The organism is Streptomyces seoulensis (genome assembly GCF_022846655.1).
GTDB lineage: Bacteria > Actinomycetota > Actinomycetes > Streptomycetales > Streptomycetaceae > Streptomyces.
The window spans coordinates 5161202-5217515 of the sequence record NZ_AP025667.1 but is presented as its reverse complement, the minus strand read 5'-3'; the positions used below and the strand labels follow the sequence as shown (position 1 = coordinate 5217515).

Sequence of the window (56314 nt, the reverse complement as noted above, 5' to 3'; positions counted from 1 at the left end):
CCTATGCATGATCTGACGGAGCGTCACGTCACGTGCGAAGGGTTGACGGGGTCCAGGGGGCCCCAGTTCACTCAAGCCGTGAGCTAAGTCATGAGTGAACCAAGAGCCGAGGGAAGGTCCATGCGCAGAACCGCCCTGCTCGTCTCCACCGCTCTGCTGACCGCGCTGCTCCCGCTGGCCGGAGGCATCGCCACCGCCTCCGGCGCCGACGGCGCGGACCCGGCCCCGGTGCCGGTCGACCGCTTCGAGGGCGAGGTGCCCTTCGCCGCCCAGCCCGCCGAGGGCATCTTCACCTGGGGCGGCGACGGCGACGACCCGCCCGCCCTTGAGCTGACCGCCCGCGCCGACGCCCCCGAGGGCGCCAAGGTGCTCACCGGCGGCTACGACATCAGCGGATACGGCGGCTTCACCCACGACTACGCCGCCACCGCGCCCGCCCACGACTGGTCCGCCCACCGGGGCGTGCGCCTGTGGTGGGAGGGGCAGGGCAGCGGCAAGAAGATCACCTTCGAGATCAAGGACGGCGGCGCGCACGGCGAGGCGTCCGAGCTGTGGACGACGTCCTTCACCGACGACTTCACGGGGTGGAAGCGGATCGAGCTGCCGTTCTCCGCGTTCACCTATCGCACGGACTACCAGCCGGTCGGCGGCATCGACCATGTCCTCGGACTCACCCGGATGTGGGGCTACGCGGTCACCCTGCCGACCGGCGTCAAGGGCCGCTTCGCCATGGACGGCGTCGAGCTGTACGGCGCCGCCGACCCGGCGCTGCGCGCCTCCGTCACCACCGACACCGCCGTCCGCCCGGTGAAGGAGGGCGGCACGGCGAGCGTCCGCGTCACCCTGGCCACCACCGACGCGAAGCCCGTCACCTCCCCGGTGGCCGTCGCCTACGCCACCGGCGAGGGCAGCGCCCGCCCCGGCAAGGACTACACCCCCGCCTCCGGCACCCTCACCTTCCCGGCCGGCACCCCCTCCGGGACCTCCCGGACGGTCAAGGTGACCACCCTGAAGGACCGCACCGCCGAGGAGGCCGAGACCGTACCGCTGAAGCTCACGGTCACCGGTGCCAAGGCCCCGGCGGAGAACCCGCAGGTCGTCATCGACGCCCACGGACTGCCTTACCTGGACAGCAAGTTGCCCGTGCGCAAGCGCGTCGCCGACCTGCTCGGGCGCATGTCGCTCGCGGAGAAGGCCGGGCAGATGACCCAGGCCGAGCGCGGCGCCGTCTCCGAGCAGGGTGACATCGCCGCCTACGCCCTCGGCTCACTGCTCTCCGGCGGCGGCTCCACGCCCACCCCCAACACCCCGGCCGCGTGGGCCAGGATGATCGACGGCTTCCAACTGCGCGCCCAGGCGACGCGGTTGCAGATCCCGCTGATCTACGGCGTCGACGCGGTCCACGGGCACAACAACCTCTCCGGCGCCACCGTCCTGCCGCACAACATCGGCATCGGCGCCACCCGCGACCCCCGACTCGCCCAGCGCACCGGCGAGGTGACCGCCGCCGAGGTCCGCGCCACCGGCATCCCCTGGGACTTCGCACCCTGCCTCTGCGTGAGCCGCGACGAACGCTGGGGCCGCTCCTACGAGTCCTTCGGCGAGGACCCGGCGCTGGTGAAGTCGATGGAGACGGTGATCCAGGGCCTCCAGGGCCGCGCCGACGGCCGCGACCTCGCCCGCGCCGACAAGGTGCTCGCCACCGCCAAGCACTTCGTCGCCGACGGCGGCACCGCCTACGGCTCCTCCACCACCGGCACCTACACCGTCGACCAGGGCGTCTCCACCCTCACCAGGCAGCAGTTGGAGGCCGTCCACCTCGCCCCCTACCAGGACGCGGTGGACCGGGGGGTGGGCACCGTGATGCCCTCGTACTCCTCGCTCGACGTGATCGGTGACGGACGCGGCCCGGTCAAGATGCACGCCCGCGCCGACATGATCAACGGGGTGCTCAAGGACCGCCTGGGCTTCGACGGCTTCGTCATCAGCGACTGGAACGCCATCGACCAGCTCCCCGGCGACTACGCGACCCAGGTCCGCACCTCCGTCAACGCGGGCCTGGACATGATGATGGTCCCCTACACCTACAAGGAGTTCACCGCGGCCCTGACCGCCGAGGTGAAGGCCGGCCGGATCAGCGAACGGCGGATCGACGACGCGGTCTCCCGCATCCTCACCCAGAAGTTCCGCCTCGGCCTCTTCGAGCACCCCTACGCCGACACCTCCGGCGCCGCCGCCATCGGCTCCCCGGCCCACCGGGCCGTCGCCCGCGAGGCGGTCGCGAAGTCGCAGGTGCTGCTGAAGAACGACGGCGGCCTGCTGCCGCTGCGCAAGAGCCAGAAGCTGTACGTCGCCGGCTCCAACGCCGACGACATCGGCAACCAGACCGGCGGCTGGACCATCACCTGGCAGGGCTCCTCCGGGAACATCACCCAGGGCACCACCATCCTCGCCGGACTGCGCGAGGCGGGCGGGAAGGTCACCTGGTCCAAGGACGCCTCCGCGCCGACCGCGGGGCACGACGTGGGCGTGGTCGTCGTGGGGGAGACCCCCTACGCCGAGGGGGTCGGAGACGTGGGCAACGGCCACGAGCTGACCCTGTCCGCCGCCGACCGGGCCGCCGTGGACAAGGTGTGCGGCGCCATGAAGTGCGTGGTGCTGACCGTCTCCGGCCGCCCGCTGCTGCTCGGTGACCGGCTCGGCGGGATCGACGCCGCGGTCGCCTCCTGGCTGCCCGGCACCGAGGGCGGCGGCGTCGCGGACGTGCTCTACGGCAAGCGGCCCTTCACCGGCCAGCTCCCCGTGACGTGGCCGCGCGGCGAGGCCCAACTGCCGATCAACGTCGGCGACAGCTCGTACGACCCGCAGTACCCCTACGGCTGGGGCCTGACCACGCGGGTCGCGGCGAAGGGCGGTGCGCTGGGCGGGCTCGCCGAGGCGGCCACCACCGCCGAGCGCCGACACGACGACCGCCGGGGGCGCGAGGTGGTCACCCGGGCCCGGCTGATCGTCCAGCAGAAGGTGGGCCAGCGGATCACGGCGGCGGTGGCCAAGCCGTTCGCCGAGGCCGACCACGCGCTGCTCACCGGGCGGTACGGACAGGCACTGCTGAAGCTGCTCCAGGCGTACCGCGCCGCCCGCTGACCAGCAGAACGGAACCGCACATCTGACCGAATGGGGGAGGCTTCAGGTAGCGTCGAAGCATGAAGGCCGTGCTCTCGACCCGCGCCCGAAGCCTCCCCGCTCTCCTGCTGGCCGCGCTGGCGATGGTCCTGGTGCCGCTGTTCGCGCTCGCACCCGCGTCCTCGGCCTATGGCAGCGCCGACACCAGCACCTCCACCATCGGCCAGGCCCTGCGCAAGAGCCCGGTCTACGTCGACCCGGCGGCCTCCGGCCAGCTTTCACGCGCCGATGCCGACGCGCTCGCCAAGAAGATCAAGGACGCCGGGAAACCGGTGTTCCTCGTGGTCCTCCCCGCCGGCTACCCGAGCGGGACGGTCCTCAAGGACGTCCGCGCCGCCACCGGCATCACCGGCCTGTACGGCATACGCCTCGGCGACCGCTTCGCCGCCGGCTCCGACCCCTCGGTCATCTCCTCCACCGCCCGCGAGAACCTCGTGGCCAGCGTCCGGGGCGAGGGCGCCAAGGCCCAGCTCACCGACTTCACCGACCGCGCGCTCGACACCGTGCGCGGCCGCGCTCCCTCCTCCTGGGGCACCTCCGACAACGGCGGCGGGGTCTCCACCACGGCGTTGATCGTCGCCGGGGCGGTCGTGGTGGCGGGCGGCGCCGGTGTCTACACCCTCAGCCGCCGCAACCGCCGCCGCCGCGAGGAGGAGCAGCAGGCTTCCCTGGAGCGGCTGCGGGTGGTCGTGGACGAGGACATCACCGCCTTCGGCGAGGAACTCGACCGCCTCGACTTCCATCCGGGCGAACCCGGCGCGGACGACGCCATGCGCACCGACTACGAGAACGCGCTGAACGCCTACGACGACGCCAAGCGCCGCATGGGCGAGGCCCGCAGACCGGAGGACGTGCGCGGGGTCACCGAGGCGCTGGAGGACGGCCGCTTCTCCCTCGCCGTGCTGGGCGCCCGCCGGGAGAAGCGCCCGCTGCCCGAGCGCCGTCCGCCCTGCTTCTTCGACCCCCGGCACGGCCCCTCCGTCACCGACGCCGCCTGGACCCCGTCCGGCGGCAGCACCCGCGAGGTGCCGGTCTGCGCGGCCGACGCCGCCCGGCTCGCCGACGGCCGCGAACCGGCCACGCGCGAGGTGGAGACCGAGTACGGCCGCCGCCCCTACTGGGACGCCGGTCCCGCCTACGGCCCCTGGGCGGGCGGCTACTTCGGCGGCGGCCTGCTGCCCGGCCTGCTCGTCGGCACCCTGCTCGGCGGCATGATGGCCACCCCGTCCTACGCGGCCGACTACGGCGGCGGGTACGGCGACTTCGGCGGCTTCGAGGGCGGCGACATGTCCGGCACCGACTTCGACCCCGGCGGGTTCAGCGACGGCTTCGGCGGCGGAGGGGACTTCGGCGGGGGAGGCGATTTCGGCGGAGGCGGGGACTTCGGCGGCGGCGGCTTCTGACGCTCCGGCCCCCGGCCCCCGGACACGCGAAAGCGCCCCGTTCCTCGAAGGAGGAGCGGGGCGCTCACGCGTGGTGCGGCCGGACCGCCGTGGGCTCACGCGTTCTTGATGGCCGACACGTCGAAGCTGAGCTTGATCTTGTCGGAGATCAGCACGCCGCCCGTCTCCAGGGCCGCGTTCCAGGTCAGGCCCCATTCGGAGCGCAGCAGCTCCGCCTTGCCCTCGAAGCCGACGCGCTCGTTGCCGAAGGGGTCGGTCGCCGCGCCGTTGAACTCCAGGTCGATGGTGATCGACCGGGTGACGCCCAGGATGGAGAGGTCACCGGTGATGCGGTAGTCGTCGCCGCCGAGGGACTCCGCCTTGGTGGAGCGGAAGGTCATCGTCGGGAACTCGTCGGTCTTGAAGAAGTCGGCGGACTTCAGGTGACCGTCGCGGTCGGCGTTGCCGGTGTCGATGCTGTCCATCACCACGTCGAGCGTCGCGGTGGACTTGGCGGCGTCGTCGCCGTCCAGGTGCAGCGAGCCGGTGAACTCCGTGAAGCCGCCCTTGACGTTGGTGACCATGGCGTGACGCGCGGTGAAGCCGATCGAGGTGTGCGCGGGGTCGATGGTGTAGTCGCCGGTGAGCGCGGCGAGGCCGGTGCCCGCTCCGGCGGTCGCGGCGCTGGTCTCGGGGGTGCTGTCCTTGCGGCCGAAGATGCCCATGGTGTGCTCCTTGGGGAGAGTCTGTTTAACGTTCAACGAACCCGACGTCTACGACCGTAGACCCATTCAGTTCGATTTTCAACATCATCCGGAACGTGTTTCCATCCTGACCCACGGTTACCGTGTACGCCCTCTGGCGGACGCGCGTAGAACTCGGGCACCATCTGTCTGCACCACCTGCACAGCCGCCCCGCAGCAAGCACGGCCAACCGCAGGAAGGGTCATTCATGAAGGTCCGCTCCGTCCTGACCGCGCTCGCCCTCGTCGTCGCCCCGGGCGTCGCCGTGGTCGGCACCGCCTCCGACGCCTTCGCCGTCACCAAGATCAGCCACGCCACCGCCACCCAGATGTTCCGGGACGTCGGCCTGACCTGGTCGTCCTCCGGCGGCTGCTCCAACCGCCAGAACTCCACCTGTACGTCGTTCGACCAGCTCAACCTGCCGACCGCCCAGGGTGCCCAGACCCTGAAGCGGGCCAGCGGCTGCGCGCTCAACATCACCGGCGGCACCGAGGTCGGCCACGCCTCCGGCACCTACTCGCACTACAACGGCTACAAGCTGGACTTCGGCAAGGTCTCCTGCATGACCTCGTACATCAAGAACAACTTCACCTACATCGGGCTGCGCGGGGACGGCGCGCCGCAGTACCAGTCCGGGTCGGGCAACATCTACGCCGACGAGGGCAACCACTGGGACGTCCTGTACTACAACTGCGGCGGCTGCTGAGCCGACCCGCTCCGGACGGCGGAAGGTAGGGTTGCCGCGACGGCCCCTTCCGCCGTCCGGGTGCCCCCGTTTCACTCCGGGGATGGCATGTCCCACCCAGGAATCCGGGGGGCAGTGACACCCCTCACTTTGTGGCAGCCCTACAAAGACGGCGCCCTCTGAGCAGTCGGAACGCCTGCATCCCGCCCCGGTTCTGTTCGGTGGTACCAGGAAAACGCTCCGGAGACTGTACGGAGTCGACGGCCCGGTTTCCTCGAGGTCCTTCGTATGGTCACTACATGACCGTTTTGGAAGAGACGACGGGTGAGCCGACGGACGCGCGCGGGCGGGTCGCCGAGCTGCACGAGATCCGTGCGCAGGCCCTGGCGGGCCCCAGCGAGAAGGCGACCGAGGCGCAGCACGCCAAGGGCAAGCTGACCGCCCGGGAGCGCATCGAGCTGCTCCTCGACCCCGACTCCTTCCAGGAGGTCGAGCAGTTGCGCCGCCACCGCGCGACCGGCTTCGGCCTGGAGGCGAAGAAGCCCTACTCCGACGGTGTCATCACCGGCTGGGGCACGGTGGAGGGCCGCACGGTCTTCGTCTACGCCCACGACTTCCGCATCTTCGGCGGCGCGCTGGGCGAGGCCCACGCCACCAAGATCCACAAGATCATGGACATGGCCATCGCGGCCGGTGCCCCGCTGGTCTCGCTCAACGACGGCGCCGGCGCCCGTATCCAGGAGGGCGTCTCCGCGCTCGCCGGCTACGGCGGCATCTTCCAGCGCAACACCAGGGCGTCCGGTGTCATCCCGCAGATCTCCGTGATGCTCGGCCCGTGCGCGGGCGGCGCGGCCTACAGCCCCGCCCTCACCGACTTCGTCTTCATGGTCCGCGAGACCTCGCAGATGTTCATCACCGGCCCCGACGTCGTCAAGGCGGTCACCGGCGAGGAGATCACCCAGAACGGCCTGGGCGGCGCGGACGTGCACGCCGAGACCTCCGGTGTCTCCCACTTCGCCTACGACGACGAGGAGACCTGCATCGCGGAGGTGCGCTACCTCCTCTCGCTGCTGCCGCAGAACAACCGCGAGAACCCCCCGCGCGTGGAGTCCTCCGACCCCGCCGACCGCCGCGGCGACGTCCTGCTCGACCTGGTCCCGGCCGACGGCAACCGGCCCTACGACATGACCAAGGTCATCGAGGAGCTCGTCGACGACGGCGACTACCTCGAGGTCCACGAGCGCTGGGCCCGCAACATCATCTGCGCCCTGGGCCGCCTCGACGGCCAGGTGGTCGGCATCATCGCCAACCAGCCGCAGGTCCTCGCGGGCGTCCTGGACATCGAGGCCAGCGAGAAGGCCGCGCGCTTCGTGCAGATGTGCGACGCCTTCAACATCCCGATCATCACCCTGCTGGACGTGCCGGGCTTCCTGCCCGGCGTCGACCAGGAGCACGGCGGAATCATCCGCCACGGCGCGAAGCTGCTGTACGCCTACTGCAACGCGACCGTGCCGAGGATCTCGCTCATCCTGCGCAAGGCGTACGGCGGCGCCTACATCGTGATGGACAGCCAGTCCATCGGCGCCGACCTCACCTACGCCTGGCCCACCAACGAGATCGCCGTGATGGGCGCCGAGGGCGCGGCCAACGTCATCTTCCGCCGCCAGATCGCCGACGCCGAGGACCCCGAGGCGATGCGGCAGAAGATGGTCAAGGAGTACAAGGCTGAGCTGATGCACCCGTACTACGCGGCGGAGCGCGGCCTGGTCGACGACGTGATCGACCCCGCCGAGACCCGCGAGGTGCTGATCAGGTCCCTGTCGATGCTGCAGTCCAAGCACGCCGACCTGCCCTCCCGCAAGCACGGCAATCCCCCGCAGTGACCGAGACCTCGGAGACCATCGCCATGACCAGTGCCGACATCCGCGTCGAGAAGGGCCACGCCGACCCCGAAGAGGTCGCCGCCATCACCGCGGTCCTCCTCGCCCGCGCCGCCGCCCGCCCCGAAGCGACCCCGTCCCACCGCCCCCGCCCCCGCGCGGGCTGGCGCCGCCTGGAGCGCGAGGGCGGCTTCCGGGCGCCGCATAGCTGGCACTGAGTTTCGCTTCGAAGGGTCCTTTCATTCTGGAAGGGCCCTTCGGCGTGCCCGCTTCAGATGATGATCACCTCGACACCGGGAAAGTCCAGGGCGCCTCGATCATCGGGAAGGTTGCAGCCGAGGAGCTTCAGTTGCTGCACGGAGGGAGGCGTGAAACCTGGTGTCTCCAGCCACCCAGCGACATCGAAGTGATGCAGGGTGAGCATCGGTACTGCGGGCAGCGCGGTGAGATCCACCGCCGAGAACTCATGGGCCCACAAGTTCAAATTGTTCAGGCCACAGAGCGCGTTACGACACTGCGCGAGGTCCGTGCCTCGGTGGACGTCCCACAATGAGAGGTTGATGGTCTTCTCGCTGAGGCGCAAGCTGCTGAGATCCCGGGTGTTCCGGACGCATATGGCAAGACTTGTCAGTCGCGGGAAGCGGCCCAGTGCTTCCAGATGAGTGAATGCCGCGTCGCCGTCCAGAGCCAGCGCGTCGAGGCTGGGCACATCCGGTAGTAGCGACAGGTCTACTTCGCCGGTAAGCGACCACAGGACCAGATCATCGAGAGATGACGGCACCCGCAGCGAAGCTAGATCGGTGACGGGGAATCGGATGTCGATCCGATTGGGCGAAAGTCGCCCCAGGGGCCGCAACTGGCCGGAATGCTTGATGGCGACAAGGTGACCCCTCAGATCAACCCCGGACAGAACTGCGTCGGCATAAGCGTCCGGATCGAAGTAGTTCCAGCCCTCAATCAGTTGTCGTGTCACGTCGCTGCGCTCATCGCCCACATAGCCCGATAGCAGTCCAAGCGCCTCGGGCCCACCGATCAGCACGACGGTTCGCACCGTCTGTGCCGCTGCCTTCTCCGTCAGCTCAATGAGTGACTTCGGCATCTTGCGCAGCAGGCTGGTCCCCACCACGGCCAGCCGTGCCGGATCACTCTTGCGTCGCGGTGGCAGCAACCCCTCCACCGCCGCGTCGACCCGTTCCGCCAACCTCACGGATAGTTCCGGCACCGTTTCCTGGCACGAAGCTGCCAGCAGGCGCAGCTTGCGAGTCCAGCGAGACTCCGCAGCAGACCGGTCAAGGATTCCGGTCAACAACTCCTCCCGCTGAGGTCGGTTCGCATGGCCCGCTGCCATGATGATCGTCTCGCGCCACAGGTCCAGGTGCGCTCGCTCGACCAGGTTGCCGATGCGGTCCTCTTCGGCCGCCTCCTCCGCCGCCAGGTACTCCTGGAAGGTGCGGTGGACGAAGTCGAGGCGGCCGAGGGTGGGGGAGCGGAGGATGCCGGAGCGGTCGCGAAGGCTTTCCAGGACCGCTCTGCCGTCCTCCTCGTCCAGGTGCCGCATCCCCGCCAGCTTGCGGCCGACGTGGACCGCGGCCTGGTCCAGGGAGATCTCGCTGCGGTTGTTGTCCGACAGGCGCCAGGCGAGGTCCCGCAGCAGGACCACCTTGTCGCCCAGGCTCAGCCCGCTGTCCACCGCGCTCGGTACGTTCCGGTCCGCGTCCCGCTCGTGGACCAGCGTGTGGAGGGCGTTGCGGTACAGCTCCATGCGGTCGCGCGGCAGCTGACTGCCCCGGTTGAGATGCATCGCGCACAGCATGGCCGCCAGCAACGGCGTACCCGCCAGGGACTGGAGGTGCGGCCGGTCCTTGAGGCTGTTCAGCAACGACTGCTCGTAGCGCGGAAGTTCGTCCACCGGGCACGGCAGCTCCTCGCCCAGCTCGCGCACCGCCTGATGCCACTGCCGGACGAACGCCGCCAGGTCGGGCGGGGTCATCCGGTCCAGGTGCAGCGCGGTGAACTTCTCCCGGCGCAGCCAGTCCGCGCCGGCCGCCGCCGGACGGGAGGTCACCACGATCCGCACCTCGGGATACGCGGCCAGCAGCTTGCGCAGCCACTCCCGCACCCCCCGCCGCTCGGCGTCGAGGAGTTCGTCCACCCCGTCGATCAGCAGCAGCGCCCGCCCGTCGGTCAACTGGCGCTCCACCCACGCCTTCGGCATCACTCCGGTGATCTGCCCGGCCACCGAGTCGAGCATCGCCTCCGGCGTCGGCAGCGCCCGCCCGCTGTACTCCCGCAGCTTCACGAAGACCGGCGTCAGACCGTTCCAGCCGGCCAGCTCCCCGGTGAACGCGCCCCGCGCCGCCGTGACCGCCAGCCACTGCAGCAGCGTGGTCTTCCCGGACCCCGCCTCACCCCGGAGCAGCACCCGACCAGGCCCCCCGAGCGCGGCCTCCACCCGCATCCCCGCGCCCTCGCCCCCGGAGTTCTCCCAGTCGCTCATGTCCGGCCGGAGCAGCGGAAGCGCACGCCTCGCCCCCTCGCGCCGGGCCCGTATCTCGTCCCCCGTCGCCCGCAGGCTGACGTACGCCACCGAGAGCCGCACCTGCGCCCCTGCCCGGTCGGAGGTGCGCCGGAACAGCTCCACCTCGTCCAGGGTGGTGCTGACCAGCTCCAGATACCGGCGCCGGAACTCGCCGTCCCGGTCCGTGCCCTCGGGGGCGAACAGCGAACGGTCGGGTAGCCGTTTCAGCACCCGGGCTATCTCCGCGCCCAACGATGTCGTGCGCGCGAGCAGTTCACTCAGAGTCCGCTCTTCGAAGACGGGCAGCCCCCGCACGATGCGCACGTAGTACTCGACGCACTCCGCGAACAGCACCTCGTACAGCCGAGTCTCCGCCTCGCCGAGGCCGACCGGCGGACGTGCCGCACCCGTCAGCCGACGCACGATCTCGGCGGGCCTCGCGTCGGCGGCCAGGATCGCCTCGTCGGAGAGGTCCGCCGCGGCGAAGGTGCCGCACACCGCGTCGATCACAGCCTGGCGGCTGTTCTCCGCCAGGCCGGGGAACTCCCGTTCCAGGAACGGAGCGAGCCGGTCGTAGACCGCGTCGGCCATCTCCTCGAACTGCCGCTCCACACCCCGCTGGAAGCGCAGCCCGGACACGCGCAGCCGGATCAGCTCCGCCATGTCCAGCGTGCGTTCCTGCTCGCGGCGCTTGCCCCCGAGCCACATCTGGGCGGCCGCCTTCGCCACGGTCGAACCCAGCCGCAGCGCCGCCGCCTCGCCCACCATCACGTCCCCCTTCGCACCGACTGGAGATCCAGTGTGGCAGCGGGGTACGACAAAGGGGCCCCTTCCGGTGTGGAAAGGGGCCCCTCGACGTGGAGCGGCTACCGCAGCCGGGCCATCAGGGCGTGCTCGACCAGGGTGATCAGCGCGCTCTTGGCGTCCGCGCGGTGGCGGGCGTCGGTGGTGATGATGGGGGCGTCGGGGCCGATCTGGAGGGCCTCGCGGACCTCGTCGGGGTTGTAGGGCTGGTTGCCGTCGAAGCCGTTGAGGGCGATGACGAACGGCAGGCCCGAGTTCTCGAAGTAGTCGACCGCGGGGAAGCAGTCGGCCAGCCGCCGGGTGTCGACCAGCACGATGGCGCCGATGGCGCCGCGCACCAGGTCGTCCCACATGAACCAGAAGCGGTCCTGACCGGGCGTACCGAAGAGGTACAGGATCAGGTCCTGGTCCAGGGTGATACGACCGAAGTCCATCGCCACCGTGGTGGTGGTCTTGTCCCCGGTGTGGGTGAGGTCGTCGATGCCCGCCGACGCGGACGTCATGACGGCCTCGGTACGCAGCGGGTTGATCTCCGAGACGGCCCCCACGAACGTGGTCTTGCCCACGCCGAAGCCGCCCGCCACCACGATCTTCGCGGAGGTGGTGGAGCGGGAAGGACCGCCGCTAGAGCTTGCGAAGTCCACTGAGCACCCTTTCGAGCAGTGTCACGTCTGGCTGGCCGCCGGCGTTCTCGTCGCCGCCGGGCTGATGGATGGCGACCAGGCCCGCCTCCGCCAAGTCGGCGACGAGAATCCTGGCCACGCCGAGGGGGATCGTCAGCAGTGCCGAGATCTCGGCCACCGACTTGATCTCCCGGCACAGGTTGCAGATCCGCTGATGCTCGGGCAACTGACCCTGCATCTGGTGCGGTGCTGCGGTGGTGTGCACCAGCGCCTCGATGGCGAGCTGGTAGCGGGGGCGGGTCCGGCCGCCGGTCATGGCGTACGGACGCACCAAGGGGTTGCTGGTGCCGGACGGGGCCGCCGAGGGCTCGGGGCGACGCGGCGGCTGTACCGGCTGGATGCGCGGGGCCGAGGGCTGGTCGTACGGCGTCGGGCCGGGGCCCTGCGGCGCGTACGGCTGCCGGTGGTCCGGGACGGAGGGAAAGTCGTACCCGTTCGCCGAGCCGCCGTCCTGTCCCTGTGCGGGACCGTACGACCAGTTGCCCGAAGACGGACCGCCTGGGGGTGTTGCCACTTTCTCCTCCTCCGACTGTGCCGGGCACCCATCGCTGTGGAGCCGCGTCCCGAAACCTTACGGCCCCGGGACGCGAACGCGCACCGTCCGCTTGTTAGTTGAGAAGGCTGCCCTGGAGTTCCGCCCGGAGATCCGGGGTCAGGACCGTGCCCGCGCGGTCCACCAGAAGGGCCATCTCGTACCCGATGAGGCCGATGTCCGCCTCCGGGTGGGCCAGAACGGCCAGCGACGAACCGTCGGATACGGACATGATGAAGAGGAATCCCCGCTCCATCTCCACAACCGTCTGGTTCACGCTGCCCCCCTCGAAGATGCGGGAGGCGCCTGCCGTCAGAGACGTCAGACCGGATGCGACGGCCGCGAGCTGGTCGGCGCGGTCGCGCGGGAAGCCTTCGGACATCGCCAGAAGGAGTCCGTCGGCGGAGACCACCACGGTGTGGGACACACCCGGAGTGTTGTCCACGAAGTTGGTGATCAACCAGTTAAGGTTCTGTGCCGCCTGGCTCATCGGGCTCACACTAACGCTCCTGGTCGTAGGTGCTGTCAGGACCACCGTGCTGATTGTTGGTGGCCTGGCCGTTCGTTTCACTGCCTGCGCTGCGTCCTCGCTGGACGCCTCGACGCAGGTTGCTCAGCCTGCCCCGGACATCCTCCGGGGCGCGGGAGACCTGTGGGCCCCCCTGAGGGGTGCTCTCGGCGGTGCCCTCGACCAGGTTGGCCTTGGGTACCCGCCGCGGCAGGCCGGAGGAAGTTACCCCGCCCGCCTTGGGCTTGCGAAGCTGCGAAGCCTGCTGCCAGCGCTCGTCGTTCGCCGAGCGCCAGTCGTCGTTCCCGCCGCCCGTGGTCGCCGGGGCCGAAGCCTCCTGGCGGCCCTGCGGCGTGCCGTTGGTGCCACCGGAGCCGTTCAGCCCGCCCGAACCGTTCAGTCCGCCCGAACCGTTCAGCCCGTTCGGCGCGAGGCCGCTCGAACCCAGTCCGCTCGAACCGTTCATGTTCAGACCGGTGGAACCGCCCACCGGGCCCGAGCCGTTCGAACCGCCGCGGCGGGGCAGACCCGCGTTGGTCACTCCGCCGGCCGCGGGACCGGCCGGGGCCGGCCGGTCGAAGCCGCCGCCCTGGCCGCCGTGGCCGCCGTGGCCGTGCTCACCGTGGTCGGGGGCCTGCGCCGGCTCCGGGTCCGCAGCGTACTGGGCCGGGTAGCCGTTCTGGTAACCGTTCTGCTGGGGCCAGTCGTCCTGGAAGGACTGTCCCTCGTACGAGCCGCCGAAGGCGTCGGCCGCGGGAGCGTTCTGGCCCTGCTCGGGGTACCCGGACTGCGGGTAGCCGCCGTTCGCGGGGAAACCGTCGTTCTGCGGGGCGGAGTTGCCCTGCGCGAAGTACTGCTCGTCGTACGCCGGCTGCTGCTGCTGTTCCTGGTACGCCTGCTGTCCGTCGAACGCGCCGCCCTGGGGCTGCTGCTGCTCGGGGAAGCCCGTGCCGTTGTCCGCGTAGCCGCCGCGTGCCGGGTCGAAGCCGTCCTGGTAGCCGGGCTGTCCGCCCTCGCCCTCGCCCTGCGGGCCGTGCGTCTGGGCCTCCAGGGCCGCACGGCGCTCCTCGCGGACCAGGGAGCGGTTGACCGGGTCCAGACCACGGATGTCGTCGGGGACCTCGGTGTAGCGGCTGTCGTCGAAGCCCAGCTCCGCCGCCGTGCGCATCGGCTGTGCTGCCTGCGCCTGCGGCTGGGGGCTGAAGGGCTCGCCGGCGAACTGCTGCTCCGGGATGATCTGCGAGACCGTGAACTCCTCGCGGTCGAGCTGCGTCTCGCCGCCACCACCGTGGGTGATCGCGTCGGGCAGCATGACCAGGGAGGTCGTACCGGCCTGCTCGCCCGAGGGGCGGAGCTGGACGCGGATGCCGTGCCGGTCGGACAGCCGGCCGACCACGAACAGACCCATGCGCTGGGAGATCGCGGCGTCCACGGTCGGCGGGTTGGCCAGCTTGTGGTTGATGTCCGCGAAGTCCTCGGCGGTGAGGCCGATGCCCTTGTCGTGGATCTCGACCATCACGCGGCCGTCGGGAAGACGGGTCGCGGTGACGCGGACCTTGGTCTGCGGGGAGGAGAACGTGGTGGCGTTCTCCAGCAGCTCGGCGAGCAGGTGCACGAGGTCGGTGACCGCGCGGCCGTGGATCTCGGCCTCCGGCACGCCCGACAGCTCGATGCGCTCGTACTGCTCCACCTCGGAGGAGGCGGCGCGCAGCACGTCGACCAGCGGGACCGGCTGGTCCCAGCGGCGGCCCGGCTCCTCGCCGGCGAGGACCAGCAGGTTCTCACCGTTGCGGCGCATACGGGTGGCCAGGTGGTCCAGCTTGAAGAGGTTCTCGAGCTGGTCCGGGTCGGCCTCGTTGTTCTCCAGGTCGGTGATGAGGGTCAACTGGCCCTCGATCAGAGACTGGTTGCGGCGCGACAGGTTGGTGAAGATCGCGTTGATGTTGCCCCGGAGCAGTGCCTGCTCCGCGGCGAGACGTACCGCCTCGCGGTGGACCTGGTCGAAGGCGCGGGCGACCTCGCCGATCTCGTCCTTGGTGTGGATCGGGATCGGGGCCACGCGGGTGTCGACCCGGCCGGGGTCGGTACGGGAGAGCTGGTCGACCAGCATCGGCAGGCGCTGCTCGGCGATGCCGAAGGCGGCGTTGCGGAGCTGGCGCATCGCGCGGCTCATCTGGCGGGCGACGGTACCGGCCAGGATGAAGGCCAGCAGCAGGACCAGGACGACGGCCACACCGGTGATGATCGCCGAGGTCTTGGCGTCGTCGGCGATGCCGGAGGCCTCGCTCACCGCCTTGTCGGCCATGTCCGACTCGATGGAGCGGTAGGCCTTGAACTTGAGGGTGTTGACCGCCCACCAGTTGGCGGGCGTGATGCCCTGCACCGCGAGCTGCTGACGCTCCAGCGGGTCGGTGGAGCGGAGCTGGGAGAGCGCCACGACCATCTTCTGCGGGTCGGCCGGCGGCGCCTTGTAGGAGGGGTCCTTCGACTTGGCCTCGGCGGCCAGCGCGGCCCCCTGGCTCAGGATGTCCCGCTTCTCCTGCTCCAGCCGGTCCGCGTCGGCCTGGGTGCCACCGCCGAGGTACTCCTCGACGGCGATGCCCTCCAGGTAGGCGTAGGTGGAGAGGGCCACGCGCTGGGTCGCCAGGTTCGGCGCGTCCGGGCCGGGCTTGACCAGCATGTGCATGCCGATCGAGCGCTCCAGCGACAGCGCGGCCTTGGTCAGCGAGATGGCGTAGACGGTACGTCCGTAGGACGTGATGTTTCCGGTGCCCAGGCCCAGCTCGTTGGCGAACTCCATGAGCGGGTGGGCGACCTTGATGTAGCCCTCTTCGGTCTGCACGCCGGTGAACTTGGGGCCGTAGGCACCCGCACGCAGCGTCTGCAGGAAGGGCTCGGTCTCGCGGAACAGCTTGAGCCTGCGCTCCAGGCCGGGCTTGGCCGGCATGCTCTGCGCGGCGCGGCTGAACGCGGCGGCGGCCTGGTCGGTGTTCTTGCGGGCCGCGTCGACCGTGGCCTTGTCCTGCGCCGTGGCCGCCTTGCCCTTGAGCAGCGGGGCGGCGCTGAGGTCACGCTCGTTGTAGAGCGCGTCCGCATAGGAAAGGGACGCCTGCACCAGACGCGCGGTGTTCTGCGCGTCCTCGGCGTCCTGCCAGGTGTCGATCGAGTTCTTCACCTGGAAGCCGCCCATGACGAGGGCGACCAGCACAGGTATGAGCAGGATCGCGTTCAGCCTGGTCGGCACGCGCCAGTTGCGCGGTGAGAAGCGTCCCCCACTGGACGCGGGAGCTGCCTCTGGCTCCGGTCCGGCCACCGCTGGGGTGGGCGCCGCAGCGCGCGGCGGCGGGGTGAAGTTGCCCCGCGCCGACGGCTCGGGACCGTTCTTGCTTCGCCTCACTCGACCAACAACCTCTCGGCGGGTCGGCACCTGTCGTGCCGCAGTCTCTCAGAGCCCGGTTCCTCTTCGACCACTCAGTACGTCTTTGACCCCTGGGCAGTTCAGGCATTCCAGCACGCCGACCTGGGCAGTAACAAACGGGGGCGGTGTCGTTGTAAGCCGTAGATAAAACGGGTCATTACCGAGCGAGCCCCACAAATGGCAAGGACTTTGTGAGCGCAGCGGTACCGGCCGACCGCGTCGCGTGGCGAAGCGCGGGATTTCCTCTGCCGAACTGTTATGAACACCGGAGCCGACCGTGTCAAAGGCCACAGCCGGCTCCGGGTGAGCTACGACAACTGCCTTACGGCAGATCGCACTTGGGGCCCTACCGCAGGCGGGCCATGAGGGCGTGCTCGACCAGGGTGATCAGCGCGCTCTTGGCGTCCGAGCGGTGCCGGGCGTCCGTGGTGATGATCGGTGCGTCCGGACCGATCTGGAGCGCCTCGCGGACCTCGTCCGGGTTGTAGGGCTGCTGGCCGTCGAAGCCGTTGAGGGCGACGACGAAGGGCAGACCCGAGTTCTCGAAGTAGTCCACGGCCGGGAAGCAGTCCGCGAGCCGGCGCGTGTCCACGAGCACCACCGCGCCGATGGCGCCGCGCACCAGGTCGTCCCACATGAACCAGAAGCGGTCCTGACCGGGCGTACCGAAGAGGTACAGGATCAGGTCCTGGTCCAGGGTGATGCGGCCGAAGTCCATGGCGACGGTCGTCGTCGTCTTGTCCCCGGTGTGGGTGAGGTCGTCGATGCCCGCGGACGCGGACGTCATGACGGCCTCGGTACGCAGCGGGTTGATCTCCGAGACGGCGCCCACGAACGTGGTCTTGCCCACGCCGAAGCCGCCCGCCACCACGATCTTGGCGGAGGTCGTGGCCCGCCCCGAGTCAGAGCTTGCGAAGTCCACTGAGCACCCTTTCGAGCAGCGTCACATCGGGAGCGCCGCCGTTGTTCTCGTCGCCGCCCGGCTGGTGAACGGCGACCATGCCGGCCTCGGCGAGGTCGGCCACCAGAATGCGGGCCACGCCGAGGGGCATGGCCAGGAGCGCGGAGACCTCCGCGACCGACTTGACCTCCCGGCAGAGGTGGCAGATGCGCTGGTGCTCCGGGAGCATTCCCATCAGCGCTGCCGGGTCGGCCGTGGTGCTGATCAGCGCCTCGATGGCGAGCTGATAGCGCGGCCGGGTCCGGCCACCGGTCATCGCGTACGGACGTACCAGTGGCTGGTCGCCCTCATCCCCGTACGGTTCCGCGTACGGATCATGAGAGGCGGTGGGCGGGGTCATGAATCCTCCGGGCGGGACAGCAAGTTGGTCAGTCGTGCCGTCTGACAGGGCCGGTGGGGGGATTGTGGCGGCCGGACGGTTGTTTCGTGTGGTGGGTGGTGCCGGGGTGGGTCAGTGGAGCAGACTGCCTTGTAGTTCGGCGCGCAGGTCCGGGGTGAGTACCGCACCCGCGCGGTCGACGAGAAGAGTCATCTCGTAGCCGACGAGGCCGATGTCGCACTCGGGGTGGGCGAGGACCGCGAGGGAAGAACCGTCCGAGACGGACATGAGGAACAGGAATCCCCGTTCCATCTCGACGACGGTCTGCGCCACGCTGCCACCCTCGAAGATCCGGGAAGCCCCGGCCGTGAGAGAGGTCAGCCCGGACGCGACCGCCGCGAGCTGGTCGGCGCGGTCGCGCGGGAAGCCTTCGGACATCGCCAGCAGAAGGCCGTCGGCGGAGACCACCACCGTGTGCGACACCCCTGGGGTGTTGTCCACGAAGTTGGTGATCAACCAGTTCAGGTTCTGTGCCGCCTGGCTCATCGGACTCAACTAACGCTCCTGCTGGTGAGTGGGGCTCGGGAAGCTGCCGGTCTGGCCGCCCCCGGCCTGACGGCCCTGAGCGATACCCCGACGAAGATTGGTCAGCCGGCCGCGTACGTCGTCAGGCGCACGGGAGACCTGCGGACCGCTGTGGTGCTGTTGCTGCTGTGCCGTGCCCGGGACGAGGTTCGCCTTGGGTACACGGCGCGGCAGACCGGAGGTGGTGACACCGCCCGCCGCGGGCTGTCGTACGCGCTCCGCCTGCCGGACGAGTTCGTCGTTCGGGGAGGTGCGCCACGAGCCGGTGGTGGACTGGGACTGCTGCGGGGCGGGCGTGGGGGCCTGCGCCTGCGGCTGCTGAGGGGCCGGAGCGGACTCCGACTGCTGCTGCTCCTGCTGGAACCAGTTGGTCTCCAGCGTGTCGTACAGCGGGGTACGGCCGTCGCCCGGCGTGCCGGCCGGGGCCGGGGGCAGCGCCCAGTTGTCGCCCGGCGCCTGTCGCGCCGGACCCCGGGAACCGGCCTCGGGGCGCGTCGACCGCTGCGGTGCGGCGGGGCGCTGCTGCTCGAACTGGCCGGTGTGGGCCGGGTTCTGGGCGGCCTGGTTGCCGTTCTGGTGCTGCGCCGGACGGCCGGGCAGCGCGTGCTGGCCGGTGTTGCCGCCCTGGTACGCGTCGTAACCCTGCTGGACCGGGAACTGACCGGTGTTCTGCTGAGCCTGCTGGCCCTGCGGTCCGCCGAAGAGGTCGGAGCGGGTGTACTCGTCGCCGCCCTGCTGACGGCCGTAGCCGCCGCCGTTCTGGGCGCCGGGCTGCTGGTACTGGCCCATGTTCTGCGGGTCGTTCGCACCCGGACGCTGGAACTGCCCGTTGTTCTGGGCGCCGTTCGCGCCGGGCCGGGCGAACTGCCCGGTGTGCTGCTGCTGGTCGCCGCCGCCGTACAGGTCCTGACGGGGGAAGCCGCCCGTGGCGGACGGGTCGTGCGCGTCGACGCGGGGCATCTCGGCGGTACCGCCCATGCCCTGCCGGTCGTCGATACGCGGCATCCGCGAGGTCTGCGACGGGTCCTGCTCGTCGTGGCCGCGCGGCACGTCCAGCGAGGCACGCGACTGCGGGTTGCCACCGGGCAGTTCGGCACGCGGGCCGCCACGCGGCGGGAGCTGCGGCTGCCGCCCCTGTTCGGCACCGGCACCGGCGCGCTGCGGCTGCTGCGCGGGGCCGCGGCCGCCGAAGGCGTCCTGCTGCGGGCCCCCGGGGTTCGCGGTGTGCATCCCCTGCGGGGCACCCGGAGCCTGACCGGCCGGGCCGGCCTGGCCGGAGCCCGAGGGGGCGGGGCGGTTCTGCTGGTTCTGCTGGAAGGCACCGGGACCCTGCGGGCCACGGGCGCCACCGGGGCCACCGGAGCGGCCGCCGTTCTGTCCGGCGCCGGGAAGTGCGGCACGCGGGCCCTGGCCGGAGCCGACCTGGCCACGCTGGCCGGGGCCGCCGGTCAGGCGTCCGCCACCGGCCGGGGCGCCGCCGAGGGCACCGCCCGCGCCACCGCCGCCGTTGTTGCGGCGGGCCGCCGCGGCACCGGCCGCGGCCTGCGCGGCGGCGGGACCGCCACCGGAGCCGGGGCCGCCGGCCTTGCCCGGAGCGGGCTTCTTGCCGCCCTGGGCGACGTCGACGGGCAGCATGACCAGCGCGGTCGTACCACCGGAGTCGGACGGGCGGAGCTGGATGCGGATGCCGTGACGCTGCGACAGACGGCCGACCACGAACAGACCCATGCGGCGCGAGACCGACACGTCCACCGTGGGCGGCGCCGCGAGGCGCTCGTTGATCGCGGCCAGGTCCTCGGGGGAGAGGCCGATACCGGTGTCGTGGATCTCGATCAGCACCCGGCCGTCGGGCAGCGCGTGACCGGTGACCTTGACCTTGGTCTGCGGGGAGGAGAACGAGGTGGCGTTCTCCAGCAGCTCGGCGAGCAGGTGCACGAGGTCGTTGACGACGCGGCCGGCGACCTCGGTGCCGGGCACCGACGCCAGCTCGATGCGCTCGTACTGCTCCACCTCGGAGGCGGCGGCGCGGAGCACGTCGACCAGCGGGACCGGGCGGGTCCAGCGGCGGCCGGGCTCTTCACCGGCGAGGACGAGGAGGTTCTCGCCGTTACGGCGCATGCGGGTGGCGAGGTGGTCGAGCTTGAACAGCGAGGAGAGCTGGTCCGGGTCGGCCTCGCGGGACTCCAGTTCGGAGATGAGCGAGAGCTGACGCTGGATCAGGCCCTGGGAGCGGCGCGAGAGGTTGGTGAACATCGCGTTGACGTTGCCTCGCAGCAGCGCCTGCTCGGCGGCGAGGCGGACCGCCTCGTGGTGCACCTCGTCGAAGGCCGCTGCCACCTGGCCGATCTCGTCCCGCGAGTGCACACCGACCGACTCCACGGACGTGTCCACGTCCTGCGGGTCGGACTCGGAGAGCTGCTTGACCAGCTCGGGCAGGCGGTCCTGGGCGACCTTGGTGGCGGTGTCCTGCAGGCGGCGCAGCGAGCGGATCATGGACCGGGCCACGACGAACGCGCCGACCAGCGAGACGCCGAGCACGAGCAGGATCAGCACACCCGAGATGATCGCCTCCTGCTCGGAGGTCGCCTTCAGCTCGCGGGCCTTCTGCTCCATGCTGTCGAGCAGCTCGTGCTCGATCTTCTTCATCTGCTGGATCTTGGTGGAGCTGTCGTCCACCCAGTCCAGGTACGAGCGCGCCTGCTGGCCCGCGAGGCCGTCGCGGGACTCGAAGACCCGCTTGGCGTAGAGGTCGGCCGCCTGGATCGTCGGGTTGTTCTCGTCGATGGGCTTGAGGATCTCCTCGGCGCCCTGGCTCGCGTAGACCTTGCGGAAGATGTTGAGCTCGGAGTTCTCGCTGTCGTACGCGGACTCGCCGTAGAGGCGGTCGTTGGTGGACAGGGCACCCTTGGTGGCGTTGCTGGCGGGCAGGGCGGCCGCGATGACGGCTCGCTGCACCGACGCGTACTCCTTGGCCGTGGAGAACGCGGCCAGGGCGCGGGTGCGCTGGATCATCTCCGGGTTGCTCGACGCCTCGGCCATGTCCTGGGAGAGGTCGATGAGCTGGGTGATCAGCCGGTGGTACGCCTCGACGGTCTGCGTCGAGTTGTCGTCCGAGGTGTACGCGTCCCGGCGGATCTTGCCGAGCGCGTCGAGCTGGGAGACCAGGCCGACCAGGGTGTCGCGGACGCCCTGGAGGTTGCCGTCCTTGCTCGCCGCGTCGATCTGCTCGGCGGAGTCCTCGAAGGTCTTCTTCGCGTTGTCCGTCTTGTCGCGGAAGCCCTTGACCGTGTAGTCGGACGACTTGAGACCGTGCGCCAGGGGACCGGCGGACTGGTCGCGCTCCTCCTGGAGGGCGGCGGCCAGCTCGGTCGCGCGCTGGGTCATCTCGGTCAGCAGCTTCATGTTGTCGAGCTGCTTGATGTCGTCCATCGAGTCGCCGATGCGCAGGCCACCGAGCGTGGTGGCCGCGACCACCGGCAGCGCGAGCAGCGACACCAGACGCGTGGAGATGCGCCAGTTGCGCAGTGCCATCCGGGAGCCGGTGCTGGGCGCGCTCCTGGCGGTCTTCGCGGTGGGCGTCGCGGTCATGGCACCGGAAGCACCCGCCGGGGCGGACGTGCCGGGGCGCTTGGCGCGCTCGGCGCCGTCGCCCGCCGATGCCTTGCCGGCGCTCTGGGCGTGCTGGTGCGAGGAGCCGCCGGCCATGGGGGCAGTCCCGCCGTGCGGCTCCGGCTCGGCCGAAGCGCTGCCATCCCTCTTGAAACGTCCCTGCACTAGCGTCGCAACCTCTGGACCAGGCGCCCCTCCGCGTGAACGGCGGGACACGGTGTCGGCGTCATGAAGGGCGCCCTGAATACGCCCCCCGTGTGGTCTTGAGTGACCGGCGCTGGATTCCCCCCTGTCTCACCGCCACTCGGCGCGGCGTCGCGCCCCCTGCGCCGGCTCGATCCTGCGGCGGTCCTCGGCATTCCAGCACAGTGCCGGATCTCCAACAAGGGACGGACCCCGAGCTGTGACCTACGTGACGGCGCGTGATGCACGGGTCACGACGGGTGGAGGTGGATCACCCGTATAGGTGGGCAATTCCGGCGAGTCGATCGCCTGTGCGGGCCGTTCGGGCGGTGTCCCAGTCGCCATGATCAGGAGCGGAATGATGGGTTCAGATCGCCAATGTCCGTTTCATCGCAAGGGGGTGGGGGTCTGAATTGACCGATTTACGCGTCAGGCAGTGAGCAAACTCACACGGTGATCATGGGTGGTTCACGTCTGTGACGGGGATTCGCATGTTTAGCCTGACGCTTTACAGGATGAGCGGCTCTGCCCATTCCCACCCCGACACGAGGCCACAGGACGACAACGGTGAAGACGACGATGATGTTCCAGACGACGGCGAACCCGCGACGCACGACGCTGGCACACCTCAAGGACGCCGGCGAACTCCAGATCGCCGAGCTGCCCGAGCACCCCGCCGACCTTCCCGACCGGACCGCCAACCCCCGGCGCACCATCCTGATGGAGCTCCCGGCCTCCGCCGTGGTCGAGGCCGGCGTCTGACCCCACCAGGCCCGCACGAGCGCGGCCCGGCGGACCGTCCACCCGTGACGGCCCGCCGGGCCGCGCTCGCTTTTTCCCCGTCCTCACCCGATATACGGCGGCGCGATATCCCGGTGTCCGCATATCCCTCCCCGCGCTCACTGTGCCGCCGGGCGGATTTACCCGGACCGGCCGACGGCAATACAGGTGAATACGCGGCCCCCGCCGCGTCGCCCGTCGCCCGGCCCGGCGGGCACCGGACGACGGCACCCGCGGCGGTCGCCCGGTGACCCCGGAAATCCGGAATTAATGCCGCCCGCTATCCCGCTCCGGATAACCGCCACCCGCACCACCGGCCGAACACGGGCCGCGCGGACCGGTTAACCTGGGACGTCAGTACGCCGGTTCTCAGTGAGAGGCGCCAGAATCCCGTGCGCATCGCCAGGTTCTCCATCGACGGGAACGTAGCCTTCGGCGCGGTCGAGGGCGACAAGCAGGACGAGCTCGTCCTCGACATCATCAAGGGCATCCCCTTCGCCGACCACGAGCTGTCCGGCACCAAGGTGCCCCTCAGCAAGGTCCGGCTGCTCCCGCCCGTGCTCCCCAACAAGGTCGTGGCCTTCGCCCGCAACTACGCCGAGCACGCCCGGGAACTGGACAGCGAGGTACCCGACGTCCCGTTCGCCTTCTTCAAGCCCTCCACCTCGGTGATCGGCCCCGGCGACGACATCCAGTACCCGTCCTTCACCGAGGACCTGCACTACGAGGCCGAGCTGGCCGTGGTCATCGGCCGCATGTGCCGCGAGGTCCCGCGCGAGCGCGTCAAGGACGTCATCTTCGGCTACACCTGCGCCAACGACGTCACCGCCCGCGACGTGCAGCGCAGGGAGAAGCAGTGGGCCCGCGCCAAGGGCTTCGACTCCTCCTGCCCGCTCGGTCCCTGGGTGGAGACGGACATCGACCTCGCCCGCGCGAACGACCTCACCGTCCAGCTCACCCTCAACGGCGAGCAGCGCCAGCTCGGGCGCACCAGCGAGATGATCCATCCCATCGAGGACCTGATCGTCAACATCTCCGAGGCCATGACGCTGCTCCCCGGCGACGTCATCCTCACCGGCACCCCCGCGGGTGTCGGCTCCATGAGCGTCGGCGACGAGGTCGCCGTCACCATCGAAGGCATCGGCACTCTCACCAACAAGGTTGTCAAGCGTGGCTAGCGCACCCGGCTCTCCCGTACGCGTCCGTTTCTGTCCCTCGCCCACCGGTAACCCCCACGTGGGCCTGGTGCGCACCGCCCTGTTCAACTGGGCGTTCGCCCGGCACAACGAGGGCACCCTGGTCTTCCGCATCGAGGACACCGACGCGGCCCGCGACTCCGAGGAGTCGTACGACCAGTTGCTGGACGCGATGCGCTGGCTCGGCTTCGACTGGGACGAGGGCCCCGAGATCGGCGGCCCGCACGCGCCGTACCGCCAGTCGCAGCGGATGGACATCTACAAGGACGTCGCCCAGAAGCTCCTGGACGCCGGCCACGCCTACCGCTGCTACTGCTCCCAGGACGAGCTGGACACCCGCCGGGAGGCCGCCCGCGCCGCCGGCAAGCCGTCCGGCTACGACGGCCACTGCCGCGACCTGAGCGAGGCGCAGACCGAGGAGTACAAGGCGCAGGGCCGCGAGCCGATCGTCCGCTTCCGGATGCCGGACGAGACGATCACCTTCGACGACCTGGTGCGCGGCGAGATCACGTACCTCCCCGAGAACGTCCCGGACTACGGCATCGTGCGCGCCAACGGCGCCCCGCTGTACACCCTGGTGAACCCGGTCGACGACGCGCTGATGGACATCACCCACGTCCTGCGCGGCGAGGACCTGCTCTCCTCCACCCCGCGCCAGATCGCCCTGTACAAGGCGCTGACGGAGCTGGGCATCGCCCAGCGGATCCCGGCCTTCGGCCACCTGCCGTACGTGATGGGCGAGGGCAACAAGAAGCTCTCCAAGCGCGACCCGGAGTCGTCCCTCAACCTCTACCGCGAGCGTGGCTTCCTGCCCGAGGGTCTGCTCAACTACCTCTCCCTGCTGGGCTGGTCGTTCTCGGCGGACCAGGACATCTTCTCGATCGAGGAGATGGTCGCGGCCTTCGAGATCTCGGACGTGAACCCCAACCCGGCGCGCTTCGACCTGAAGAAGTGCGAGGCGATCAACGCCGACCACATCCGCCTGCTCGACGTGAAGGACTTCACCGAGCGCTGCGCCCCCTGGCTGCAGGCCCCCTTCGCCCCCTGGGCGCCGGAGGACTTCGACGAGGCCAAGTGGCACGCGATCGCCCCGCACGCCCAGACCCGGCTCAAGGTGCTCTCCGAGATCACCGACAACGTCGACTTCCTGTTCCTGCCCGAGCCCGCCTTCGACGAGGCGAGCTGGGCCAAGGCCATGAAGGAAGGCTCGGACGCGCTCCTGCGCACCGCCCGCGAGAAGCTGGAGTCCGCCGACTGGACCTCGGCCGAATCCCTCAAGGAGGCCGTCCTGGCCGCCGGTGAGGCCCACGGCCTCAAGCTCGGCAAGGCCCAGGCCCCGGTCCGCGTGGCCGTCACCGGCCGTACGGTCGGCCTCCCCCTGTTCGAGTCCCTGGAGGTGCTCGGCAAGGAGGAGACCCTCGCCCGCATCGACGCGGCGCTCGCGAGGCTCGCGGCGTAACGAACGCCACACCGCCAGGGGCGGCATCCGGCCACCGGATGCCGCCCCTCGGCGTCTGTGCCCCCTGCCCGGGGGCCCGCTTCCCGTTACCGTCGGCTCATGAGCATCCGAGCCGTGGTCTGGGACGTGGACGACACCCTTTTCGACTACACCACCGCCGACCGTGAGGGCATGCGGGCGCACCTCCTGGCGGAGGGGCTGCTGGCGCGTTTCTCCACGCCGGAGCAGGCGCTCGCACTGTGGCGGTCGGCGACCGAGACGCACTGGGCGCGCCACGCGGCCGGCGAGGCCACCTTCCAGGGGCAGCGGCTGGACCGCGTGCGGGCTTTCCTGGGGGCGGAACTGAGCGACGCCGAGGCTGAGGAATGGTTTCTGCGGTACGTCGGGCACTACCAGGCCGCCTGGAGCGTCTTCCCGGACGTGGTGCCCGCCCTGGACGCCCTTCCCGGCCACCGGCACGCGGTGCTGTCGAACTCCAGCCTGACCGTGCAGGAGCACAAGCTGCGGACCCTGGGACTGCGGGACCGGTTCGAGAGCGTGCTGTGCGCCGTGGAGCTGGGCGTGTCCAAGCCGGACGCCGGCGCCTTCCTGGCCGCCTGCGAGGGGCTGGGGCTGCCCCCGCACGAGGTGGCGTACGTCGGTGACCACCCGGAGATCGACGGGCGGGGTGCGGCGGAGGCCGGGATGATGTCCGTGTGGATCGACCGGGGCGGCCCGCACGCCAGGGCGGCCGGGACGGCCCTGGCCCACCGGATCACCAGCCTCGCCGAACTCCCGGCGCTGGTCCGCTCGGATACCCGTTTTGGAGCCCCGTCCACCTTCGGGTAATGTTCTTCCTGCGCCGAGGGAAACGGGCCGAAAGGCCGGGACCCAGGCGCATCTGCTAGAACAAGATCCCCGACAGGGGCTTGCGTTCCAGTGGCCTATGGTGTAATTGGCAGCACGACTGATTCTGGTTCAGTTAGTCTTGGTTCGAGTCCAGGTAGGCCAGCTCGCAGAGCTCATCTGCACCGCGGATCACATCCGCAAAGCCCCCGTTGTGTAGCGGCCTAGCACGCTGCCCTCTCAAGGCAGTAGCGCCGGTTCGAATCCGGTCGGGGGTACTGGTTCCGATCACTCGGAATCGCTAGGGCCCCCGTTGTGTAGCGGCCTAGCACGCCGCCCTCTCAAGGCGGTAGCGCCGGTTCGAATCCGGTCGGGGGTACTGACTGGTCTAAACCATCATTGGTCTATGGTGTAATTGGCAGCACGACTGATTCTGGTTCAGTTAGTCTTGGTTCGAGTCCAGGTAGACCAGCTCGGACCTGCGGAAACGCAGTGTCCAGGCCCCCGTTGTGTAGCGGCCTAGCACGCCGCCCTCTCAAGGCGGTAGCGCCGGTTCGAATCCGGTCGGGGGTACAGGAAGAAGGCTCCTCGCGTAAGCGAGGGGCCTTCACTGTTTTCCGGGCTCCGCCACACCAAGACCCGCTCACCGCACCGCCGTTGAGGCACGTACACAGCAAGTCGGGCGGGAGCGGGCCGCGGCGTTGGGGCCCGCTCCCGCCCGGTGTGAGCGTGGAGCGAAGAGAGTCGTGGAGCGGCTCAGCCGGAGCGGCGCAGCGCCTCGGACAGCCGGCCCGCCGCGTCGATCACGGCCTGGGCGTGCATCCGGCCCGGGTGCCGGGTCAGCCGCTCGATCGGTCCGGAGACCGAGACGGCAGCCACCACGCGGTTGGACGGCCCGCGCACCGGCGCCGAGACCGAGGCCACGCCCGGCTCCCGCTCGCCGATCGACTGCGCCCAGCCCCGGCGGCGCACCCCGGACAGCGCCGTCGCCGTGAAGCGCGCCCCCTGAAGACCCCGGTGCAGCCGCTCGGGCTCCTCCCAGGCCATGAGGATCTGCGCCGAGGAACCCGCCTTCATCGTGAGCGTCGAGCCCACGGGCACCGTGTCCCGCAGTCCGGACAGCCGCTCGGCGGCCGCCACACAGATCCGCATGTCGCCCTGGCGCCGGTAGAGCTGCGCGCTCTCGCCCGTCACGTCCCGCAGATGTGTGAGCACCGGGCCGGCCGTCGCCAGTAGACGGTCCTCGCCGGCCGCCGCGGCCAGCTCCGACAGGCGCGGGCCCAGGATGAACCGGCCCTGCATGTCGCGCGCCACCAGCCGGTGGTGCTCCAGAGCCACGGCCAGCCGATGGGCCGTGGGTCGTGCCAGTCCGGTGGCCCCGACCAGACCCGCGAGGGTGGCCGGACCGGACTCCAGAGCGCTCAGGACAAGGGCCGCCTTGTCCAGAACGCCGACGCCGCTACTGTTGTCCATGCAACGATACTCCCGTCTCACTCTGTGAAACGCAAGTTCAATTTTCCCCGGAACGCGCCACTCTTGAAGCACACGGCGGCCCGCGCACGGCAGGCCCGGCGTCGGACGCCCGCTTGCCCCGGATCACAGGCGCGGGCGTCGCTTCCTCAAGATCTCTAGATGCGTCGGCGAGAGCGTGGCCGGCCGGAGGGAAAGCGATGGGTAGGACACTCGCGGAGAAGGTCTGGGACGACCATGTCGTCCGGCGCGCCGAGGGCGAGCCCGACCTCCTCTACATCGATCTGCACCTGCTGCACGAGGTGACCAGCCCGCAGGCCTTCGACGGCCTCCGCAAGGGCGGCCGCACGGTCCGCCGGCTCGACCTCACCATCGCCACCGAGGACCACAACACCCCGACCCTCGACATCGACAAGCCCATCGCCGACCCCGTCTCCCGCGCCCAGCTCGAGACGCTGCGGGCGAACTGCGCCGAGTTCGGGGTGCGGCTGCACCCGCTGGGCGACGTGGAGCAGGGCGTGGTCCACGTCGTGGGCCCGCAGCTCGGACTGACCCAGCCCGGCACCACCGTGGTCTGCGGCGACTCCCACACCTCCACGCACGGCGCGTTCGGCGCCCTCGCCTTCGGTATCGGCACCTCCCAGGTCGAGCACGTACTGGCCACCCAGACGCTGCCGCTGGCCCGCCCGAAGACCATGGCCATCACCGTCGAGGGCGAACTGCCCGAGGGCGTCACCGCCAAGGACCTGATCCTGGCGATCATCGCCCGTATCGGCACCGGCGGCGGCCAGGGCTACATCCTGGAGTACCGCGGCCCCGCCATCGAGAAGCTGTCGATGGAGGCGCGGATGACCATCTGCAACATGTCCATCGAGGCCGGCGCCCGCGCGGGCATGATCGCCCCCGACGAGACCACCTTCGCCTACCTTGAGGGCCGCCCGCACGCCCCCGAGGGCGCCGACTGGGACGCGGCGGTGGAGTACTGGAAGACCCTGCGCACCGACGACGACGCCGTCTTCGACGCCGAGGTCGTCATCGACGCCGCCGGACTCTCCCCGTTCGTCACCTGGGGCACCAACCCCGGCCAGGGTGCGCCGCTTTCGTCGCACGTCCCCGACCCGGCTTCGTACGAAGACGCATCGGAGCGGTACGCCGCCGAAAAGGCCCTGGAGTACATGGGGTTGGAGGCCGGGCAGCCGCTGCGGGACATCCGGGTCGACACCGTCTTCGTAGGCTCCTGCACCAACGGCCGCATCGAGGACCTGCGCTCCGTCGCCGAGATCCTGAAGAGCCGCAAAGTCGCCGACGGCGTACGGATGCTGGTCGTCCCCGGCTCCGCGCGGGTCGGTCTCCAGGCCGTCTCCGAGGGCCTGGACGTGGTCTTCAAGGAGGCCGGCGCCGAATGGCGGTACGCGGGCTGCTCGATGTGCCTGGGCATGAACCCCGACCAGCTCGCGCCGGGGGAGCGCTCCGCCTCCACCTCCAACCGCAACTTCGAGGGCAGGCAGGGCAAGGGCGGCCGCACCCACCTGGTGTCGCCGCAGGTCGCGGCCGCCACCGCCGTCCTCGGCCACCTCGGCTCGCCCGCCGACCTGTCCGACACCCACGTGCCCGCTGGAGTGCGATAACGATGGAAGCCTTCACCACCCACACCGGCCGGGCCGTGCCGCTGCGCCGCAGCAACGTCGACACCGACCAGATCATCCCCGCCCACTGGCTCAAGAAGGTCACCCGCGACGGCTTCGAGGACGGACTCTTCGAGGCGTGGCGCAAGGATGAGACCTTCGTCCTCAACCGGCCCGAGCGCCAGGGCGCCACGGTCCTGGTCGCCGGACCCGACTTCGGCACCGGCTCCTCCCGCGAGCACGCCGTCTGGGCCCTGCAGAACTACGGCTTCAAGGCCGTCATCTCCTCCCGCTTCGCCGACATCTTCCGGGGCAACTCGCTGAAGAACGGCCTGCTCACGGTGGTGCTGGAGCAGAAGGTCGTGGACGCGCTGTGGGAGCTGACCGAACAGGACCCCACCGCCGGGATCACCGTCGACCTGGAGCGCCGTGAAGTGCGCGCCGAGGGCATCACCGCCCCCTTCGAGCTGGACGAGAACTCCCGCTGGCGGCTGCTGAACGGCCTGGACGACATCTCCATCACGCTCCGCGACGAGGACGACATCGCCGCCTACGAGAGCGCGCGCCCGGCACACAAGCCCCGGACGCTGACGAGCTGAGCAACCGCTCGCACCCATAAGGTTTCGGCCACCTCGACGGCCGCCGCGTACCCCCGATCGCCACGATTGGGGGTACGCGCATGTCCGGACCCGGACGGCCCGGAGAGCGCCGCATTGGCGCCCCAACTCCCCTTTCCCGCAACGAAGTTGCAGGTCACAGAAGTCCGTGCCGGCAGTCCCGCCGAGGGCCCCGAAACGGCGCGCGGAGGCGGCAGTTGCCCCCTGCGCAGGCGACAACTCGCCCCAGATGGCACAATCTGTGCATGGAACACGACGGCCAACTCCAGCTCTATGCGGCAGTCGCGGACCAGCTCAAAGAAGCGCACGCAACCGTGCGCGCACTGCAAGTCCCGGAGGGCGTACGGATGGCGCTGACCCGGAAGCTGCTGGTCATTACGGCCGCGGCCAAACACGATCTCGCCGGTGCGGCAAGGCGTCTCGAACGATTCACGGCGGACCTCGAAGCGGGCCGGATGCCCGAAGAGGACGACTGAACAGTCCGAGCCACCGAAACCGATGCGGCACAAGGGTGAGAAGCCCGTTTCGTGTTTGATTTGCGGTATATATCTGCCTAACGTGCGAAAAAGCTTGAACACTTTCGTTCTGGCGATGTCTCCGAAGGGGAAGACGTGAACAAGGCGCAGCTCGTAGAAGCGATTGCCGACAAGATGGGCGGCCGCCAGCAGGCCGCCGATGCTGTCGACGCGGTCCTGGACGCCATCGTCCGCGCCGTCGTCGCGGGCGACCGGGTCTCGGTCACCGGCTTCGGGTCCTTCGAGAAGGTGGACCGCCCCGCCCGCTACGCCCGTAACCCCCAGACGGGCGAGCGGGTTCGGGTCAAGAAGACCTCGGTCCCGCGCTTCCGCGCCGGCCAGGGCTTCAAGGACCTGGTGAGCGGTTCGAAGAAGCTCCCCCGTGGTGGCGAGGTCTCCGTGAAGAAGGCGCCCAAGGGCAGCCTGACCGGCGGCGCTTCCGCGACGGTGAAGAAGGCCGCGGCCAAGAAGGCCACCAAGGCCGCCGCGAAGAAGACCACCGCCAAGAAGGCGGCTCCGGCGAAGAAGACCACGGCCGCCGCGAAGAAGACCACGGCGAAGAAGGCCCCCGCGAAGAAGACCACGGCCACCGCCAAGACCGCGGCCGCGAAGAAGACCACGGCGAAGAAGGCCCCCGCCAAGAAGGTCACCGCCAAGAAGGCGCCCGCCAAGAAGTCGACGGCACGCAAGACCACCGCCAAGAAGACCACCGCCCGCTAGAGGCACGGCCTTCGACGGCACCAGGTCCACAGGGCACACACGCGCCGGGCCGGACTCCTCCTGGGAGTCCGGCCCGCGGTGCGTCCGGGAAGCCGTTCAGGGCCCGCTCAGAAGGTCTGGAGGGTCACCAGCGTGATCCGGAGCCCCGCGCCCGAGCCCTCGGTCTCGATCCGCACCCGCTGACCGGCTCGCAGCAACCGCAGCCCGCCCGCGTCGAAGGCGGCCGCGTCGAAGGGCACCGGAGTGCCGTCGTCGAGCAGCACCTTCCCGCTGCGGGTCTCGGGGTCGTAGGTGTAAGCGGTGGCCTGCATGTCCGCAGCCTACTGCCCGGACGTGGGCACCGGGGCCGCCCACCGCGCGCTCGCCGCCGCCGTGTACGGACCCACGCCGAGCGCCAGCGCCGCCCGCAGATCGTCGCCCGTGTCCACGTCCTGCCGTACCGATTCCACGCTCCCCGGCATCAGTTCCGCGGCGCCCGAGGCGTGGTGCCTGGCCCGTGAGGCGCCGCCGAAGGCCGGGGCCAGTTCCCGGCCCGGAGCGGCGGCGAGCAAGGTCGTACCGAATGCCGCCGCGTCCGCGAGGAATGCGCGCGGGAATTCGGCGGCGCGGGAAAGAACTCTCGCCAGTTCCGCCGGGCGCAGCGCGGGCAGATCTGCGTTGAGCGCGGCGACGGCCGCCTCCGGGCGGCCCGCGCGTACCGCCGAGGCCCCGTGTGCGAGCGCGGCGTTCAGCCCGCCGCCCGGCTCGTCCGGCACGATCCGCGCGCCCAGCGCCATGAGCGCCCGCCCGGCCACCGGGTCGTCCGTGACGACCGCCACATCCGCGACCTCGGCGCACTCCAGCGCGGCGGCCACCGTGTCCTGCGCGAACGCCAGCACCAGCCCCGGCCGCGCCCCTTCCGCGACGGCGTCCGCGAGCCTGCTTTTCGCCCGTGCCAAGGGCTTCAGGGGGATGACCAAGCTCCACTGCACCGGCGTACCGTCCCTCTCTGCTCGCGCTCATTGTCACCCGCTCCCACCAGGCTTCCCGAGCCGCCCCGGGGTGTGGAGGAATGCTGTGAAGGCCAGTGCGGGGGCGGTCGCCGCAGACATGCGGGCGTACGGTGTTCTCGACAGACCGGCGGCCCGGAGTCACACTTGTGCGGCCCCCGGCCGAGGTGACGGCCCTCAGAGGCCATGGAGGAAGGTGTCCGCGTGTCCCGCCGCAGAATCGGCTTCTGGTACCGCTTCGCCGCGGTGATCTGCAAACCGCCGCTGGCGGTTCTGATCAAGCGGGACTGGCGAGGAATGGAGCACATTCCGGCCGACGGCGGATTTATCACCGCGGTGAACCACAATTCCCACGTGGACCCCTTCGCGTACGCGCACTATCAGTACAACACCGGGCGGGTTCCGCGATTCCTGGCGAAGAGCGGCCTTTTCAAGAAGGGATTCGTCGGCGCCGCGATGCGCGGTACCGGACAGATCCCCGTCTACCGCGAGAGCACCGACGCGCTGAGCGCTTTCCGCGCCGCGATCGAGGCGGTGGAGCGCGGTGAGTGCGTCGCCTTCTACCCCGAGGGCACCCTGACCCGCGACCCCGACGGCTGGCCCATGACCGCCAAGACCGGCGCCGCCCGCGTGGCCCTGCAGACCAGGTGCCCGGTCGTCCCGGTCGCCCAGTGGGGCTGCAACGAACTCCTGCCGCCCTACGCGAAGAAGCCCCACCTCTTCCCGCGCAAGACCCACCACGTCCTCGCCGGGCCGCCGGTGGACCTCTCCCGGTTCTACGACCGGGAGATGACCGCCGAAGTCCTCAGGGAGGCCACCGAGGTCATCATGGCGGCCGTCACCCGCCAGCTCGAGGAGATCCGCGGCGAGAAGGCGCCGGCCGTGCCCTACGATCCGCGCCGTGAGCGGATCGAGCAGCGCCGCCGCACCCGCGCCCAGTCCGGCCACGGCCAGGACACGGTGCCCGCGCCCGCCGCCGAGGTCACGCCCACCGCCACCGAAGGGGGAAGCGGCAAGTGAGCACGCCTGTCCGGGTCGCCGTCATGGGCACCGGCTCCTGGGGCACCGCGTTCGCCGTGGTCCTCGCCGACGCGGGCTGCGAGGTCACCCTGTGGGCCCGCCGCACCGAAGTCGCCGACGCGGTCAACTCCACGCGGACCAACCCCGGCTACCTGCCCGGCGTCGAGCTCCCGGCCGGGGTGCGCGCCACCTCGGACGCCGCCGAGGCGCTGCGGGACGCCGACTTCACCGTGCTGGCGATCCCCTCCCAGACGCTGCGCGAGAACCTCGCCGAATGGTCCCCGCTGCTCGCCCCGCACACCGTGCTCGTCTCCCTGATGAAGGGCGTCGAACTCGGCTCCGCCATGCGGATGAGCGAGGTCATCGAGGACGTCGCCAAGGTCGGCCCCGACCGGATCGCCGTGGTCACCGGACCCAACCTGGCCCGTGAGATCGCCGCCCGCATGCCCGCCGCGGCCGTGGTCGCCTGCACCGACGAGGCGGTCGCGCAGCGGCTCCAGGCCGCCTGCCACACCCCGTACTTCCGGCCGTACACCAACACCGACGTGATCGGCTGCGAACTCGGCGGCGCGGTCAAGAACGTGATCGGTCTCGCCGTCGGCATCGCGGACGGCATGGGCCTGGGCGACAACGCCAAGGGCTCGCTCATCACGCGCGGCCTCGCCGAGACCACCCGGCTCGGCATGGCGCTGGGCGCCGACCCGCTGACCTTCTCCGGTCTCGCCGGACTCGGGGACCTGGTGGCGACCTGCTCCTCGCCGCTGTCCCGCAACCACACCTTCGGCACCAACCTCGGCAAGGGCATGACGCTCCAGGAGACCATCGCGGTCACCCGGCAGACCGCCGAGGGCGTCAAGTCCAGCGAGTCCGTGCTGGATCTGGCCCGCAGGCACGGCGTCGACATGCCGATCACCGAGACGGTCGTCGGCATCGTCCACGACGCCAAGCCCCCGGTGGTCGCGCTCAAGGAGCTGATGTCGCGCAGCGCGAAGCCCGAGCGACGCTGAGCGAAAGCGCCGGGTCGACGCTGTCTCGGGGCCCTACCAACGGGTACTCTCAACGCGATATGAGCACCGAGAACCTCCCCCAGAGCCCTGAGCAGCAGCCCCGCAAGCCGCGTGTGGCGGTCGTGTTCGGCGGCCGCAGCTCCGAACACGGGATCTCCACGGTCACCGCGGGTGCCGTCCTGGGCGCCATCGACCGGACCAAGTACGACGTCCTGCCGATCGGTATCACCCGTGACGGCCGCTGGGTGCTGACGGCCGACGAGCCGCAGCGGATGGCCATCACGGACCGCCGCACCCCGGAGGTCCTGGACGTGGCGGAGTCCACCGAGGGCGGAGTGGTGCTCCCCGTCGACCCCGCCAACCGCGAGGTCGTCTACAGCGAGCCCGGCGCCGTGCCCAAGGCGCTCGGCGAGGTCGACGTGGTCTTCCCGGTGCTGCACGGCCCCTTCGGCGAGGACGGCACCCTCCAGGGGCTGCTGGAACTCTCCGGTGTGCCCTACGTCGGCTCGGGTGTGCTCGCCTCGGCCGTCGGCCAGGACAAGGACTACATGAAGCGGGTGTTCACCTCCTTCGGGCTCAAGGTCGGCCCGTACGTGGTGATCCGGCCCCGTGAGTGGCAGCAGGACCAGTCCGCCGCCCGCAAGAAGATCGTGGACTTCGCCGGTGAGCACGGCTGGCCGCTGTTCGTGAAGCCCGCCCGCGCCGGCTCCTCCATCGGCATCACCAAGGTCGACGACCTGGCCGGGCTGGACGAGGCCATCGCCGAGGCCCAGAGCCACGACCCGAAGATCATCGTGGAGGCCGCGCTGTCCGGCCGCGAGATCGAGTGCGGCGTCCTGGAGTTCGAGGACGGCCCGCGCGCCTCCGTCCCGGCCGAGATCCCGCCGCCCAGCGCGCACGCGTACTACGACTTCGACGCCAAGTACATCGACTCCAACCCCGGTGTCGTCCCGGCCCCGCTCACCGACGAGCAGACCGCCGAGATCCAGCGGCTCGCGGTCGAGGCGTTCGAGGCGGCGTCCTGCGAGGGCCTGGTTCGCGCGGACTTCTTCCTCACCGACGACGGCGAGTTCGTCATCAACGAGATCAACACCCTGCCCGGCTTCACGCCGATCTCGATGTACCCCAAGATGTGGGAGGCGTCCGGCATCGGCTACGCGGAACTGGTGGACCGCCTGGTCCAGGCGGCGCTGCGCCGTTCGACCGGCCTGCGCTAGTTCCCCGGCATCACCGCATGGAGGCGATCCCCTCGGGGATCGCCTTCTTCACGGCCGGGGCCAGGCCGACCAGCACCGCCGTCGAGTCGTCCGGGCCGGACAGTTCCTTCGGCAGCGTCACCTGTACGTAGGCGCGGCGGCCCGACGTGGTGAAGCGCAGTGATCCGTCGTCCCGCTTCTCCATCAGCCAGTCCACGCCGTCGACCCCGCCGGCGAGCGCGTCGGGGTCATGGCCCTGGGCGACGTCCGGGGAGATCATCTTCGGCGGCCGGACCACCCCGCAGCGCAGTATGATCGCCGGGCCCGACCAGCCCGCCGTGTAGGCGGAAGCGGGCCGGGGGTCGTCGCGGTGCCGGCCGTCCACCTTCCCGGGCAGCGCCTCGTCCAGACGCCGGCACAGGGGGGCGGTCCGCGCGTCGGGGCTGGGAGCCGCGACCGCGGTGCCGTCGTCCGCCGTGGAACAGCCCGCGACCGCGATCAGCAGCGCGGGCGCGAGCAGGCCGAGGGGCCGGTGACGGAAGAAGTTCACCGGCCAAGGGTAGACGGGGGCTACAGATGCACGACCGGGCAGGTCAGGGTGCGTGTGATGCCGTCCACTTGCTGGACCTTGGCGACCACCATGCGACCCAGTTCGTCGACGGTGTCGGACTGGGCGCGGACGATGACGTCATAGGGTCCCGTCACGTCCTCGGCCTGGATCACACCAGGGATCTTGCCGATCGTCTCGGCGACGGTCGACGCCTTGCCGACCTCGGTCTGGATCAGGATGTACGCCTGTACCACGGAACCTCCAGGGCGGCCACGAGGATCATGTGGGAAAGAGGAACGCCACGGTATCGCGTCGCCGCTCTTCGGGGGGAGACCCTTGGGAGACGGGGCACGCGCGCCGGGGTGCGGGCACGACGGAAGTTGACGGTCACCTCGACCGTATCGGGGACACTGATGACGCGCGACCGGGCACGGGACAGGTACAGAAGGGGCTTGAGGCCATGAAGGGCACAGTGGGTGAGCTTGGTGAGTTCGGGCTCATCCGGGAGCTGACCTCCCGTCTCACCACCACCCCGGCGGTCCGGGTCGGCCCCGGTGACGACGCCGCCGTGGTCGCCGCCCCGGACCGCCGGGTGGTGGCGAGCACCGACATCCTGCTGGAGGGCCGGCACTTCCGCCGCGACTGGTCCACGGCGTACGACGTGGGCCGCAAGGCGGCGGCCCAGAACCTCGCCGACATCGCCGCGATGGGCGCCGTGCCCACCGCGCTGCTGCTCGGCCTGGTCGTCCCGGCCGAACTCGCGGTGACCTGGCCGACCGAGATGATGGACGGCCTGCGCGACGAGTGCCAGGTCGCGGGCGCCGCCGTGGTCGGCGGGGACGTCGTGCGCGGCGACACGATCATGGTGTCGATCACCGCGCTCGGCGATCTGCGCAACCAGGAACCGGTGACCCGCGCGGGCGCCCAGCCCGGCGACCTGGTGGCCGTCACGGGCTGGCTGGGCTGGTCCGCGGCCGGGTACGCGGTGCTCTCGCGGGGCTTCCGTTCGCCGCGCGCCTTCGTGGAGGCCCACCGCCGCCCCGAGCCGCCGTACCACGCGGGCCCTGCGGCAGCCGCGCTCGGCGCGACCGCCATGTGCGACGTGAGCGACGGACTGATCGCCGACCTCGGGCACATCGCGGAGGCCAGCAAGGTCCGGATCGACATCCGCTCCGGCGCGATCGACATCCCCACCCAGATGAACGACATCGGCCAGGCGGTCGGGGTGGACCCGATCCAGTGGGTGCTCACCGGGGGAGAGGACCACGCGATCGTGGCCACCTTCCCGCCCGACACCAAGCTCCCGGCCCGCTGGAAGGTCATCGGCGAGGTGCTCAACCCCTCGGCGCTGCCCCAGGTCACCGTGGACGGGGCGCCCTGGACGAACACGGGTGGCTGGGACCACTTCGGGGACCCCGAGTGAGGCCCGCCGGGCAGGCGCCGCCGCGCGTCCTCACGGTGGCCGGCTCGGACTCCGGTGGCGGAGCGGGCATCCAGGCGGACCTGAAGACAATGCTGGCGCTCGGCGTGCACGGGATGAGCGTGATCACGGCCGTGACCGCGCAGAACTCCCTGGGCGTGCAGGGGGCCTGGGAACTGCCGGTGGAGGCCGTGCGGGCGCAGTACCGCAGCGTGGTGGACGACATCGGCGTACAGGCCGTGAAGACCGGCATGCTGGCCTCGGCGGAACTGGTCGAGGCGGTCGCGGAGTTGATCTCCGGCACGGACGCGCCCGTCGTGGTGGACCCGGTGGGCGTCTCCAAGCACGGTGACCCGCTGCTGGCCGCCTCCGCCCTGGACTCGGTGCGCACCCGGCTGCTCCCGGTGGCGACGGTGGCCACCCCGAACCTGGACGAAGTGGCCCAACTCACAGGAGTCCGGGTCACTTCGGAGGCGGATCTGCGCCCGGCGGCCGAAGCCGTACTGACGTACGGGCCCGAGTGGGTGCTCATCAAGGGCGGGCATCTCACGGGGGAGGCGGTGGATCTGCTCACCGACGGCACTGAGGAGTTCCGGCTGCGCGCCCCGCGCCACGACAACCGGCACACGCACGGCACGGGCTGCACCCTCGCCTCCGCGATCGCGTCAGGGCTGGCGAAGGGGCTGGCCGTGCCGGAGGCGGTCGCGGCGGCCAAGGAGTACGTCACCGGGGCGATCGCCCACGGGTTCGCGCTCGGCGGCGGTATCGGGCCCGTGGACCATGCATGGCGCCTGGGACGGTGAACGGGCAACGCAATGAGCCGGCCCACACGAGGTGGACCGGCTCATTGCAGCAACCGACTATGGCCGCGCGCTTAGCTGTGCGTCAGCGCGAGACCTTGCCGGCCTTGATGCACGAGGTGCAAGCGTTCACGCGCTTCGGCGTCCCGCCGACCACGGTACGGACGCGCTGGATGTTCGGGTTCCAGCGACGGGGCGTACGGCGGTGCGAGTGCGAGATGTTGTTGCCGAAGCCCGGCCCCTTGCCGCAGACGTCGCAGTTGGCAGCCACGGGTCACTCCAAAGACTTCAGATGCTCTTACGGTTGATCCCGGCATGCCGGGATCGAGATCAGGTAAACCTGAGATCTTGAGTGGCGGTGCCAGGGGGAATGGCCCGATCGGGATCGGGCAACCGGAGCAGCATACAACGACTGCTTCCGTACAACGAAACTACCATGGTGGCCAGGCACCTCGTGCCCGGCCCTCCTGCGGTGGACGCCGTCCCACGGTCTACGCTGCGTCCCACGTCCAGCCACAGGGAGGCGCAGGTGGCGCAGGTGCCGCAGACATTCCTCGATGCTCTCGCGGTGCGCACCTGGTGCGGTCTGGCGCTGCGGGCGCTGGGGCGCGTGCGCGAGGAGATCGACGCGATCAACGTCTATCCCGTCGCCGACGGGGACACCGGCACCAACCTCTACCTGACCGCGGAATCGGCCGCCACGGCCGTCGAGGCGGTGTTCGCCGGATACGAGCAGGGCGCCGACGGTCCCTCCCTCGCGGACGCCCTGCGCGCGATGGCCCACGGCGCGCTCATCGGCGCCCGCGGGAACTCCGGCACGATCCTCGCCCAGTTGCTGCGCGGCATGGCCCAGGTGCTCGCCGCCCCCGAGGCGGGTGACGCCCCTCACACCGACGGCACCGGCCTGCGCCTGGCCCTGCGCCGGGCCGCCGACGCCGCCCGCGAGGCCGTCGCCCACCCGGTCGAGGGCACCGTCCTGACCGTCGCCTCGGCCGCCGCCGACGCCGCCGACGGGGCCGAGGGCGACTGCGGGAGGGTCGCGCTGGCCGCCTACGAGGGCGCCCGGGCCGCCCTGGCGGCCACCCCCGGCCAACTGGCCGTGCTCGGCCGCGCCGGGGTCGTGGACGCGGGCGGACGCGGCCTGGTCACGGTGCTGGCGGCCCTGGTGGAGGCACTCACGGGAGAGGCGGTGCCGGAGGAGCCCCACACCGCGCCCGCCGAGCCCGTCGCCTGCCCGGACGCTCCGGAGCACACCGGAGAGGGCGGGCCCGCCTACGAGGTGATCTACCTCCTCGAGGCCGACGACGCGGCCGTGGCCCGGCTCCGCGAACGGCTCGACCCCCTGGGCGACTCCCTGGTCGTGGTCGGCGGCGACGGGCTGTGGAACGTCCATGTGCACGTCGACGACGCCGGTGCCGCCGTGGAGGCGGGCATCGAGGCCGGGCGGCCGTACCGGATCAGGATCACCCACTTCGCCGCCGGTGACGTCCACACGGGCGGGCAGCGGCCGCCGCGCGAACGGGCGCAGCGGGCCGTGGTCGCCGTGGTGCCCGGCGAGGGACTGGCCGGGCTGTATGCCGACGCCGGCGCCACCACCGTCCTCGCCCGCCCCGGCGAACCGCCCGCCAGCGGGGAGCTGGCCCAGGCCCTCAGGCGCGCCCACGCGCGCGAGGTCGTCCTGCTGCCCAACGACGCCGAACTGCGCCACACCGCCGCCGCGGCCGCCGAGCAGGCCCGCGCCGAGGGCGTCCGGGTCGCGCTCATCCCGACCCGCTCGGCGGTCCAGGGCATCGCCGCGCTCGCCGTGCACGAGCCGGAGCGACGGTTCGACGAGGACGTGGTCCAGATGACCTCCGCCGCGGGCGCCACCCGCTACGCCGAGGTCCTCGTCGCCGAACGCCAGTCGTGGACGACCGCCGGCATCTGCCAGGCCGGGGACGTGCTGGGGCTGATCGACGGCGATGTGGCCGTGATCGGCCGGAACCTCACCGGCACCGCCGAGACCGTGCTCGACCGCATGCTCCAGGCGGGCGGCGAGCTGGTCACCCTCGTCGTCGGCGACGAGGCCCCCGAGACGGTCGCCGACCGCCTCGAAGCCCGCGTCCGCGAGTCCTACCTCGCCGTCGACACCGTGGTCTACCGGGGCGGCCGCCAGGGATCGCTGCTGCTCATCGGCGTGGAGTGAGGAACCGGACTCACCCGGCCGCCTCCAGCAGGCGGGCGGCCGCCTCACGCCGGGCGCGGACGGTGTCGTCCGTGTCGTCGGCGCCCTCGTAGGCGGCGAGCACCGCACGCGCGCGTGCCCTCGCCCCGGCCGTCCGGCCGAGGTCGCTCTCCAGCGCCGCGGCGGCCAGTTCGGCGCCGGTACGGCCGTGCAGACCGTCCGCGCCGAGCGTGGCGAACAGCGCGGCCGACCGCTCCAGCTCCGTCAGCGCCGCCTCGCCCTGCCCCTCGGCCACCTTGGCCAGCAGCTCGCCGAACTGGCGGTGCGTGTGGGCGAGTTCGGTGGTGAGCCGGGCCCGCTCCAGAGGGTCGTCCGCCTCCGCGAGGGCGTCCTCGCACACGTCCACCGCCCGCCCCATCAGCGCCCGCGCCCCCGGCACCCCCGCCTCCAGCCGGGGCGCCAGCCAGGCGCGGGCCCGCAGCGCCCGCACGGTGAAGTACGGGTTGCCCAGCGCCTCCCACAGCTCGCCCGCCCGGACGTAGGCGCGGTCCGCCTCCGCCGGGAGATCCGCCTCGCCCAGGGACTCACCGGCCAGGTGCGCCAGCGTCGCGTGGTCCTGCTGCTCCGGCCAGTGCTCGGCGATCCCGGCCGCCAGCAGCCGGTGCTCGGCCGCCTCCCGGTGCTCGCCCAGCTCGCTCAGACAGTCCCCGAGCCACCAGCGCGTCTGCACCAGCGCACCGTCCCCGTGGACCTCCGCGGACAGCTCGGACAGCGCCGACTCCAGCACCTCGGCCGCCTCCGTCCAGCGCCCCTGGCGCAGCAGCAGCCCGCCCAGCAGATGCCGGGCCCAGGCGCCGAAGGTGCCGCTCTCGCCCGCCTCGTCCGCCCAGCGCGCGGCCCGCAGAGCGTGCCCGGCAGCCTCCTCGGTACCGCCCCGCGCGCCGATCAGCTCGGCCAGTTGGAGATGCAACTGGGCCCGCCCGGTCGGCTCCACGTACGCCCCGCCGTGCTCCAGCGCCGCCAGCAGCGCCCGCTCGGCCTCGGCCGGCTCCCCGAGCTGCTGGGCCAGCGCCCCCACCCGCGCCTCGTACTCCACGGCGAACCAGGGAAGCCCCGCCCCCGTGTACTCGGCGGCGGCCCGCCGGAACAGGTCGGCCGCGCGGGCCGGGTCCCCGCCCAGCTCGGCCAGCTCCGCCAGCATGGCCCGCGCCTCGGCCCCGCGCGCCACCAGCCGTACGTCGTCCCCGGTGCGGCCGCCGACGAACGCCAGCACCTCCCGCGCGGCCCGCTCCGCCTCCTCGCCGGGTGCCCCCTCGTGGACGCACCGCATCAGCACCCGGGCCCTGCTGATCAGCACCGCCGCCGTCGGCCGGGGGCCGGTCGCCTCCTCCGCGTACAGGGCGAGCACCTCGTCGTACAGGCCGTCGACCGTCCTCAGCGCCGCGTCCGCCTCGCCCGTCAGCGCGCGTACGTACGCTCCACGCGCGCGTGCCGCCAGCGCCTCGCCGGGGTCGCCCGCCTCCGCGTACAGGGCGGCCGCCCGCTCGAAGACGGGGACGCCGTCGGGGCCTAGGGACATCGCCTCGTTGTCGGCCAGCTCGGCACGCGCGCGTGCGTCGAGCCCGGCACCCTCGGCGGCCCGCGCGAGGGCCGCCCACGCCTGCGGGGCGTCGGGCTGGAGGGTCTCCGAGAGCCGCCGGGCCCGTGCCAGCAGCTCGGGCAGGTCCGGCTCCTTCTCGGGGCCCTCCTCGGCCACGGGAGGCGGCGCCGCGACCGGAGCCGTCCGCACGCCCAGCGGCAGGCGCTCCACCAGCGGCTCCGCCGCCATCCGGGCGCGGGTCCGGTCACCGATGTGCGAGGTGCCGTTGCGCTCGTCGAACCGCGCGGCCAGCTCCAGCGCCTCCGCACGCGCGTGCGCGGCCAGCTCCCGCGCGGTCCACGTCCGCCCGGTGGGACCCGGCACCTCCCGGGCGCCCAGGCCGAGCGCGGTCAGCCGGTCCATCAGCAGCGCCACCACCGCCAGGAACTTCAGCCGGCTGCGCGGATGCCCGGTGTCGGTGAGATACGCGGGCCGCTCCGCCAGCAGCTCCAGCCCTCGTGCCTCGTTCCCGGTCAGCGCGCAGAACTCCACATGGTCGGCATACGCGTCCCGCATGCTCTCCATCGGCCGCACCAGCCTCAGCCCCCGCAGATGGTGCGCCCGCGCCTCCTCCACCCGGCCGAGCCGCAGCAGCGGCGCCAGCGAGCGGGCCAGCACCCCGTGCGGCTCGTGCGCACAGCCGAACTCGCCCTCCAGCACCGGCCGCCACAGCTCCAGCGCCTCGGCGTCCCGGCCCGACTCCACCTGCCAGCGCCCCTGCCCGTGCAGCTCGCAGGCGTGGCAGTCGGCCATGTCGTCCCGGTCGGCGGCCAGCCACGCCGTGTACGCCCGCCCGGCCCGCGCCCCGTCCCCGACGTGCGCGGCCACACTGAACTCCGCAGCCCGCACGGCCCGTTCGGAGTACCCGGCGATCCGGTACCGGCGCTCCATCTCGCCGAGCCAGGTCTCCACCGACGCCAGCGGGACGTGCGGCCGGCCCAGCATGCCCGCCGTCATCCACTTGAACGTCCAGTGCAGCGTGTGCGCCTCGTACGCGTCGAAGTCCTCCGGCCGCTCGTCCCACATCCGCAGCAGCCGCGCGAACGGCACGAACGCCCGGTCCTTCTCCGAGCTGTAGGTGTAGACCTTCACCTGATGGCCGAGCGCCTCGATCACCGCGAGCGGGATGTCCAGCTTCTCGGCCTCCGTGAGGAGTTCCTCCGCACGCGCGTTGCGCGCCGGGCCCTCCGGCCGCTCCGAGTTCTCCGCCAGCGCCAGCCGCAGCGCCTCGAAGTCCGTGATCCCGCTCATCGCCCCTCGCCCTCCCCGAGCGTCGCCCACTCCAGCAGAGCGGCGAACGCCCTGTTCACCAACGCCGAATCGGCCGGGCGCAGCGAGCGCCGGGCCAGCAGCAGCGCCTGCCCGTACAGTGCCTCGGCCGCCGTGCCGGTCAGCGCCGGGTCGGTCAGTGCACCGACGCGCCGCACCAGCGGACTGAGATGGTTCAGCACCAGCCGGGCCCGCGGGGCGGTGCCGCGCAGCGAGCCCAGGATGCCCGCCCACAGCTCGTCCGCCCGCTCCTCGGCGTCCGCCCGCGCCTGCTCGTGCCGCGCCGACCGGTCGTCCAGCAGCAGCGCGGGCACCGACACCGGATGGAACGCCCGCAGCACCACGTCGCAGCCCAGCGCGTCGAGCCTGTCGCGCGCGGCCGCCAGGAAGGCCGACAGCGCCAGTTCCTCCGCCGGGGCCACCGCGTCCAGATGCGCGGTCACCGTGTCCGCGTCCAGCTCCGCGACCACCGTGCCCGGCCGCACCGACGGCAGCGCCTCCACCAGCTCGGTGTCGTAGGTGTAACCCCCGTTGACCACCCCGACGCCCTGCGCGGCGGCGATCGGCGCGACCTGCCGGAACTCCTCGACGCTCCGGGTGAAGTGCACCACCGGGTGCCGCCGCGCGAACTCCTCCAGCGACAACTGCCCGTCACCGGTCTCGAACGGCAGCCAGGGCAGCATGACCCGCAGCATCTCGCGGTCGTGCCGGGCCAGCGCCCGCACGCCCAGGTGGTGCACGTCCAGGAACGCCGCCAGCCGCTCCGGATCACCGGCCGCGAGCCCCGTCAGCCAGTCCCGCACCCGCTCACCCAGCGCCTCGCGCACGGCGGCCAGCGTCTCGTCCTCGTACAGCGCCTCACGCGACGCCGTGGGCCGCAGGGTGTCCGTGTCGAGCACACAGCGCACGAAGAACGCCCAGTCCGGCAGGAGCTGTTCGGCCCGCTCGGTGAGCAGCATGCCCTTCAGATGCACCCGGTGCGTGGCCCGCTGCGCCGGGCTCACCGCCGAGGGCAGCACGTACGCCACCCCGCGCACCCCGGCCAGCGGCACGTCCAGCGTGATCGAGTCCAGCGGGGTGAACCCGAACAGCTCCCGGCAGTGCGCCTCCAGCGCCGCCCGCCGCTCCGCCGGGCTGGGCCAGGGGCGGTCCCAGGGCGCCGGGAGATCCGTGACCGGCTCGTCGTCCACCCGCACGTCGTACGGCAGCAGCGCGCCGAAGTCCCGCGCCAGGGTGCGCACCCGCGCCGGCGACAGCCACTCGCCGGCGCCCGCCCGCGCCACCAGATGCACGGTGGTCCCCGGCTCCGGCCGCGCCGCGTCCGGCAGGGTGCGCACGGTGTACGAACCGTCGTCGGCCGCCGTCCACTCCACCGGCGGCGCATCGGGCGTACGGGCGCTGCGGCTGACCACCCGGATGCGCTCGGCGACCACGAAGCAGGCCAGCAGGCCGATGCCGAACCGGCCGAGGAACCCCGAGCGGGTCTCTTCCAGGCCCTCCGCCCGCTTGGAGCTGCGGCCGATGGTCGCCAGCAGGGTGTGCACGTCCGACTCGGTGAGCCCGATGCCGCTGTCCTCCACCCGCAGCCCGCCCCGCCCGTCCGGGTACAGCCGCACCCGCGCCGGGGCGCCGGGCTCCTCGGCGCGCCGGGCGGTGACGGCGTCCACGGCGTTCTGCAGCAGCTCGCGCAGATAGACCTTGGGGCTGGAGTACAGGTGCTGGGAGAGCAGGTCCACCAGACCACGCAGGTCGACCTGGAAGGTGTGGGGCGGCGGGGACGGCTGAGAAGCCGGGGATGACTGGGAGGTCTGGGAGTCCATCGTCACGGCGCCGGCGGGGGGAGCTTCGGGCGGCGCGGGGTCGGGCGGTTCCGGTGCCGTGGGGGCGGTGACCGCGGGGGATGGCCGGAGCGGGCCATCCTAGGCCCGAAGGCCCGAGCTGACCAGGGAATCCCGCGATGTGTACGCGACCGCCCGCGCCGTGCGCGGGGTCACCTGTACGGCGATGTCGGTGCCGTGGTGTGCAATGGATCTCGTGCCCGCACTGCGAGAACCCCTGAAGAAGGTGCTCGGTCCCGCCACCGCGAAGGTGATGGCCGAGAACCTCGGCCTGCACACCGTCGGCGACCTCCTGCACCACTACCCCCGCAGATACGAGGAGCGCGGCCAGCTCACCCACCTCGCCGACCTCCCCATGGACGAGCACGTCACCGTGGTCGCCCAGGTCGCCGACGCCCGGCTGCACACCTTCGCCTCCGCCCGCGCCCCGCGCGGCAAGGGCCAGCGGCTCGAGGTCACCATCACCGACGGCAGCGGCCGGCTCCAACTGGTCTTCTTCGGCAACGGCGTGCACAAGCCGCACAAGGAACTGCTGCCCGGCACCCGCGCGATGTTCTCCGGCAAGGTCTCCGTCTTCAACCGCCGCATGCAACTCGCCCACCCCGCGTACGAATTGCTGGACAAGGACGCCGAGGACGGCGACGAGGCGGCGGAGAGCTGGGCCGGCTCCCTCATCCCGATCTACCCCGCCACCGCCAAGCTGGAGTCCTGGAAGATCGGCAAGGCGGTGCAGACCGTACTGCCCAGCGTCCAGGAAGCCGTCGACCCGCTCCCCGAGTCGCTGCGCGAGGGGCGCGGCCTGGTCGAGCTGCCCGAGGCCCTGGTCAAGATCCACCGCCCCGCCACCAAGGCCGACATCGCCGACGCCCGCGCCCGCCTGAAGTGGGACGAGGCGTTCGTCCTCCAAGTCGCCCTCGCCCGCCGCCGCTACGCCGACACCCAGCTCCCCGCCGTCCCCCGCCGCCCCCTGGACGACGGCCTCCTGACCGCCTTCGACGCCCGCCTCCCCTTCACCCTCACCGACGGCCAGCAGCGCGTCTCCCAGGAGATCTTCACCGACCTCGCCACCTCCCACCCGATGCACCGGCTGCTCCAGGGGGAGGTGGGCAGCGGAAAGACGATGGTCGCCCTGCGCGCCATGCTCGCCGTCGTCGACGCCGGGGGACAGGCGGCGATGCTCGCGCCCACCGAGGTGCTGGCCCAGCAGCATCACCGGTCGGTCACCGAGATGATGGGGGCGCTGGCCGAGGGCGGCATGCTCGGGGGCTCCGAGCACGGGACCAAGGTGGTGGTGCTGACCGGGTCGATGGGGGCCGCCGCCCGCCGGCAGGCCCTGCTGGACATCGTCACCGGCGAGGCGGGCATCGTCATCGGCACCCACGCGCTCATCGAGGACAAGGTCCAGTTCCACGACCTCGGCCTGGTCGTCGTGGACGAACAGCACCGGTTCGGCGTCGAGCAGCGCGACGCCCTGCGCGGCAAGGGCAAGCAGCCCCCGCACCTGCTCGTCATGACGGCCACCCCGATCCCGCGCACGGTCGCGATGACGGTCTTCGGCGACCTGGAGACCTCGGTCCTGGACCAGCTCCCGGCCGGCCGTTCCCCGATCGCCACCCATGTCGTCCCGGCCGCCGACAAGCCGCACTTCCTCGCCCGCGCGTGGGAGCGCGTCCGTGAGGAGGTGGAGGGCGGCCACCAGGCGTACGTCGTCTGCCCCCGCATCGGCGACGAGGACGAGAGCGCCGCCGAGAAGAAGGCCGCCGAGGGCGACAAACGCCCCCCGCTCGCCGTCCTCGACATCGCCGACCAGTTGAGCCGGGGCCCGCTGCAGGGCCTGAAGGTGGAGGTGCTGCACGGCAGGATGCACCCCGACGACAAGGACGCCGTGATGCGCCGCTTCGCCGCGGGCGAGACGGACGTCCTGGTCGCCACCACCGTCATCGAGGTCGGCGTGAACGTCCCCAACGCCACCGCGATGGTCATCATGGACGCCGACCGCTTCGGCGTCTCCCAGCTCCACCAGTTGCGCGGCCGCGTCGGCCGGGGCTCGGCCCCCGGCCTGTGCCTGCTGGTCAGCGAGATGCCCGAGGCCAGCCCCGCCCGCCAGCGGCTGAACGCGGTCGCCTCCACCCTCGACGGTTTCGAGCTCTCCCGCATCGACCTCGAACAGCGCCGCGAGGGCGACGTCCTCGGCCAGGCCCAGTCCGGCGCCCGCACCAGTCTGCGCGTCCTGGAGGTCATCGAGGACGAGGAGATCATCGCCGAGGCGAGGGAGGAAGCGGCAGCCGTGGTGGCGGCGGACCCGGAACTGGCCCGGCTACCGGGCCTGCGCACAGCCCTGGAAGCCCTCCTGGACGAGGAGAGGGAGCAGTACCTGGAAAAGGGCTGAAGTGCCTGTCCTTCGAGGGGCGCGGGGAACCGCGCGACCAGCCGCGACGGACCCGCACCCGCCAACGCACCGAAGCAACGCCCCCACCTGCGAAAATAAACAGACGCACCCGTAGAAGAAGGACCCTCACATGACCCGCGTGATCGCCGGTACGGCAGGCGGACGGCGCCTCTCGGTACCGCCCGGCACAGGAACCCGGCCAACCTCGGACCGCGCACGCGAAGCCCTCTTCTCCACCTGGCAGTCCCTCCTCGGCACCCCCCTGGACGGCGAACGCGTCCTCGACCTGTACGCCGGTTCGGGCGCGGTCGGCCTGGAGGCCCTGTCCCGGGGAGCGGCCCACGCCCTCCTCGTGGAGGCCGACGCCCGCGCCGCGCGCACCGTCCGCGACAACGTCCGCAGCCTCGGCCTGCCCGGCGCCGAGGTCAGGGCGGGCAAAGCGGAACAAGTCATCCGTACCGCACCCCCCGCCGAGCCCTACGGACTCGTCTTCCTCGACCCCCCGTACGCCGTCTCCGACGACGATCTCCGCGAGATCCTCCTCACACTCCGCACCGGGGGCTGGCTGACCGGCGAAGCCCTGGTCACCGTGGAGCGAAGCACCAGAGGCGGCGAATTCCGGTGGCCCGAGGGTTTCGAGCCGCTCCGGTCCCGTCGTTACGGCGAGGGAACGTTTTGGTACGGTCGCGCCGCCTCAACGTGCGAAGACGCACGATGACCGGACCCGAGAGCGAGGGATCTCCCGTGCGCCGCGCCGTCTGTCCCGGATCGTTCGACCCGATCACCAACGGACATCTCGACATCATCGCCCGCGCCTCCCGTCTGTACGACGAGGTGTACGTCGCGGTGATGATCAACACCTCCAAGAAGGGGCTGTTCGACGTCGACGAGCGGATCGGCCTGATCCGCGAGGTCACCGCCGAGTACGCCAACGTCCGCGTCGAGGCCCATCACGGCCTCCTCGTCGACTTCTGCAAGCAGCGCGAGATCCCCGCCATCGTCAAGGGCCTGCGCGCGGTGAGCGACTTCGACTACGAACTCCAGATGGCCCAGATGAACAACGGCCTCACCGGGGTCGAGACGCTGTTCGTGCCGACCAACCCCACCTACAGCTTCCTCTCCTCCTCCCTGGTCAAGGAAGTCGCGGCCTGGGGCGGCGACGTCTCCCACCTGGTGCCGCCGCAGGTGCTCACCGCCCTCGCCGGCCGGCTCCGGAAGGACTGACACCGACGGCGAGGTGACAACACGTCACCCGGTGTCGGGCGGCCGCCCCATGGCCGTACAGTCGTCCCGTCCGTCTCCAACACAGCTTTAGAGAGTGGCGAGTCAGGTGGACGTCCAGAACAAGCTCGACGAGATCGTCTCCGCGGTCTCCGGCGCCCGGTCCATGCCCATGTCGGCCTCCTGCGTGGTCAACCGGGCCGAACTGCTCGCGCTGCTCGAAGAGGTCCGCCAGGCCCTGCCCGGCTCCCTCGAGCAGGCGCAGGAGCTGATCGGGGGCCGCGAGCAGATGGTCGAGCAGGCCCGCCAGGAGGCCGAGCGGATCATCGAGACCGCGCGCGCCGAGCGCGGCAGCCTGATCGCCGGCACCGAGGTCGCCCGCCACTCGCAGGCCGAGGCCGACCGCATCCTCACCGAGGCCCGCGCCGAGGCCGAGCAGGTCCGCGCCGAGGCCGACGACTACGTCGACTCCAAGCTCGCCAACTTCGAGGTCGTCCTCACCAAGACCCTCGGCTCGGTCGGCCGCGGCCGGGAGAAGCTGCTCGGCACCGGTCCCGGCCTCGACGAGCACGGCTACGCGGACGAGGACGCCCCCGAGCGCAGCCAGGACCCGGAGACCCTGCGCCACGACGCGGACGCCTACGTCGACGTCAAGCTCGGCGCCTTCGAGGCGGTGCTCGCCAAGACCCTGGAGGCCGTCCACCGCGGCCGGCAGAAGCTGCACGGCCGGATCGCCACCGACGACCTCGGGGCCCTCGCCGACGACACCACGACGTTCCAGCACTCCAGCGACGCCGACTACCTGGCCGACCTCGCCGCGCTCTCCGACACCCCGCCCGCCCCGGCGCCGCGCACACCGGCGCCCCCGGTGCCGCCGGTGCCGTCCCAGGAACCGGTGTACGAGCCGCAGGAGGCGTACGGCTACCAGCAGCCCGACGCCTACCCGGCGGCCTACCCCCAGCAGCCCGGCTACGCCCCGCAGGAGGCGTACGGCTACCAGCAGGACCCGTACGCCGCCCCCAACGGCTACGCCCCGCAGGCCGAGGGAGCCTTCCACGGCTACGACGCCCAGCAGCCCGGCTACGACCCGAACCAGCAGCAGGTCCAGCAGCAGGGGCAGCCCCAGCAGGACTACGCTCTGGACGAGGCCAGCCTCTTCGACACCAGCATGATCAGCGCGGAGCAGCTCCGCGCCTACGAGCAGGGCCGGGGGCTGTAGCCGCCCGGGGACCCGATTGGGCCCTGAGCGAAAGGTCCAGTATCCTGGCTGTTCGGTCGCGTGTATCCCCGCGATCAGCGCTGCCCGGAACACCGTCGGGCCGCGTCCCTCCTAGCTCGAAGACCGAAAGCAGGGAATGGCTTCCAACGCACGTCTCGACCACCGCAACCCTCTCGTGATCGACACGCACGAGCTGGGCCGGCGGCCTGGTGCGATGCAACGCCTGACCCGCGAGGTCGACGCCCCCCGGGACCTCGGTATCGAGGGTGTCGTCGGAGTGCCGGAAGGCGCCCCGCTCGAGCTGGAGCTCCGTCTTGAGTCGGTCATGGAAGGGGTGCTTGTCACAGGCACCGCCCGTGCACAGGCCAAGGGGGAGTGCGTAAGGTGTCTGGAGCCGGTCGGGCTGGAGCTCGAAGCGGACTTCCAGGAAATGTTCTCGTACCCTGACGCCGACGACCGTGGCCGCGTTATCGCGGAACCGGGCGACGACGCCGAGGACGACGAGGACAGGCAGTACATCGAGGACGGTCTGATCGACCTCGAACCTCTGCTGCGGGATGCGGTGGTGCTCGCACTGCCGATGCAGCCGGTGTGCCAGGACGACTGTCAGGGACTGTGCTCCGAATGCGGAGCGCGGCTCACGGGCGACCCGGACCACCACCACGACGCCACCGACATCCGTTGGGCGGCATTGCAGGGACTCGCCGACACCATGTCGGACGGCGAGAAGGACGAGATGAGCGGCGACGTGCCTCGATCCGCACGTGCCGACGAGAAGCAGGAGAAGTAGCCGTGGCTGTTCCGAAGCGGAAGATGTCGCGCAGCAACACGCGCCACCGCCGGTCGCAGTGGAAGGCTGCGGTCCCCACCCTGGTTGCGTGCGAGCGCTGCCACGAGCCCAAGCAGCAGCACATCGCGTGCCCGTCTTGCGGCACCTACAACAAGCGCCAGGTCCTCGAAGTCTGAGCGGGCTGGTGAGAGGCACTGTGTCCACTGCCAAGAAGGCGGAGAACGCCGGAGTGAACAGCTCTCGACGACGTGCGAGTGCACCGGCGGACAATATGGCCTCGTCCCACACGCTTCTGGAAGGGCGGCTCGGCTATCACGTCGAGTCCGCCCTTCTGGTGCGTGCGCTGACCCACCGTTCCTACGCGTACGAGAACGGCGGCCTGCCGACGAACGAGCGGCTGGAGTTCCTCGGGGACTCCGTGCTCGGTCTCGTCGTCACGGACACGCTGTACCGCATCCACCCCGACCTGCCCGAAGGCCAACTGGCCAAGTTGCGGGCCGCGGTGGTCAACTCGCGTGCGCTGGCGGAGGTCGGCCGTGGCCTCGACCTGGGTTCCTTCATCCGGCTCGGCCGTGGTGAAGAGGGCACGGGCGGCCGGGACAAGGCATCCATCCTCGCCGACACCCTGGAAGCGGTGATCGGCGCGGTCTATCTCGATCAGGGCCTCGACGCGGCGTCCGAGCTGGTTCACCGGCTCTTCGACCCGCTGATCGAAAAGTCCTCCAACCTCGGAGCCGGCCTGGACTGGAAGACCAGTCTCCAGGAGCTGACCGCGATCGAGGGGCTCGGCGTGCCCGAGTACCTGGTCACGGAGACCGGTCCTGACCACGAGAAGACCTTCACTGCTGCTGCCCGCGTCGGGGGCGTCTCGTACGGCACCGGCACCGGCCGCAGCAAGAAGGAGGCGGAGCAGCAGGCAGCCGAGTCCGCCTGGCGGGCCATCAAGGCCGCCGCGGACGCGCGCGCCACGACGACCTCTGAGGCCGTCGAGGCCGAGGCCGTCAAGGACGACGCACCGTCGTCCGCCACCGCCTGACCGAGCAATCGACCGAGCGCCCGCCCCCGTCCGACGGGGGCGGGCGCTCGGCTCTTCCACACGGTTTTCCCACAGGGGGTTGACGATGCCCGAGTTGCCCGAGGTCGAGGTCGTCCGGCGGGGGCTGGAGCGATGGGTCGGCGGGCGCGTGGTCGCCGAGGCCGAGGTGCTGCATCCGCGTGCCGTGCGACGGCACCTGGCGGGAGCGGACGACTTCACGCACCGGCTGGAGGGGCACCGGTTCGGCACGCCCAGCCGGCGCGGCAAGTACCTCTGGCTGCCGCTCGCGGACACCGGGCAGTCGGTGCTGGCCCACCTCGGCATGAGCGGCCAACTGCTCGTGCAGCCGCACACGGCGCCGGACGAGAAGCATCTGCGGGTCCGGGTCCGGTTCGCCGACGACCTCGGCACCGAGCTGCGCTTCGTGGACCAGCGCACCTTCGGCGGCCTGTCGCTGCACGACAACACCCCCGAGGGCCTGCCCGACGTGATCGCGCACATCGCCCGCGATCCCCTGGACCCGGTCTTCGACGACGAGGTCTTCCACCAGGCGCTGCGCCGCAAGCGGACCACCATCAAGCGCGCCCTGCTGGACCAGTCGCTGATCAGCGGGGTCGGCAACATCTACGCGGACGAGGCGCTGTGGCGCTCCCGCGTCCACTACGAGCGCCCCACGGCCACCTTCACCCGCCCGGTCACCGCCGAACTCCTCGGCCACGTACGGGACGTGATGAACGCGGCCCTCGACGTCGGCGGCACCAGCTTCGACAGCCTCTACGTCAACGTCAACGGCGAGTCCGGCTACTTCGACCGCTCGCTGGACGCCTACGGCCGCGAGGGACTGCCCTGCCGCCGCTGCGGTACGCCCATGCTGCGGCGCCCCTGGATGAACCGGTCCAGCTACTTCTGCCCGAAGTGTCAGCGGGCCCCGCGCGTCTCGTCGTAGCGGGCGCGGGCGGCGAGGACCTCGTCCATGGCGCCCTCCACGCAGTGGATGAGCGCGAGCAGCCGCTCGGCGACCTGGCGGCCGAGCGGGGTGAGTTCGTAGTCCACGCGGGGCGGGTTGACCGGCTGGGCCTCGCGGTGCACCAGGCCGTCCCGCTCCAGCGCCTGGAGCGTCTGGGACAGCATCTTCTCGCTGACCCCGTCCACCCGGCGCCGCAGCTCGTTGAACCGCAGCGGCCCTTCGTACAGCGCGCCCAGCGCCAGGCCGCCCCAGCGCCCGGTGACATGCTCCAGCGTCCCGCGCGAGGGACAGGCCCTGGCGAACACGTCGAAGTCGAACTCCTCGCCCGCCCGCTCCTGGATCTCTTCGCCCGCCCGCTCCTGGATGCTCCCGCTCATGGTGCAAGCGTAGGCGAGCAGGGGGCTAACCGCCAGATTGCGCTCACTGGGGGTTAGCGCTCGCGTCATCCGAGGTCGTGGTGACCGCGCCTCCAAAGCATCCAGAAGGCCAGGAGTGCCACCGTGAATATCAGCGCGAAGTTGAGCGCGGCCACGATCATGAGGACGGGGTACGGCGCGTGCAACAGACCGGGCACCTTGGCGCCGATCATCTCCACGCCCATGAGCAGGGGGAGCCAAGCCGAGAAGAAGCGCCTGCCCTGATCGGGGCCTGCTCCCTTTAGAACCTTGGCCCGGTCCCACCACCAGCCACCGAGCCCCGCGAGGACCAACCCGCACCCCAGCGCCACTACGGACCAGTCCATGAAGCTGAGCATCACATCTCCCTTGGCCAGAAGGGGGATTGTCCTCGCGCGGGTGCTCGCATGCAATGATCCAACCGGGCGCCGACGCGGAACTGGAGGGTGACGGCCCAGGACGATGCCTAGGCATCTGACCTGCGGCTTTCTCAGTAGCCGAAGTCCTGCGTCCACCAGGGTCCGCCGGAGGCCATGTGGACGCCGACGCCGAGGGTCTTGAAGTCGCAGTTGAGGATGTTGGCGCGGTGGCCGGGGCTGTTCATCCAGGCTTCCATGACCGCTGCCGCGTCGGCCTGGCCGCGGGCTATGTTCTCGCCGCCGAGGCCCGTCACGCCGGCCTTCGCGGCCCGGTCCCACGGGGTCGCGCCGTCGGGGTCGGTGTGGTCGAAGAAGCCGCGCGCGGCCATGTCGCCGCTGAACGCCTCGGCCAGGTCCGTCAGCGCCGAGTTCGCCGCCACCGGGGTGCAACCGACCTTCGCCCGCTCCACGTTGACCAGCTTCAGCACCTCCGCCTGGGCGATGGCCTGCGCCGACGCGGTGATCGGCGCCGAGGTCTCGGGAGCCTTCGGGGCGGGAGCCGGGGCCTTGGTCTGCGACTCGCTGGGCTCCGGGTCGGGCGCGGGGTCGGCGGCCGGCTTCGACGGGGCCGGCTTCGGGGCCGGGGCCTGCGAGGTCGGGGCCGACGCCGGGGCGGAGGGGGCGGGGGACGCCGGGGTCGTGGTCCTCTGGCCCGTGGAGGGGGAGCCGGGGGCGACCGGGGTGTCCGCGCTGCCGGAGGAACCGCCCTGCTCGCTGGCCGCGTTGCCGGGGGCGCCCACCGCCTGCACCCGCTCACCGGGGCCGCTGCTGGTGCCGCCGCCGATCCGGTAGTTCTGCAGGCCGGGCACCGCGCCCGCGGCCACGGCCGCCGTGCCGAGGGCGACGGCGGCGGAGACGCCCAGCAGGCCCGTGCGCACCGGGGTGGCCGCCTTCCTGGCGCGCCGATGGCCACGCTGCTTCGCCCCGATCGTCGCCGCGAAGTCGGCCTCCAGGGCCCTGCGCTCGTCGTCGGTGGCGTACAGGTAGTCCGTGCCGGGGGCAGTGGTCCCGCCGTGCGCCTGCGGTCGCTGGTACGACGCGGCGCCCCTGGGTTCGTACGACTCCGGCCCCGCACTCCCTGTGCCGGATCGTCGATGGCGTCCCATGCCCTGCCCCATTCCTCGTACTCGCGGTCGGCCGACGCCGGGTTGCGGCGATACCCCCCGGCCGATCCAACTCACTCGATCGAGTGAGTTTCAGATGAGAGTCATTGGGTGGGGACGGTACCGCATGCCACTGGGGCAGGGTGTGCCTCGCGGGACATCCGGCGGTTAGGTTGCAGCCATGAGTGAGGAAGTACGGCTGGTGGCCTGGGTGCGCGGACGGGTCCAGGGAGTGGGTTTCCGCTGGTTCACGCGTGCCAGGGCGCTGGAGATCGGCGGGCTGAGTGGTTTTGCTCTCAATCTGGCCGACGGACGGGTCCAAGTCGTCGCCGAGGGGCCCCGCGAGGGCTGCGAGGGACTGCTCGGCTGGCTCCAGGGCGCCGACACGCCCGGACGGGTCGACGGTGTCACCGAGATCTGGGACACACCCCGCGGCATCTACGACGGCTTCGCCATCCGTTGAGCCCGTTCGCCGAGGGCCGCTTTCCACGCCCGCGCGGGGGTGCCGCGCGGGGGCGGCCGGGGGAAAACAGGCTGGTGGTTGCCAAGAACGGCTCGGCGTGGCAGGCTCCCGAGGTGTAGCTGATCGTCACGCCCCGAGGGCCCCGTAGAAGCAGCAGCGCCGCCGTCGACCGGCCGCGCGCCGCGGGTTCGCCCCCCAATACGGGGTGTGATCGTGTTGACCGTCAAACTTTTTGGTGAGACGCTGAAAGCCCCGCGCATCTTGGCTGTTTGGCATGACGAACGGCAGTGCAACACCAGCGTGTGCCAGGCATGCCGGGTGCGAATCCCTCACGACCTGTCCGCATCGGTCACGGTCACTCAGTGTGGAGGACCATCCATCATGGCAAAGGCGCTTCTCGGTTACGTCGGCGGCTCCGACCCGCGACTCCTCGCCGAGATGCGACGGCTGCAGCAGCGAGTACAGGACCTGGAATCCGAGCTCACCCGGATCCAGTCGGAGAACGACGCGCTGACGGCTGCCGCCTCTCAGGACAGGATCATGGAGAGCATCGACGCACACCAGGCGGAGCCTGCGCTCACCTGATCACTGCATCGTCCACGACAGCATTCGCAGCGGTCGGACCCGCCCGTAACCACCGCGTCAGTGGTAATCGCTTCGAGCCGACCCGGACGGCGGAGCCCGTCCGTCCGAGTCACAGGGACGCTTCGGCGTCCCTCAGTTCTTTCCCCCGCGCATCCTTTCAGCGTCTTCAACAAATGATGTGCCCTTCGTGTACATGGGCGAAACCGCAGGGTTGCGAGTGTTCGTGGAGTGAGATACCACCTGCCCGGTAAAGTCCGGCTGCGTGCATCTCAAGGCCCTGACCCTCCGCGGCTTCAAGTCGTTCGCCTCGGCGACCACGCTCCGCTTCGAGCCGGGCATCACCTGTGTCGTCGGCCCGAACGGCTCCGGCAAGTCCAACGTGGTGGACGCGCTCAGTTGGGTCATGGGCGAGCAGGGCGCCAAATCCCTGCGCGGCGGCAAGATGGAGGACGTCATCTTCGCCGGCACCACCGGCCGACCCCCGCTGGGCCGCGCCGAGGTGTCCCTCACCATCGACAACTCCGACCGCGCGCTGCCCATCGAGTACGCCGAGGTCACCATCACGCGGACCATGTTCCGCAACGGCGGCAGCGAGTACCAGATCAACGGCGACACCTGCCGTCTGCTGGACATC

Annotated in this window: 51 protein-coding genes and 5 tRNA genes (1 of these 56 only partly in view); 35 read left to right on the top strand and 21 right to left on the bottom strand. The window is 71.2% G+C overall.

Going from position 1 to position 56314, the window contains the following annotated elements:
* The first annotated feature begins 120 nt into the window (after positions 1-120).
* Both HEK131_RS23950 and HEK131_RS23945 read left to right on the top strand, forming a co-directional pair.
* Positions 121-3144, top strand: a complete 3024-nt coding sequence (locus HEK131_RS23950) for a glycoside hydrolase family 3 protein (protein WP_244336974.1) — start codon at positions 121-123, stop codon at positions 3142-3144.
* Between the two features lie 59 nt (positions 3145-3203).
* Positions 3204-4586, top strand: a complete 1383-nt coding sequence (locus HEK131_RS23945) for a hypothetical protein (protein WP_244336971.1) — start codon at positions 3204-3206, stop codon at positions 4584-4586.
* A gap of 95 nt (positions 4587-4681) precedes the next feature.
* Here the strand turns inward: HEK131_RS23945 and HEK131_RS23940 are convergent, their stop codons facing one another.
* Positions 4682-5290, bottom strand: a complete 609-nt coding sequence (locus HEK131_RS23940; protein WP_244336970.1) for a YceI family protein — start codon at positions 5288-5290, stop codon at positions 4682-4684.
* Positions 5291-5517: 227 nt separating this feature from the next.
* Between HEK131_RS23940 and HEK131_RS23935 the strand changes: the two genes are divergently transcribed.
* From HEK131_RS23935 to HEK131_RS23925, 3 genes are all read left to right on the top strand, one after another.
* Complete coding sequence (locus HEK131_RS23935; protein ID WP_217461695.1) at positions 5518-6015, top strand: hypothetical protein; 498 nt, start codon at positions 5518-5520, stop codon at positions 6013-6015.
* Between the two features lie 278 nt (positions 6016-6293).
* Positions 6294-7877 carry an acyl-CoA carboxylase subunit beta gene (locus HEK131_RS23930; RefSeq protein WP_217461694.1) on the top strand — a complete coding sequence of 528 codons (1584 nt, stop codon included), beginning with the start codon at positions 6294-6296 and terminating at the stop codon, positions 7875-7877.
* A 23-nt stretch (positions 7878-7900) separates the two neighbouring features.
* Positions 7901-8092, top strand: a complete 192-nt coding sequence (locus HEK131_RS23925; protein ID WP_244452131.1) for an acyl-CoA carboxylase subunit epsilon — start codon at positions 7901-7903, stop codon at positions 8090-8092.
* A 53-nt stretch (positions 8093-8145) separates the two neighbouring features.
* On the opposite strand, the gene HEK131_RS23920 is transcribed toward HEK131_RS23925, so the two are convergent.
* The 9 genes from HEK131_RS23920 to HEK131_RS23880 form a co-directional block, all read right to left on the bottom strand.
* Positions 8146-11160 (bottom strand): NACHT domain-containing protein, encoded by a 3015-nt coding sequence (locus HEK131_RS23920; RefSeq protein WP_244336969.1) that lies wholly within the window; start codon positions 11158-11160, stop codon positions 8146-8148.
* 98 nt (positions 11161-11258) lie between these two features.
* Entirely contained in the window at positions 11259-11840 is a 582-nt protein-coding gene (locus tag HEK131_RS23915; protein ID WP_030793786.1) for a GTP-binding protein, read from the bottom strand.
* Positions 11821-12393 carry a DUF742 domain-containing protein gene (locus HEK131_RS23910; protein ID WP_217461691.1) on the bottom strand — a complete coding sequence of 191 codons (573 nt, stop codon included), beginning with the start codon at positions 12391-12393 and terminating at the stop codon, positions 11821-11823. The genes HEK131_RS23915 and HEK131_RS23910 overlap by 20 nt, the downstream gene beginning before the upstream one ends.
* Before the next feature lie 94 nt (positions 12394-12487).
* Complete coding sequence (locus tag HEK131_RS23905) at positions 12488-12901, bottom strand: roadblock/LC7 domain-containing protein (RefSeq protein WP_005479603.1); 414 nt, start codon at positions 12899-12901, stop codon at positions 12488-12490.
* A gap of 10 nt (positions 12902-12911) precedes the next feature.
* On the bottom strand, positions 12912-16316 hold the full coding sequence (locus HEK131_RS23900; protein WP_244336968.1) for a nitrate- and nitrite sensing domain-containing protein: 3405 nt from the start codon (positions 16314-16316) through the stop codon (positions 12912-12914).
* Positions 16317-16683: 367 nt separating this feature from the next.
* Complete coding sequence (locus HEK131_RS23895; protein WP_030808427.1) at positions 16684-17259, bottom strand: GTP-binding protein; 576 nt, start codon at positions 17257-17259, stop codon at positions 16684-16686.
* A complete protein-coding gene (locus tag HEK131_RS23890; RefSeq protein WP_161148836.1) occupies positions 17240-17638 on the bottom strand; it encodes a DUF742 domain-containing protein in 399 nt (132 codons plus the stop codon). The genes HEK131_RS23895 and HEK131_RS23890 overlap by 20 nt, the downstream gene beginning before the upstream one ends.
* A 111-nt stretch (positions 17639-17749) precedes the next feature.
* Complete coding sequence (locus HEK131_RS23885; protein WP_020128762.1) at positions 17750-18163, bottom strand: roadblock/LC7 domain-containing protein; 414 nt, start codon at positions 18161-18163, stop codon at positions 17750-17752.
* 9 nt (positions 18164-18172) lie between these two features.
* Positions 18173-21976 carry a sensor histidine kinase gene (locus HEK131_RS23880; protein ID WP_244336967.1) on the bottom strand — a complete coding sequence of 1268 codons (3804 nt, stop codon included), beginning with the start codon at positions 21974-21976 and terminating at the stop codon, positions 18173-18175.
* A gap of 585 nt (positions 21977-22561) precedes the next feature.
* Here HEK131_RS23880 and HEK131_RS23875 point away from each other — a divergent pair.
* The 9 genes from HEK131_RS23875 (at position 22562) to HEK131_RS23835 (ending at position 26827) form a co-directional block, all read left to right on the top strand.
* Positions 22562-22756, top strand: a complete 195-nt coding sequence (locus tag HEK131_RS23875; RefSeq protein ID WP_217464759.1) for a hypothetical protein — start codon at positions 22562-22564, stop codon at positions 22754-22756.
* Between the two features lie 410 nt (positions 22757-23166).
* Positions 23167-23952: a fumarylacetoacetate hydrolase family protein gene (locus HEK131_RS23870; RefSeq protein WP_217464760.1), complete on the top strand. Its 786-nt coding sequence runs from the start codon at positions 23167-23169 to the stop codon at positions 23950-23952.
* Positions 23945-25429, top strand: a complete 1485-nt coding sequence (gene gltX, locus HEK131_RS23865) for a glutamate--tRNA ligase (RefSeq protein WP_244336965.1) — start codon at positions 23945-23947, stop codon at positions 25427-25429. Before HEK131_RS23870 ends, gltX begins: the two co-directional genes overlap by 8 nt.
* A gap of 99 nt (positions 25430-25528) precedes the next feature.
* The gene (locus HEK131_RS23860; protein ID WP_217464762.1) at positions 25529-26257 is read left to right on the top strand and encodes an HAD family hydrolase; all 729 of its coding nucleotides are present in this window, start codon (positions 25529-25531) and stop codon (positions 26255-26257) included.
* 91 nt (positions 26258-26348) lie between these two features.
* A tRNA-Gln gene (locus tag HEK131_RS23855) sits at positions 26349-26420 on the top strand.
* A gap of 39 nt (positions 26421-26459) precedes the next feature.
* A tRNA-Glu gene (locus tag HEK131_RS23850) sits at positions 26460-26532 on the top strand.
* Between the two features lie 28 nt (positions 26533-26560).
* Positions 26561-26633: transfer RNA gene (locus HEK131_RS23845), tRNA-Glu, on the top strand.
* Between the two features lie 21 nt (positions 26634-26654).
* A tRNA-Gln gene (locus tag HEK131_RS23840) sits at positions 26655-26726 on the top strand.
* Between the two features lie 28 nt (positions 26727-26754).
* Positions 26755-26827, top strand: a tRNA-Glu gene (locus HEK131_RS23835).
* 183 nt (positions 26828-27010) lie between these two features.
* Here HEK131_RS23835 and ndgR read toward each other — a convergent pair.
* The gene (gene ndgR, locus HEK131_RS23830) at positions 27011-27727 is read right to left on the bottom strand and encodes an IclR family transcriptional regulator NdgR (RefSeq protein ID WP_135784271.1); all 717 of its coding nucleotides are present in this window, start codon (positions 27725-27727) and stop codon (positions 27011-27013) included.
* A gap of 197 nt (positions 27728-27924) precedes the next feature.
* Between ndgR and leuC the strand changes: the two genes are divergently transcribed.
* From leuC to HEK131_RS23810, 4 genes are all read left to right on the top strand, one after another.
* Positions 27925-29352: a 3-isopropylmalate dehydratase large subunit gene (gene leuC / locus HEK131_RS23825; protein WP_244336964.1), complete on the top strand. Its 1428-nt coding sequence runs from the start codon at positions 27925-27927 to the stop codon at positions 29350-29352.
* A 2-nt stretch (positions 29353-29354) separates the two neighbouring features.
* Positions 29355-29948 carry a 3-isopropylmalate dehydratase small subunit gene (gene leuD, locus HEK131_RS23820; RefSeq protein ID WP_217464764.1) on the top strand — a complete coding sequence of 198 codons (594 nt, stop codon included), beginning with the start codon at positions 29355-29357 and terminating at the stop codon, positions 29946-29948.
* A 263-nt stretch (positions 29949-30211) separates the two neighbouring features.
* The gene (locus HEK131_RS23815) at positions 30212-30442 is read left to right on the top strand and encodes a hypothetical protein (protein ID WP_217464765.1); all 231 of its coding nucleotides are present in this window, start codon (positions 30212-30214) and stop codon (positions 30440-30442) included.
* Positions 30443-30577: 135 nt separating this feature from the next.
* Positions 30578-31201: an HU family DNA-binding protein gene (locus HEK131_RS23810; protein ID WP_217464766.1), complete on the top strand. Its 624-nt coding sequence runs from the start codon at positions 30578-30580 to the stop codon at positions 31199-31201.
* A 107-nt stretch (positions 31202-31308) separates the two neighbouring features.
* Here HEK131_RS23810 and HEK131_RS23805 read toward each other — a convergent pair whose 3' ends face one another.
* Both HEK131_RS23805 and cofC read right to left on the bottom strand, forming a co-directional pair.
* On the bottom strand, positions 31309-31512 hold the full coding sequence (locus HEK131_RS23805; protein ID WP_217464767.1) for a hypothetical protein: 204 nt from the start codon (positions 31510-31512) through the stop codon (positions 31309-31311).
* Positions 31513-31521: 9 nt separating this feature from the next.
* Positions 31522-32172 (bottom strand): 2-phospho-L-lactate guanylyltransferase, encoded by a 651-nt coding sequence (gene cofC / locus HEK131_RS23800; protein WP_244336963.1) that lies wholly within the window; start codon positions 32170-32172, stop codon positions 31522-31524.
* A gap of 222 nt (positions 32173-32394) precedes the next feature.
* On the opposite strand from cofC, the gene HEK131_RS23795 reads away from it, so the two are divergent.
* Genes HEK131_RS23795 through HEK131_RS23785 form a run of 3 tightly spaced genes read left to right on the top strand, consistent with a single transcriptional unit; the run spans position 32395 to position 35434 of the window.
* Complete coding sequence (locus HEK131_RS23795; RefSeq protein ID WP_217464769.1) at positions 32395-33210, top strand: lysophospholipid acyltransferase family protein; 816 nt, start codon at positions 32395-32397, stop codon at positions 33208-33210.
* The gene (locus HEK131_RS23790) at positions 33207-34217 is read left to right on the top strand and encodes an NAD(P)H-dependent glycerol-3-phosphate dehydrogenase (RefSeq protein ID WP_217464770.1); all 1011 of its coding nucleotides are present in this window, start codon (positions 33207-33209) and stop codon (positions 34215-34217) included. The genes HEK131_RS23795 and HEK131_RS23790 overlap by 4 nt, the downstream gene beginning before the upstream one ends.
* A 59-nt stretch (positions 34218-34276) precedes the next feature.
* Positions 34277-35434: a D-alanine--D-alanine ligase family protein gene (locus HEK131_RS23785; protein WP_244336962.1), complete on the top strand. Its 1158-nt coding sequence runs from the start codon at positions 34277-34279 to the stop codon at positions 35432-35434.
* Between the two features lie 10 nt (positions 35435-35444).
* Here the strand turns inward: HEK131_RS23785 and HEK131_RS23780 are convergent, their stop codons facing one another.
* Both HEK131_RS23780 and HEK131_RS23775 read right to left on the bottom strand, forming a co-directional pair.
* Positions 35445-35963, bottom strand: a complete 519-nt coding sequence (locus HEK131_RS23780; protein ID WP_217464772.1) for a DUF3515 domain-containing protein — start codon at positions 35961-35963, stop codon at positions 35445-35447.
* Between the two features lie 20 nt (positions 35964-35983).
* A complete protein-coding gene (locus tag HEK131_RS23775; RefSeq protein WP_143635949.1) occupies positions 35984-36217 on the bottom strand; it encodes an Lrp/AsnC family transcriptional regulator in 234 nt (77 codons plus the stop codon).
* A gap of 206 nt (positions 36218-36423) precedes the next feature.
* Here HEK131_RS23775 and HEK131_RS23770 point away from each other — a divergent pair, with 206 nt between their 5' ends.
* On the top strand, positions 36424-37386 hold the full coding sequence (locus HEK131_RS23770) for a thiamine-phosphate kinase (RefSeq protein ID WP_161148968.1): 963 nt from the start codon (positions 36424-36426) through the stop codon (positions 37384-37386).
* A complete protein-coding gene (gene thiD, locus HEK131_RS23765) occupies positions 37383-38186 on the top strand; it encodes a bifunctional hydroxymethylpyrimidine kinase/phosphomethylpyrimidine kinase (RefSeq protein ID WP_244336960.1) in 804 nt (267 codons plus the stop codon). Before HEK131_RS23770 ends, thiD begins: the two co-directional genes overlap by 4 nt.
* 82 nt (positions 38187-38268) lie before the next feature.
* On the opposite strand, the gene rpmB is transcribed toward thiD, so the two are convergent.
* The gene (gene rpmB / locus HEK131_RS23760) at positions 38269-38454 is read right to left on the bottom strand and encodes a 50S ribosomal protein L28 (RefSeq protein ID WP_004924906.1); all 186 of its coding nucleotides are present in this window, start codon (positions 38452-38454) and stop codon (positions 38269-38271) included.
* Between the two features lie 258 nt (positions 38455-38712).
* On the opposite strand from rpmB, the gene HEK131_RS23755 reads away from it, so the two are divergent.
* Entirely contained in the window at positions 38713-40368 is a 1656-nt protein-coding gene (locus HEK131_RS23755) for a DAK2 domain-containing protein (protein WP_244336957.1), read from the top strand.
* A gap of 10 nt (positions 40369-40378) precedes the next feature.
* On the opposite strand, the gene HEK131_RS23750 is transcribed toward HEK131_RS23755, so the two are convergent.
* Together HEK131_RS23750 and HEK131_RS23745 are read right to left on the bottom strand one after the other, a co-directional pair.
* Entirely contained in the window at positions 40379-43237 is a 2859-nt protein-coding gene (locus HEK131_RS23750) for a tetratricopeptide repeat protein (RefSeq protein WP_244336955.1), read from the bottom strand.
* The gene (locus tag HEK131_RS23745) at positions 43234-45075 is read right to left on the bottom strand and encodes an HSP90 family protein (protein WP_244336953.1); all 1842 of its coding nucleotides are present in this window, start codon (positions 45073-45075) and stop codon (positions 43234-43236) included. Before HEK131_RS23745 ends, HEK131_RS23750 begins: the two co-directional genes overlap by 4 nt.
* 205 nt (positions 45076-45280) lie before the next feature.
* On the opposite strand from HEK131_RS23745, the gene recG reads away from it, so the two are divergent.
* From recG to mutM, 8 genes are all read left to right on the top strand, one after another.
* Complete coding sequence (gene recG / locus HEK131_RS23740; RefSeq protein WP_244336951.1) at positions 45281-47482, top strand: ATP-dependent DNA helicase RecG; 2202 nt, start codon at positions 45281-45283, stop codon at positions 47480-47482.
* A 130-nt stretch (positions 47483-47612) separates the two neighbouring features.
* Positions 47613-48200, top strand: a complete 588-nt coding sequence (rsmD, locus tag HEK131_RS23735; RefSeq protein ID WP_217464778.1) for a 16S rRNA (guanine(966)-N(2))-methyltransferase RsmD — start codon at positions 47613-47615, stop codon at positions 48198-48200.
* A complete protein-coding gene (gene coaD / locus HEK131_RS23730) occupies positions 48197-48706 on the top strand; it encodes a pantetheine-phosphate adenylyltransferase (protein WP_161147796.1) in 510 nt (169 codons plus the stop codon). Before rsmD ends, coaD begins: the two co-directional genes overlap by 4 nt.
* Positions 48707-48812: 106 nt before the next feature.
* A complete protein-coding gene (locus HEK131_RS23725; protein ID WP_244452130.1) occupies positions 48813-49922 on the top strand; it encodes an ATP synthase F0 subunit B in 1110 nt (369 codons plus the stop codon).
* A 136-nt stretch (positions 49923-50058) separates the two neighbouring features.
* Positions 50059-50712: a YceD family protein gene (locus HEK131_RS23720; protein WP_217464779.1), complete on the top strand. Its 654-nt coding sequence runs from the start codon at positions 50059-50061 to the stop codon at positions 50710-50712.
* Positions 50713-50714: 2 nt separating this feature from the next.
* Entirely contained in the window at positions 50715-50888 is a 174-nt protein-coding gene (gene rpmF / locus HEK131_RS23715; protein WP_003951102.1) for a 50S ribosomal protein L32, read from the top strand.
* Positions 50889-50896: 8 nt separating this feature from the next.
* Positions 50897-51748: a ribonuclease III gene (gene rnc, locus HEK131_RS23710; protein WP_217464780.1), complete on the top strand. Its 852-nt coding sequence runs from the start codon at positions 50897-50899 to the stop codon at positions 51746-51748.
* A gap of 85 nt (positions 51749-51833) precedes the next feature.
* Positions 51834-52694, top strand: coding sequence for a bifunctional DNA-formamidopyrimidine glycosylase/DNA-(apurinic or apyrimidinic site) lyase (gene mutM / locus HEK131_RS23705; RefSeq protein ID WP_217464781.1), 861 nt, complete (start codon positions 51834-51836; stop codon positions 52692-52694).
* On the opposite strand, the gene HEK131_RS23700 is transcribed toward mutM, so the two are convergent.
* The 3 genes from HEK131_RS23700 to HEK131_RS23690 all read right to left on the bottom strand — a co-directional run bounded on the left by HEK131_RS23700 (position 52667) and on the right by HEK131_RS23690 (position 54635).
* A complete protein-coding gene (locus tag HEK131_RS23700; RefSeq protein ID WP_244336949.1) occupies positions 52667-53092 on the bottom strand; it encodes a winged helix-turn-helix transcriptional regulator in 426 nt (141 codons plus the stop codon). The two genes, mutM and HEK131_RS23700, sit on opposite strands and share 28 nt — an antisense overlap.
* 65 nt (positions 53093-53157) lie before the next feature.
* Complete coding sequence (locus HEK131_RS23695; protein WP_244336948.1) at positions 53158-53457, bottom strand: hypothetical protein; 300 nt, start codon at positions 53455-53457, stop codon at positions 53158-53160.
* 143 nt (positions 53458-53600) lie between these two features.
* Positions 53601-54635 (bottom strand): CAP domain-containing protein, encoded by a 1035-nt coding sequence (locus HEK131_RS23690; RefSeq protein ID WP_217464784.1) that lies wholly within the window; start codon positions 54633-54635, stop codon positions 53601-53603.
* Positions 54636-54813: 178 nt separating this feature from the next.
* On the opposite strand from HEK131_RS23690, the gene HEK131_RS23685 reads away from it, so the two are divergent.
* The 3 genes from HEK131_RS23685 to smc all read left to right on the top strand — a co-directional run.
* The gene (locus HEK131_RS23685; RefSeq protein WP_217464785.1) at positions 54814-55095 is read left to right on the top strand and encodes an acylphosphatase; all 282 of its coding nucleotides are present in this window, start codon (positions 54814-54816) and stop codon (positions 55093-55095) included.
* A 381-nt stretch (positions 55096-55476) separates the two neighbouring features.
* Positions 55477-55680 carry a hypothetical protein gene (locus tag HEK131_RS23680; protein WP_030808525.1) on the top strand — a complete coding sequence of 68 codons (204 nt, stop codon included), beginning with the start codon at positions 55477-55479 and terminating at the stop codon, positions 55678-55680.
* A gap of 262 nt (positions 55681-55942) precedes the next feature.
* A protein-coding gene (smc, locus tag HEK131_RS23675; protein ID WP_244336946.1) for a chromosome segregation protein SMC crosses the window boundary here: on the top strand, positions 55943-56314 show its 5' end (the start). Its footprint extends 3183 nt past the window's final position; 372 of the gene's 3555 nt are visible here — the first part of the coding sequence; the start codon lies at positions 55943-55945; its stop codon lies off the right edge, out of view.

What these genes read in the sequence shown, in the direction of transcription:
- HEK131_RS23950 (WP_244336974.1), top strand. Translation starts at nt 121, where the DNA reads ATGCGCAGAACCGCCCTGCTCGTCTCCACCGCTCTGCTGACCGCGCTG.
- HEK131_RS23945 (WP_244336971.1), top strand. Translation starts at nt 3,204, where the DNA reads ATGAAGGCCGTGCTCTCGACCCGCGCCCGAAGCCTCCCCGCTCTCCTG.
- HEK131_RS23940 (WP_244336970.1), bottom strand. Translation starts at nt 5,290, where the DNA reads ATGGGCATCTTCGGCCGCAAGGACAGCACCCCCGAGACCAGCGCCGCG.
- HEK131_RS23935 (WP_217461695.1), top strand. Translation starts at nt 5,518, where the DNA reads ATGAAGGTCCGCTCCGTCCTGACCGCGCTCGCCCTCGTCGTCGCCCCG.
- HEK131_RS23930 (WP_217461694.1), top strand. Translation starts at nt 6,294, where the DNA reads ATGACCGTTTTGGAAGAGACGACGGGTGAGCCGACGGACGCGCGCGGG.
- HEK131_RS23925 (WP_244452131.1), top strand. Translation starts at nt 7,901, where the DNA reads ATGACCAGTGCCGACATCCGCGTCGAGAAGGGCCACGCCGACCCCGAA.
- HEK131_RS23920 (WP_244336969.1), bottom strand. Translation starts at nt 11,160, where the DNA reads ATGGTGGGCGAGGCGGCGGCGCTGCGGCTGGGTTCGACCGTGGCGAAG.
- HEK131_RS23905 (WP_005479603.1), bottom strand. Translation starts at nt 12,901, where the DNA reads ATGAGCCAGGCGGCACAGAACCTTAACTGGTTGATCACCAACTTCGTG.
- HEK131_RS23890 (WP_161148836.1), bottom strand. Translation starts at nt 17,638, where the DNA reads ATGACCCCGCCCACCGCCTCTCATGATCCGTACGCGGAACCGTACGGG.
- HEK131_RS23885 (WP_020128762.1), bottom strand. Translation starts at nt 18,163, where the DNA reads ATGAGCCAGGCGGCACAGAACCTGAACTGGTTGATCACCAACTTCGTG.
- HEK131_RS23860 (WP_217464762.1), top strand. Translation starts at nt 25,529, where the DNA reads ATGAGCATCCGAGCCGTGGTCTGGGACGTGGACGACACCCTTTTCGAC.
- ndgR (WP_135784271.1), bottom strand. Translation starts at nt 27,727, where the DNA reads ATGGACAACAGTAGCGGCGTCGGCGTTCTGGACAAGGCGGCCCTTGTC.
- leuC (WP_244336964.1), top strand. Translation starts at nt 27,925, where the DNA reads ATGGGTAGGACACTCGCGGAGAAGGTCTGGGACGACCATGTCGTCCGG.
- leuD (WP_217464764.1), top strand. Translation starts at nt 29,355, where the DNA reads ATGGAAGCCTTCACCACCCACACCGGCCGGGCCGTGCCGCTGCGCCGC.
- HEK131_RS23815 (WP_217464765.1), top strand. Translation starts at nt 30,212, where the DNA reads ATGGAACACGACGGCCAACTCCAGCTCTATGCGGCAGTCGCGGACCAG.
- HEK131_RS23805 (WP_217464767.1), bottom strand. Translation starts at nt 31,512, where the DNA reads ATGCAGGCCACCGCTTACACCTACGACCCCGAGACCCGCAGCGGGAAG.
- HEK131_RS23785 (WP_244336962.1), top strand. Translation starts at nt 34,277, where the DNA reads ATGAGCACCGAGAACCTCCCCCAGAGCCCTGAGCAGCAGCCCCGCAAG.
- HEK131_RS23770 (WP_161148968.1), top strand. Translation starts at nt 36,424, where the DNA reads ATGAAGGGCACAGTGGGTGAGCTTGGTGAGTTCGGGCTCATCCGGGAG.
- HEK131_RS23750 (WP_244336955.1), bottom strand. Translation starts at nt 43,237, where the DNA reads ATGAGCGGGATCACGGACTTCGAGGCGCTGCGGCTGGCGCTGGCGGAG.
- HEK131_RS23745 (WP_244336953.1), bottom strand. Translation starts at nt 45,075, where the DNA reads ATGGACTCCCAGACCTCCCAGTCATCCCCGGCTTCTCAGCCGTCCCCG.
- recG (WP_244336951.1), top strand. Translation starts at nt 45,281, where the DNA reads ATGGATCTCGTGCCCGCACTGCGAGAACCCCTGAAGAAGGTGCTCGGT.
- rsmD (WP_217464778.1), top strand. Translation starts at nt 47,613, where the DNA reads ATGACCCGCGTGATCGCCGGTACGGCAGGCGGACGGCGCCTCTCGGTA.
- coaD (WP_161147796.1), top strand. Translation starts at nt 48,197, where the DNA reads ATGACCGGACCCGAGAGCGAGGGATCTCCCGTGCGCCGCGCCGTCTGT.
- HEK131_RS23720 (WP_217464779.1), top strand. Translation starts at nt 50,059, where the DNA reads ATGGCTTCCAACGCACGTCTCGACCACCGCAACCCTCTCGTGATCGAC.
- mutM (WP_217464781.1), top strand. Translation starts at nt 51,834, where the DNA reads ATGCCCGAGTTGCCCGAGGTCGAGGTCGTCCGGCGGGGGCTGGAGCGA.
- HEK131_RS23700 (WP_244336949.1), bottom strand. Translation starts at nt 53,092, where the DNA reads ATGAGCGGGAGCATCCAGGAGCGGGCGGGCGAAGAGATCCAGGAGCGG.
- HEK131_RS23695 (WP_244336948.1), bottom strand. Translation starts at nt 53,457, where the DNA reads ATGGACTGGTCCGTAGTGGCGCTGGGGTGCGGGTTGGTCCTCGCGGGG.
- HEK131_RS23690 (WP_217464784.1), bottom strand. Translation starts at nt 54,635, where the DNA reads ATGGGACGCCATCGACGATCCGGCACAGGGAGTGCGGGGCCGGAGTCG.
- HEK131_RS23685 (WP_217464785.1), top strand. Translation starts at nt 54,814, where the DNA reads ATGAGTGAGGAAGTACGGCTGGTGGCCTGGGTGCGCGGACGGGTCCAG.
- HEK131_RS23680 (WP_030808525.1), top strand. Translation starts at nt 55,477, where the DNA reads ATGGCAAAGGCGCTTCTCGGTTACGTCGGCGGCTCCGACCCGCGACTC.